The following is a 53,046-nucleotide window of genomic DNA, read 5'->3' as shown; positions in this document are numbered from 1 at the left end:
ACGTCGGCGAGATCGAACAGATCTTCAAGCAATTGTGCCTTCGAACGCTTCGCCCACAGATCATCAGCTTCGCGGAACGTCTTCAGCCCACTGGCGGGGCCGGTAAGATGGCCCTGCTGGGCATTATCGGCGAAACTGTTCAGGATATCGCGCATCCGCAGAAGCATCCGCTCATCTCCAGGCTCAGCGCCGCGGATTGCGAGGTCTATTTCCTGACGCAACTCGTGAAATGTCTGGAGATCCATAGGCTTGCCGCGAAGCGCCTGCACATCGGCAAGAATGCCGGCCGTCTTCGGGCGCAGCGTTTCATTGATACGGCCGGCGGCTACCGTCATATTGTTCACGATGTTATCGGCCGCTTGAGGAGCGATGGCAACGCCCGACTGATAGGCTTGATCGTAAAGCGACTTTGACGCCACTTTCAGTTCATCGGCCGTAGGCGCCGCAGCACCTGCCGCCTTGCGGGCGGCCCTGGAAGCCAGCACATCGCCGACCTTCGACAAGGTGGCGCCGAAGCCGGCCCCGAGCATGCCGCCGGTTGCCGCCCCCACCAATCGATCGCCAGGTTTTGCCTCGCCGGCCCCGGTGACAGCGCCGTATCCGCCAGCCTCGATAGCAGCGGCACCAGTGCGCCCGATGATCGGCAGGTTCCGGCCAGCGAGAACGTTCGGAAGACCACGCGCCATGACGAGACCGCCGCCGATATCACCAGCAACGGATGCGACGGGGTTTTGCTGCCGCATGGCGGTCTTTTTGGCGTCCTCCTGCGCCTGCGCCGTGGCATAGTCGGTATCTCCGATGAGAGAGCGCCAGCCGGCGGTTATTTCATCGTCCCACCCAAGCAACGGTGCGCGTTGCGCCGCGCTTGCGCCAGCGTCTATGACCTTGGCGATCGGCCCGAGCGGGTTGTACTTCCCGGCATAGATGCCGCGGCTATAAAAATCGTCCCGATTGGCCTTGGCGTCAGCGACACGCTGGTCATCGATTGCCTTGGAAGGGTTCTGGAGCGCCGCCGAAAACTCAGAGGCGAGCGCCTTGGTGTCGGCGCTGGCAGTGCTCAAATCATCCTGGCCGTATGTCGCCTGCATGGCCCTGACGATGACGTCATCAGCCGTGCCGTCCGGGAATTCGACGATTTCGCCGTTCGGCGCCTGGATCTGGACGGGCATTATTCAATTCTCCCCGTCTGCGGGTTATAACGACGGACGGTTCCGGGCGAACCTTGCGGCTGGGTTTGGCCGTGATTTGCCTGGGCGGCGAGCTTCGCAAGGCCCGATTGGACCGCATCGTTGAAATCGTCGAGAGCCGCTTTGAAATCTTCAGGGCCCTGCGCCTGATTGAGGCGGATGTAAGCCTGCTCGGCTTTCTTTCCTTCGAAGTCGGTGATCTGGCCGCCGCCCTTGAGAAGGGTGCGGGCCTGGAGAAACGCGCCGCCGCCGAGCTGGTTGATGTATCCCTGCACACGGTTAGAACCTTCACTGATGTTCGGCGTGATGGAGTCGAGCGGCCCGAGAACACTTGCAAGATCGGGGTCGTTCTTCAGGCGGTTGACTTGGTTGGCTACGTCTGTAGCGGCCTGTTGAGCGGCCGGCAGTGCTGTCCTTGCCGTTATCGTTGCCTCTCCCTGCCCCTTGCCGAGCGCCTTTTGCTCTTCGGCGCCAGCAAGGTCTTTCGGAATGTTGTTGGTTTGCACGCCACCGGGCCCAATGATCCCAACAGAGTTTCCGAGATCGACGGTCTTCGCTGGTGGGGCGAACGTGTTGCCGTTGCCGATGTCAATCGGCTTGAATGATCCCCTGCTGCCTATCTGGCCGTATTGGATGCCGTTCGGCGTCTGGATCGGGATCGGGTTGCCGTAAAAGGTCTCCTGATCAACATCGCCGGGAGCTTTTGGAGGCGTCATCCATTGGCCGGTTTCGGTGTTGTAGAGCGAGCCGCCGGCCGACATGTAATTGTTCTTCGGCTTCTGCGCCTCAAGCTTCTGCTGATAGAACAGCTTGTAGGCATCGCCACCGGACAGCGCGCCGCTTTCGACGGCCGCCGCGAGATCCGGGTTCTGCGTGCGGAGAAATTCGAGCGTCTTGTTGCGCTGGCGGACGCCGGCAACGCCTTGGGCGAGCCCTGCGACCTGCTCTTGAGGGTTCGAGCCGCCGAGGAGGCCAGCGCCTGCCTGAAGCAGCATATCGGAGTTGCCGCGGAGCCACGGCTGGAACCCATTGGCGAAGGGAGGAAGTGCCATTTAAGACCTCTTCTTGTTGCTATCTGAGGTATAGCAATGGTAAAATGCGAACGCGCCGGGGACGGCAATCCCACGACGCGCTCTAACCAAGCCAACCTTACAGGAGGTCGAAATGGCTGAACTGACGTTCGCAGAAATTTCCAAGCTTCTCAAGTATGAGCCGGAGACCGGAAAGCTGTTTTGGCTTCCGAGGCCGGTCGAGATGTTTTCTGATGCCTGCCTTGGAGGCTCGACCACCAACGCGAAGCGATGGAACAACCAATTCGCCAACAAGGAGGCTTTTCTTACAGTCGACGGCAAAGGTTACCTGTGCGGCAATATCTTCGACCGCCAATATGGCGCGGCCCGGGTTGCTTGGTTATTGCATTCCGGAGACTGGCCGAAAGACTGCATTGACCACATTAACGGCGATCCGAAAGACAACCGGATCACCAATTTACGCGATGTCAGCCGATTGGAAAACCAGCGGAACAGAAAGCGTTTCTCGTCCAATAAAAGCGGCGTTTGCGGCGTCATCAGAGACAAGAAGCGGTGGAAGGCCCACATCACTGTGGATGGGCGCCTTAGAAGTCTCGGTGTCTACGATGACATCAGTGATGCTATTGCCGCGCGCTTACGGGCCGAAAAGGAATTTGGTTATCACCCAAACCATGGCAGAGGCTAGAAAAGCGATCCGAGCAATCCAGCCCCGGATGCGCCGTACCCAAGAGCCGTGAGAAATGGATTTTGTCCAGGTTGCGATTGCGTCTGGCTTGAACCCAACTGCCCTGCTCCAGAGGCAATCGCGTTCAATCTTGACAAATTCTCCCAAGGTTTCGACTGCCGCTCGTTGAAGATCCGCAGTTTGTCGTTCATCTGCCGCGTTGCCAGATCCTCGTTCATGGCGCCAACCTGCATTAGGCTTTGCGCCGGAGCTTGGAGGCCGCTATAGGCCGTCGAAAGGTTGCCGATCCCTTGCTGCGACATATTGAAAAGATTGCTGTTGGCCGAGTCCTTGCGGGCCTGCCACGCCTGATACTGCCGCGCGCCGAGGTCGCCGATCGTGCTGCCGAGAAGCTGCTGGTTTGCGCCGGAACCATACCGGCCGGCCGCCGATGCGCTGCCATTGACCGAATTGGTTGCTTGGTCAACCACCTGCTGAAAGCCCGGATCTTCGTTGATGTTGAATGAGCCATTGGCGACAGCGCGCGTATTGTTCAGCGCGTCGAGCTGGCCGGCATTGTAGCCGCCGTTGTTGATGATGTCCTGATATTGCCCAGACGTGCCCTGGCCGCCGCTGTTGGCATTTGCGGCATTGCTGATGACGCCCATGCCCTGCGTGGTCTTGGCATCCCACGGCACGACGGTAGAGCCGGTGTAGACCTGCGCGCCGGTTCCGCTGTTGTAAAGGCTCTGCGCCGCACCAATTCCCTGCTTGAGCGCCGGTTGCGCGGCTGCCCACGGCGCGGAATTGCTGGTTGTTGTCTGCTTGCTTGAACCGGTCATAAAGGCACCTCGAAAGTGATGCGGAGTTTTTTCGCGTCAGGAAAGAGTGCCGCCCACCCTTCCCGGCCTTCGGCAACAAAGCTGGTAGCGCCGCCGTCCTTCGCCATCTGCGAAATGAAGTCTCGAGCCGCCGGGAGCCATTCATTGACGCCATCGCCAACAATCCCGAGGCAGCGCATGACGGTCTTTGCCGTCCATTTCTGGAATTGCATGATCAGGATCGCTTTTGGGCTGTCATCGAAGGCAACGACACAGAACGCTTGCCCCGATCGGCACATCTGCCAGAGTTCGCCCGATGAGATGTCACCGCCGGTCCGTTCACATGCCGCCTGGAGGCGTGCCGAAAACAGAGGCCAGATTTGATCAACCTCTTGAGCGTTGGCGATAGCAATCCTCATCGGCCGAGAGCAAAGTTCAACATGGTGATGACGGTAGCCTTGACGCTCGCGGCTCCGATGACTTTGATCTTGTCGCCGTCGCGAAGCCGGATGGGCAGGTCAGAGACAATCGTCGTGGTCTTCGTCGGGACAGAGCCCACCCAGATCACCCAATCGGTCGTCGTACTGGCCTGATACCAGTAGATGTAGCAGGTGACGGCGCCGGCTGAATCGTTGGCGAAGGCCACAGACGCGGCGGTCAGGCTGTCATCGGTCGCCGTCACCACGTCAGTCAGGCTCGTGCCGGCCAGCGCCACGGAAACCGGTTGATCGACATTGCCAACGAATGTGCCGAGAACGCTCATTGCTCACCACTCGCCGCGCCGTGGGCGTTGACTGCGCTGGCGATGGTCCAGACCGTTGCTTCGGCAATCACCAGTTGGAACTTATGCAGCCGCCCATCAGACCGGAACGGCACGAGGCCGGCACGGTTTGCCGCGTTGGCGGTTGACCATGTGACCGCGTCGCCGTGGTAGCTCATCGTGCCATCAGCCAGGGTAAAGCCGGATATCGGCGCGTCGGTAATGACGCGGGCGCTGTTGACGAATGTTCGGGTGTTCTGATCGATCTCAACCTGTGCCGTCTCGATCGTCGCCTGCAGATCAGGGCCGGAGAAATAGGCCAGCTTGTTGTCGGTGGTGAAGGTCGCGAAGGTCGGGCGGCCACCAGAGAACAACCGGCTGTCGAATGGCTCCGCAACGTCTGCAATCTTCGAATAAAGGGTATCGAGGCCATCCCAGGACAGCGAAGGGGTTGCCAGCGCCATCATCTCGCCAACTGCAATATCGGTGGTGCACCAGCGATCAAGCTGCCAGTCATAGCCGAGACGGTAGAAATTGCCGTTCAGAGCGCGGTATTTCCACCACACGATCTTGTTGAACGGATCGGCAGATCCTTGAACGTCGCCGAGATAGGTCTGGTCAACCTGCTCCAGAAACCACCGGTCCACCCGTTCCGCGCCGATCGGCTGACGATTGACGCCGCCGAAGAAACCATCTTCCGAGAGATAGAAGAACCGGCCAGGGCCAATCGAGACGATCGACCGCGGCGCAAGCGTTCCCTGCTTGGCGTTCAGCACCGTGCGCGTGAAGGTGAAGCCGGAGGCGGGTGCAAAGGTGAAGAACTGCATGGCAGAGCGTTGGATAACAGAGAAGCCGCCCGTATCGGCAAAGCCGCCCATGACCTCGTCGCCTTCCGGCAACTCCTGAACGTCGCAGCCCTTTTTCCCGACTGTCCAGTATTCGATATCGTTGATCCCCGACCACTGAACCGTCTTCTGGCCGTTGGTGCTGTCGAGATAGCCAAGGACGAGGAAATCGCCGGCCACCCACGAATATTTCGCTTTCGGCGGGCTGCCGGCGAGATTGGCAAAGTTCCCGGCCACCTCGATGTCATAGAGCTGGATTGGATCGGAGAGGTTGTGCGCAACCAGCTTGTCGCCGAAACGCGTGAACGTCCATGCGTCCTGCAGCGGCACGTTATACGGCGCGCTCGGGCCGCTGATATCCACCCACGAATAATCAGTGGTGTTGAGCCGGTAGAGGCGGGTCGCCGTGCCCGCAATAATGACATAGGTTCCGGCCGCCGTGCGCACGTAGACAGCGCCGCGGCATTCGGCCGCCAGAGCATCGGAGATCTCGGTCAGCCCCGGCATCGGCCCCCAGCCATTGGCGACAGGCAGAGCGTTGACGACGTTCGAACTGCTGGAGCCTTCAAACGGGCTCTTGTCGGGCTCGAACGGGGGGAATGGGATCATCATGGGGTGGAATCGGTCCTGACGTTCCAGCGAGCGCGGCCCATCAGCCCAAGCGCCGGGTCAACCGTGAGCTGAGAGCGCTTCTTGCGGGAATTCTCGTTCGCAACTTCCGCCGTGAACTCGTCGAGCATGCCTTTCCATGCCTGGATAGTGGCATCCTTGGTGTAGGCGCAGCCCCAGACAATGGCGGCGGCCAGATAGAGATCCGGGTTGTTGGTGAGGAATTCGTTGGTCGGCGCGGCATCCGAAAGGGCAAAGCGGCCGAGATAGACGAACCGGAATGAATAGGCTTCGATCATCGGCCGATCGAGCGAGATTGTGCTGCCCTCGATCGCCCACATGGAGGGTTGGCCTTGGATCGTCGTCGTCGAGAACGTGCCCAAGGCGCGAGGGACAAGAAACCATTCCGTTTCGCCCTGCGTGTAGTAGAGGTTTTGCGGTTCCTGAACGGACAGGGAGGCGATGCTGAGCGTCTGCGCGCCGATTGAGCCGGAAAGCGTGGCCGTGGTGGCGACTTGGCCAAGCAGGCGGTTGAGACGTGCCTCGCCAAGCGTGATGAAGTCAGCGGCGTTGCCTGATAGGTCGGAGCGAGCCATCCAGTCCGAAATAGCAGCCTTCAGCTCGGAATAATTCGAAATGCTCATGCTTTCGAGCCCCCAGGCTGACGCAGAAGGAATTCATGGAGATTGCCGGGAAACTCCCGATCACTGCTGTGATGCGAGATGTTGAGATCAGGGATCAGCCAGATATCGCCGCACTTTTCCGTCCAGCGCTTCGAAAAGGCGTAATCCTCGCCGTACCAGACGCCGTCGATAGCACCGTGGTTGAACAGATCGACAGCCGCCGCGTAGCGTGAGCCGTAAATCAGTTCTGGGTAGGCGCGCATGAATTTATCGACGGCTTCCTTGGTGATCTTCATGAAGCCGGCGGGGATTCGATGGGCATGTATACAGCCATCGTCGCGCAATACCGGTCGACCGGTCGCGTCCGTGAGCCATCCGCCCATGTATTCTTCCTCATCCTTCTTGAACCGGTAGGTTCCAGCCACGACTTCGCCGGGGGTGTTGATAAGGGTAACGAGGTCTTCAGGCGCCCAACTCAGGTCGTAGTCGATGAAGACCACGATGTCGGCCTGCCCATCCATCGCCTTGCGCAGCATGGTAGCGCGCGCAGCCGAGATGTATGGATTGCCGATTTCCTGAATGAAGTGGGCGTTTTCCAGCAAGGGTGCCGATCCGGCCAAAGCCCGTTTGTAGGGCTCGGTCGGACCGGCGAGGCTGGGGGTCGCGATGACGATTTTCGTCACGAGGTTTTGTAGGCCCCGAGCGCGATCAGCGCATTTGTCAGTTCCAGCATGATCGCCGCGGTATTGGAAGCCACCGAAACGTAGGAGGATGCCGACAGGAGAGACGTCGCCAGCACTGTGCTGGTGCGTTGCGCCACCGGAGTAACACCGTAGAGGCCCACCTTGTCGGTGGCGCTACGGCCGAGTTGGGTTCCGTCCGTGGAACCCGAGCCGAGGTATTCAACAGCCATTGGTCTGTCTCCTTAGTTGAAGTGCAGACGGGTCGCCCATTCGGGGCGAAGCGTCTTGTAGCCGTAGAGAACGTCAATGCGGCACGGCAGGTTGTCGTTGTTGATGTCGTACTGACGCACGATACGCAGCGAGATGCCGTCCTGAACTTCGCGACGAGCGAAATCCACGCCGCCAGGCATCACCAGATCGGCCGTTGCGAAGGTGAACGCGTCTTCCTGATAGAGCATGGACGTGGTGTCCTGGCCCGATGCAGTACCGGCGACAACGACGGCCTTGCCAGCGCCTGCCGAGTTGATGACGACGTTCTGCTTGGCGCCCGAGGTGATCGGGGTTGGGGAAACAGTGATGTTGCCCGCGCCGCCGGCATAGTCGGCCGTGATGACGAACTGCTGTAGAACGCCGTTATCGACCTTGGTTTCCGGATGAACGCTGTTGACGCCGACGATGGTGATGATGTCGCCCTTGAGCAGCGTTCCGGTGCCTGCCGTCACCGCGATCGTCGCAGAGGCCGACGTAATGCCGGTAGAGGTGTTCACGACGTAGTTGGCGTCAGCCGCACCGCGGGTATAGCCAGGCCACAGCGTGTTTTCCATGAAGTCGTAGCCGGCGGCCCGACCCATGTAGCCTTCCTTGTACTGCTTGGACACTTGAGCCTGGTCGTTGAACAAAGTCTTGGTGTCCTTGACCAGGGTGGACATGTCGAGGGAGTTCAGGTTGGCGCTGCGATCGTTCAGCGGGGCAAGACCGCGCTGCATCAGAACGCGGCCCGAGAGCACGTCGTTGTATGCAAGCGTGGAAGCCGGCGTCCAGATGGCGTTGTAGACGTCCTTGAACATCGACATGGCATCATATTCGACGTTCGCAGCCAGGACGGCCATTGCCGGCTCCAGGATGCGCTTGGAGAAGTCGTCGAGCGAAAGGGTGAGTTCCGCAGACGAGAAGTTAACGTCAACACCCTTCTGGGTGGCGACCTGCAGGTTCTGGCTGTCTTCTGCGGTATCCTGAGTGGCGATCGTCTTGCCGGTACGCACTGTGTAGCGGTTCGGCATGCGGATCTTCAGGGTGTCGCCGATCTTGGCGCCGGACTTGGCGAAGCTGTCATCGTACTGGCGGTTGATCGAGCCAATGAAATTCAGCTTCTGGTGCAGAATGCGGAGCGCTTCTCGCGTCACCGCAGTGGGGGTAAGGATTGTGTTGGACATTCAAGTCTCCTTGGCCGATATCGGCCGGTGTTGGGAAATCAGCCCTTTTTGGAGACCTGCGCGTTTCGGCGTTTCAGCCACTCGTCGGCGGTCAAGCGATCGTCGAGGCCCGCGAAAGGCGGGTTTGCTCGTGCTGTGACCTTGTTGAGGGGTTGCGTTGCCGTTTGCGCGGGCTTGGGGGCCGCTGTTTGCTTCTGGAGAGCGAGATGGCCGATGTGGGCAAGATAAAGGGTCTTGTAGACCTGCGGCGTGTAGGCGTCGCGGAGGCCATCGACGGTGAAGCCGAGATCCTTGGTCGCAAATTCCGTGATCTTGTTATCCAGATCGGGCGTCCAGCCCTTGAGTTCCTTTTCCGCAAACTCGCGTGTTTCCCGAAGGCGACCTGCAGTTGCCTGTTTCGCTTTCTCGGACAGTTCGTTTTGCGTCTTGTCGAGGTATTGAGCGACCTGACCGCGCTGCTGCTGGAGCTGCTGGTATTGACGCCAGTGCGACATGGCCGCCATGGGGTCTTCCTGCTCCAGCTGCTGCCAGTTGACGTCTTCGTACTGCTTCAACTGGTTGTCGATGTTGATGACGTGGGCTCGCGCCTCAATGACATCCTGAGAAGTCTGATACGCTGCCGCGGCTTCCGCCTGTTTGGCTTCGACCGCTTTGCGCTGTTCGGCCACTTCCTGCGTCTTGCGCGTGTAATCCGCCGTGCGAAGGAGAGCGTCCTTCAGTTCAGGCGGCAGCTTGTGGATCTTTCCTTCGTATTCGACATCGATCAGTTCCGGTTCAAGCGGTTCGCCATCGCCTTCCTGCTCGTCGCCTTCTACGACCTCGGTTTCATTCTCCAGTTCGGCCGGGGCTTCACTGGCATTTCCTGCTTCTTGCTGCTGCGCTCCGCCTGCAGGCATAGCCTGTGCATCGGCAATAGCCGTCAAAGCCTCTGTCATCGAGGTTCACTCCATCGCTGGTTTGGTGAGAGAAAAGAGCGCCGCTTACCCTTGGCGCGTGGGAGCTTGTGCGGCCTGATTGGCCTTTTGATCGACTGACATGGCGTGTGTTGCCATCTTCGTGCGCGCATCGACCGAAATCTTGGAACGATCGTTGGCTAGATCACCTTCAACCTTAATCCGCTCGGTTCGTGCGTTGAACTCGTCAACTGACTTGTCAGCTTCGAGCGCCTGAACTTTCTGCGTCAGCTCCTGAATGGCCTGCTGGCCCTGTTGGATCATCTGCTGCACTTCAGGCGGCAAGCCCTTGTTCTGGAGCGCCGGGTTGATCGACTTGAGGCGTTCGGCAATCTCGTCGGCGCCAGGCCAGTCCAGGTTCATCGCCAGGATATCGCCGATGACCGGAGCGGCGGCCGGGAAGGCGCGAACAAACTCCGTCATCTGCATCGCGGCTTCCTCGCGCCGTGTGGTGAAGCTCGGGCCGGTGGTGACGGTCAGATCGTACTTGCCGGCGGTTAGATCGTGGATCGCCAGGACCGGATTGCCTTCCTTGTCCATCTCGGGTTGACCATCCGATCCCATCGTCTGCGCGGGCTGCTGCCCGTTGATCTGGACAGACTTGGGAGAGCCGTCTTCGCCAAGCACGCGGATAATGCGCTCGTCGCTGTAGACCTTCGGGATGAGGTCAATCAGGACGCGTCCGGTGTGGCGGATGGCGCGCGACAGGTTGTCGATGAAGTGGAACGTTGCAACATCGCCTTCGCGCTGGCGGGCCATGATGGCCTTGCCGCTCGTCTCGTTCGACCTGGCGCCCAACGATGCGTCATAGATGCCGATGATGGCCTTCATGTCGTCGGAAGCGTTCAGCGCCTCCTGCAGAGCTCCTGCGGCCGGCCCGACATCGAGGGGCTGGCGCTGCGGGGGTTCTTGGTCGTATTCAAGATAGGCATGGCTCGTCGTGTTTGCCGTCGCCCAATTGGCGGAATCCGTGTTGAACGTGCCGACGCGGCCGATCCACGGCACACGAGGCGCGAGCGCAACAAGCTCGGTGCTCGTCGTGCGCCAATAGTTGAACATGCGCTGCGCATCTTTGGCATTGTGAATGAGGCTGCGGAGATACCGCTTGCCCTCGACGATGATCTCATCCCCATAGACTGGGATGATCGGGATATAGCGACCGGGCCAGGGGTTGACCTCCAGCACATCGGCGCCGCTCATGATGACTTGCGTGACCTTGTGCGATTTCGTGGCGCGAGAGCCGACGATCTGGAGAATGCCAGCCTGAACAGCAGCCTGCAGGTCAGGATCGTTCTCGAATTCCTCCTTGTCGTAGACGTAGCCATTCGAGCATTTGACGATTTCCCGCTCGACTTCCTCACGGCGCCACCATTCGGCAATCATCACCGTTTCGTCGTTGAGCCAGATGCCTGCTTCGCTCCAGGCATCGCTGGCGAAGTCCACATCAACCTTGCCGCCGTCAGAGTTCGTCTTGTCGCCGTACTTGGCTTCGAACTCAGCCTTGCGCATCGGCTCGACCACGAACGCCACATTCCAGTCGGAGGAATCCGCTGACATGCTGTCAGGGTCGCCGTAGACCGAAAACTGGTTGGCAACGCGCTCGATCGACAGATCCATGTCGAAGGTGTCGTCGTAAGCGTAATCCATGCCGACACGCCAGTAGCCGAAGCCGCCGGCAACGCTCGCCTCAATCGCCGTGTCATAGGCAACGTCAGCATTCGACGTGTATTCGATGTTGCGGATCAGCCCGTTGATGATCTCGGCCGTCTTCGGGTCGGCGCCGCTATCGACCGGATGGACCTTGATCGATGGCTTGTTCTGGCGAGCATCGTTGACGACCTGCCGGATGAACGCCGGCATCTTGTTGATGGTCAGGTGCGGACGCTGCTCGATGTCGCGCTGCTTGATGATGTTGTCGGGCCATTGGTCGTCAAGGCGCGAGAAACGGATATCGTCGAGGGCGCACAGACGGTTTTCCTGCTCCGCATCCTGGCAGCGCTCGAAAGCCGTTCTGCCCTTTGCAAGCAGGTCGCTGGTCTTCTCTTCAGCCATCAACAGCTATCCATTCGATTGACTTGAAGCGGCCGGCTTCGGAGATACGCTCACGGTAAGCGGCATTTCCCCACTTGGCGCGAAGAGCGGCCCTTGCTTCCTGCTCGGCCGCATCGTCACCAGCTTTGAAATCAACGCCTATGATCTTGGCCATCAGGACATCCATGCTCCTGCGCCTGAAGCGCGCGGGTCTCGTTTCTTCTTCGCCATGGGCTCTTCGTAGACGACGCAGCCGAGGCCGAAGCCATCGGCGCCGTGCGATGCCCAGTCATGCTCGGGACCGAGGCCGATGCCGCGGGCGTCGTCTTTCTTCTCGTGATACCAGCCAAGCGCCGCGCGACCTGCTTCCGTGGTTTCTTCGTTGAACCACATGCTGGGGAAAAGCCGCCTTGCAGCCTCGATGCGGGCGGATGCGGCGCCCTTGCCCTGGTTCGGAACGACCGTCACCTGATAGCCAGCGTCTCTCAGCGCGCTCTCGTAGGAGACGTCGTAAACCTTGTCGTTGGTCGAGCCGTCATGCGGCAACCAGAACTGCGCCTTGTCCGGCGTGTAGCCTTTCGAGCGGCACCAGTTGAGATGAGCGGCAAGAGGCTGGCCCACAGCCTCGTAATAGTTGAGCCAGCGGATTTCCTTGCCGATGAATTGGCAGGCCCAGATCGTGAAGGCGTCGGCCTTTGCACCAGTGCCGCCGATATCACAGATCAGGCGGATGGTCATGAGCGGGTCAGCAGCTACGCGACCAATGCGGCCCTCGTTCTTGGCGTCGGCGAGATGTCTGGCGAAATAGGCGCCGGAAGCAACGCTCAAATAGCCGCCCTCCCAGATGTGGTCGTATTGATCCGGCTGCATGCGAAGGCAGTCCAGACGCTCCTGCTCCAGTTCAGCAGTGAGCCAGGGATTATCTCTCCAGTTCGCCGTAACGAGAACCGACCCCGTAGGCCGCTCGTCGCCGCACATCATCAAATCAACAGGATCGACTTTCCGGCGCGGGTTCCAGCTAAACCAGATCTCCGAACCGGGAGCGCGGATCGTCGGGCGAAGCAGGTTGAGCGACCGCATCGAGGCCGTCTGCGCTTCTTCCCACCAAGCCCGCTTGAAACCTTCGAGTGACTTGATCGACTCCGCCGTGTGATCCTGCATGCCTTGGAAGATGATCGCGCCATCCCCTGGCGTTTCGATCGTGTCGCGAAAGACCTTGAAGCCGTCCGCCTCACCTAGGCCGAAATCTGCCAGCTTCCCTTCAAGCAATCGCTTCGATGAATCGGCCAGCGTCTTCTGCACTTCACGAATGCACACCGAGAGCATGCCGAGCTCTGCAAGGTGGTCCTCGATCATGAGGCCGCCGAAGAAATGAGACTTGCCCGAACCGCGCCCACCCTTTGCGCCCTTGTAGCGGGCCGGCGCGAGAAGAGGCTCGAAAGCCTCAGCCGTTGGGATCTGTAGAGTTCGCACGGACTATGTGGCGTTCGATGCGCTGAATGACGCTGATCGGATTGTCGTCGTCATCCCCGCCGATAATTGCCTGAGCAACCTTGCCGTCGGTTCGGTCGGCGATTTCCTTGACGGCGTCCATCTTGCCTTCTTCGGCCGCCTCGATAAGCTTCCTGGCAATTAGCCGAAGACCGCGCTCGTTCTTCTCCGCAGCGGCAAGCTCAAGGCGAAGAGCGTCACGGAAGGGCTTTTCCTGCTTGCGCCCGCTGTTTGCGTTGCCAGCCATTTTAAAATCCACAACTCGTTGGAATATTATTTCTATCTACCCCGCACACGCCCGGTAGAATTTTCTACGCGTCCACGCTTGCGCATGTGCCAGTGCAGGCCGTGACACGCCGAACCTGATACGGCGGAATGAAGCCAACCGGGCAGGCGGTGAATGTGATCGTGACCGAAGTGGCATTATCGGCCGGGACGATGGTAATATCGCCTGTAGTGGTCATGACAACGGCCTTCGCGATCGGGTCAAGGTCGGTTGCTCCTGGCGTGATAGCCGCGCCTTTGCGGCCGAAGCTTGTCGCGGTTCTCCCGCCACCATTCCATTCAGGAGAGGCCATAGCTTACCTGCCTTTGCATTGAGAATTGGAACAGACGCAGAGATTGGCACTCAAAGCACCCTCCAGCAATCCACACACCCTGGCTGATCCGTCGCGCAGCCCGTAAGCCACAGACCGAGGATGATTGCAGCGATAGTGACGGTGATGAAGATGAGAGTGGAGCGAAGTGCGTGTTTGGCTTGCGGGGTCCATGAGCGGCCGCATTCGGCACATAGATAATTAGTCTTGCCGCCGCCGTGGAATGCGAATGTTTTTCGGTGGAAGAGGCGGCAACAGATCGCTTTGATAAGCTGCATCTCGCTCTCCTGAAAGATCCCGGTTTCTAGGGAGGCAGAGCCGGTGTGCCACTCTCATTTATTTCTCGAGGCCGAGAGCTTAACCACCCGAAGGTCCCTCATTGATGGCGATGATCAGTCGCCCTATCGCCTACGCGATCTCCTGAAAGATCCCCGCCTACCGGATGGGTGGGGTGGTCGGGAAGAAACACCGGACTCTCTCCCGGCTGTCACAAGCTCCGCGTTTTGATCTGACCCGCTCGCCGGTAGCTATCCGGTAACGTGGCCTTCGGGAGCGTCGGACGCCGTAGCGCTGATGTCCTCAACCCGATCTGGACGCCGGGGAGGCCGAAGCCTCACGCGCAACGCGCTCCCGAACGATCTGCGTGCCTTGCGGCGAATGCTTTGGAAGGAAATTAGAGACGGCTCTCCAAACGCTGGTCGTGAGCACCAGCAGAGACGCGGCGAATCCGCTACAGAACCGTCTCGCAAATCACTCCATAACCATTAACCAATTAAAAGTTAATCGTCAACGGTTACAATCACCTATCAACACCTCTCGCCGCCCCAATCGACCACCCGATGGCCACGATCAAGATGAGAAGGCACGAAAACCTGTCGAAGTCGGCCGCGAACCAATTAAGCACGTCAACCATCATGCAACCCTTTCCACAAGCCCAATCGGGATTTCCGCATTCGCCATCCCGTTGAGGGTTTCGATAACGGCCTTGATCGTGTTGCGGCCGGTCGCGGCGATGATTGTTGCCCTCCTGCCGGCGAAGAGCCGATGCTGGCGGCCGATGGTCACGACGCTGCCGGCGGGGAACTGTTCGGAGGCCACACGGCGCGTCACCTTGCGAAGCCGCTGCTCTTCCTCGTAGGCTCTCAGCGCCTTGTGATACTCGTACAGCTCACGAAGGCTTGTCTCTGCCATCTGGATAAGATCGATCTGCGCCGTGGGTAGCGGGATGGGTGTGCCGCCGATGCCGATGATGGAGGCGACGAAATCGCAGTCCCGAACCTTCTTCCAGTTCTGCTCGTCGTGGACCGCCTGCATGAAGGCATAGCCGGGGATCAGCGGAAACCGCTTGTCGATCGCCTGCTTTGTGCGATGGTGGATCTTCAGCGCCAGTTCCGTTGGCATGTAGCATTCCATGCCTTCGCGCTTCATTGACCATTCGATATTGGTCAGGCGCTCGTCGTGCCGATAGGGCCTCGATGCGCCAGGCTTCAGTCTTAGTGCGTACCATGCCATGTTTGCCGCCTTCATGCCCGTTCCTCGCTATGCTAGTTTGATCCAGATGCTCTTGCCGTCTTGGGAAACCTTCACGTCCTCGATTTTCTCGTCGCCGGCGAGCGTCACCCCGTGCCGGTAATAGCCGGCGGCTTCCATGTCCCGCTTCTCTTTCTCACGCTCTATGTGAGCGAGGACCTGTGCGAGCGTTAGACTCATGTGATGACGCCCTGCCGCAGCGCCGCCGCTACGAGCGAGGTGACGTTTGCCGCGCCGAAGCGGTCCATCATCTCCCGCTTGTAGGTGTTGATGGTGTTCGCTCGAATGCCGAGGATCTCGCCGATGAGATCGGTCGTCTTGCCGTTGCTGAGGTGCACCAGCACTTCCTTTTCGCGCGGGGTGACGTGAATGCTCATGCGCGCTCGTCCCCCGTCTTGTGCTTCTTGACGCCGCTTAGAATTGATGTGTGGTCACGCTTGAAGTAGCGGCCGATCGCGGGGAATGAGAGATCCGGACGCTGGCGGTAGACCTCGTAATAGCAACGATGCCGAGGCGTGATCAGGTCGCGGGTGCGCCGAACGCTGACGATGTCGGCCATTGTGACGCCTGGATAGTCCTGCAGAACCTCGTCGACGATTTCCTTGACGCGGCGGACTTCGGTATATTCCTCCTCGTCCGATTCTACGTGCAGCAACTGGCAGAGCTTGTGCGCCTGGTCGATGACGCGGGCGTTGCGATCGGCCAAGTCTGCCTTTAGCTGCCGGATCTCGGCGTCTCGCTGCTCCAATTCGAAGCGGAGGCTGCGCGCCGTCATTTCGAGCATGCCGATGCGCTTCTGCTGCTTTGTCTCCAGATCAACGGCAGCCGGCGGCCGAAACAGGATCGCTCGCGTTGCCTTGTTGTGTTCATGCTGTTCCATCATGACTGGTACATGGATACTCATTCTGCGCCCTCTTGCTGCTGTGCAGGCGGTTCCCATGCCTGCTGTGTTGCCCATAGCCATATGGTTCCGGGTCTGAGTGTGTGACGCCTACCCTTGAGAACCGTGTCGTCGATGCCGATGTGATCTTCAGCGAGGCGATAGCCCTTGTTGAAGAGTTCTTCGGCTCGGCGTTCGTGGATCTGGCGCCAGTCTTTCATTGCCCGGTAACCCGCATGCTGCTGGCAACCTCACGGAGACGAGCTGCCATTTCGGCGCGTCTCTCTGGGCTTTCCTTTGGCTGCTGAATCGGCACGACGTTCGCCGCCTGGGCACGCTCGACGACGCGCTGCTGCAGGGCGCGCTCGGATTCGGCCATGTCTTCGTACGCCCGCTTGTTGATCCATGAGGCGGCGAGCGGGATATACTCCTTGTCGCGCTCCTTCATGGTGCGGATGAAATATTTGGCACCATCGGTGATATCGCGAGGGTCTGCGCCGGCATTGACGTGCTTGAAGAATGTATCGCGGGCGTCGCCGCGGCCATCGGTGTGGCGGGCGTAGGGCCGCCATGAGTTCCAGAACTCGACGAACTCGGGCGTTTCGTCTGCCTTGGTGGTGAAGTGCTTGATCATGCCTCTTTCCCCTCGTAGAAGATCCTCGGGCCTGTCGATCCGGAGCGTTCCGGCCCCCAGACGTACCAGGCATGGTCTTCGGTTCCCGTCTCGCCATTGCCGGCCCAACTGATGCGATCGACGAGGTTGATCTTCGCCATGAAGCGGTCATTGTCGCGGAAGAGGTGATGACGGGTCTTACCGAAATCGAACTTGGCAGTGAGCAGCATCGCGACATTGCCGGCGCAGCGCTCAAGAGCCAGTTCGCAGAACCGGACGGCCAGACGATTGCCCTTTCCGTATGGAGGATTTGTCACGATGGCATTTGGGCGTTCTGTCAGCATCGGAGACACATGGCCCGATAGGAAATCGAACATCTCGCAATGGCTGCGGCCGTAGTTCTCGATGTCGCTCGTCCAGACGGTAGCCCCGTCCTTGCGGAGAACGTCTGCCATCATGTGAGAGCCGGCGGCAGGCTCCCAGACGACATAGCCAGCCATTGGAAAGCGGCGCAGGAGCGCATGTGTTGCCCACGGCTCCGTGGCGTAGTAGTTGTTGGCGACGATCTCAAAATTTGAGGCGCGAACGGTCATGCCGCCAGATCCTCTTCCGCCTTCTGCAACAGCACCACGCACGGCGCCGGCAACCCCTCCCCCCACGTCATCAGCAAGCGCTGGCAAAAGCTGTCGTCCTTGACGATGCCGTGCATGACGAGGAAATCCGAAACGCACTTTTCGAGATTACCGATATCGCGGGCGCGCTTGTCGGGAGCCTGAAGGCAGATGGATATGCTGTACGGCCCGAGCCGTTGCCTCATGCTGTCCTTGACGACGATGGAGGCTTCAGCAATCCATGCCTCATAGCGTGGCGTCTTGTGCCGACCGCGCTTGTTGCCCCCGTTCGCATAGAGAGCGTTGACGGATATTGGGAAAGGAAGATGGAGTCTGATCATGCTGCCTCCCCGCCGCCGAGGTATTCGGCTATCTGGACGGTATCGAGACCGGATTTCAGGAGATCGATCAGTTTCATGCTGCTTCTCCTGCACAGTAAGACCCGCACTCGACGTCGGCATCCATATCGTCTGCTTCTTCGTCGAAGAAAGTCGGGTTGGCGCGCACTTGCTCTACCAGTTGGGCCACGCGATCACGGCTATCGAACCATCCGTCGTGATCCACCTCGCGCTGATGCCACCAGACTGGCGTCTGCGGGTTGTCTCGGATCAAGCGCTTGCGAATGCCCTTTCCCTTCTGGAAACAGAAGTCGCAATTTCCTTCCCATGAGGCCAACCCCAGATCGAACCCCTGCGGCAATGGATGTGTGAGGTTTTTCGGATCGGTATTTTCGCCAAGCCAGAAGCGCATTACGTCCGGCTTCTTAACCTTCGCATTGGCGAGCGGATACCTAACCTTCCTTTTGTCGGTTTCTGCCCGAGCAAACCCATTAAGAATGCGCAGCCCTTCGTCATCACGAAGCCCAATGACTTCTAGATATTGACCAGGCTCAAGACCAAGTTCCTGGCGCATCAGCGCATCCTTGGCGTAGATCTTCAAAAACGTCGTGCACCAGCGTTGGAACGTGTTGGGCATTCGTTTTTTGATATCTATCAGCGCCTTAAAGGGCTCACCTTTTCGGCTCGCACTATTGAAGCCAACTTCCTCAAAGGCCGCGTATTTGGATTCCTTGCGGTCAGGGCGCCATTCGACCCACCTGATACGGACACCCCACCGGCTACCGCACTCGTGAACGAAGCGAAGCGTCTCTTCCCTCTCCTTGCCAGTGTTGGCGAACGAAACAACCACGTCGTCGGGCAGCTTCCCGCCGTGGACCTGAAGGATCTGATAGAGCATGTATGCCGAGGTGCGGCCGCCGCTGAAGCTGATGAGCGCTGGGCCTTCGATCTTGTATGGGTTCGTCATCGCCGCCCTCTTGAGTTACCTGGGTGTGTATGGGGGTGGGTTAGGCATCCATGAATGCGCCGATCACTTCCGCCGCGACTTGCGGGACGATGGCATTGCCGTAGGCGCGCAGGCGTCCCATGCCTTCGGATAGCCCATCAGCCAGGAGCTTAATTCCGGGTGACAGTAGACGCCGGGTATTGTCGGCGCCTTCCATTGGGATCGCGGAAGCCCAAAAAGAACCGCGGCGTCCGTCAATGTCGTCCCGCCGTGAAAGATCGCTCCCGGCTGCCGACTGCTGGTCCGGTTTCTTGAGCCCATCGCGTCCTGCGCTGTTGGAGCTGGCCACCCAATAAAGCCGTTGCCTCTGCTGGGGCGAACCCGAGATGAAACCTGGAACGCTGGCAATCCCGCAGGCATATCGATCGCCTTCCAAGTCAGATCGAACGGCAGACATCCATTTGAGGCCAATCGGGCTTGCAACCTGCTCTCCAAAGACCACTGCAGGTCTGCACTCGGAGATGAGAGAGAAAAAAGCGGGCCAAAGGTGTCGTTCGTCGAGATGACCTTTTTGCTTGCCGGCGCTTGAAAGCGGCTGACATGGACATGAGCCGGTCCAGACTCGTCGATCGTCATCCCAGCCTGCAAGCTTAAGGCCATAGCTCCACCCGGCGATGCCGGCGAAGAAGTGGCATTGTGCATATCCCTTAAGGTCGTCTGGCTGGACATCTACGATGCTCCGTTCGTCTACATCGCCAGGCGCTATGTGACCGGCCGCAATGAGATTGCGTAGCCATTGGGCCGCGTATGGATCTATCTCGTTGTAATAAGCGGTCACTTGTCGTCTTCCTTACGCTCGTCCAACAACCATTCCGCCCACGCGATCCGCTTGCCGGCCACCTTCCGCCAGTGCTTAGCGAGCCATCCGCGCATCGAAGGCGGCAATCTTTTCGTCCAGCGTAGCCAGCCTGGCACGTAGTTCTTCGTGTTCACGTTTCGCCTCCATCACGATGGCTGCCCTTAGAGCATCCATCTCCTCGCTATCGATCCGGCGCGCCGTTCCCTCGTAGATCGAGCGAGCCCTTCGGATCGTGAATTCCTTTTGCACCCGCGGAGCAATGAACCGCACGGCCTGATAAAATACGTTGTCGAGCTTGCCATAGCGCCGCAAAGGCCAGGCATCCCTGAATGTGTCTCTTGCTTCGAAAACGGCACTCATGACCTTTTTCCTGTTTCTCGAATTGCCCTTGGGTTGAGATCCCACGTGGCTGTCGTGATGTTCGTGCACCTTGTCGCCCTTCTGGTTCATATTCGCTCTTGTTCACGGAGCTACTGAAGATGACCAAACAGGACATTCAGATCATTGGAGACGAAGGAGCCGCCCTTGCTGGGGCCTTGGCCCCTTCGTCTCGCTCAGGCACCCGCCGCCGGGAACCAGTTATTCAGATCAGAGCCGACCGCCGCCCGATGGGCTCTGAAGATGCCAGTGACCTCGATGAGGGTGTTTCGTCGTTGGGGTCACTGGCCCTTCGTCTCGTAGCGAACTGGTCGCTACCGTCATGCAAACTGTTGAGGCTGGATCAGAGGGGGAAGTGATCCAGCCTCTATCCCGCTACGCCCTGGGAGGGTTGCGCTGGGGATGGGGAATTTGTTCTTCGCGGCTGATCTGACCGGACCGAACGCAAGCCGCGACGGTGACAGCGGTCATGAGGAAGAAGCCGCCGGCTACCAGGGTGATGAAAAGGGGGCCGAGGAATGTCATGCTGCTTCTCCGGTGGTTAGCTTGTTGGGTCTTTCTGCCTGCACCCGTTCAACGGGCGCATAGCCTTCAACTGCATGATGTGCTGCGATGTCTTCCGGGAATTCAGGGGTGATGGAGTGAGCACGCCGCACAAGTTCGCAGATCTGATCGGGCCAAATCCACCAGACCGGGAAGGTTCCTTCGTCTTCGGCGCGGCGGAAATCTCCGCCGTTCGTGACGCGACGACCAAGGCTGTCGAAGCACATGGCCGTGAAGTGGTGGCCGCGCCAGCCTTTGACCTCACCGTGTTCGGTGTTGTTGTACTGAGGGTGGCAGGTGAGCCACGACGATGCCTTGTTCACCCACTGCTGATGGCTGGTGAACTGCTGGCCTTCGAAAGGTGGCTTGATACGGTCGTCGCTCATGCTGCCTCCGCTGCGGCTATCGCGCGATTCATTTTGGGGGTGGGGGTGGTCATTGGATCGACGCCGAGGTGCTCGAGAAAATGTCAGGACGCAGAACCTGCCGGTCATGGCCCGTAATGTTGGAGACGATGGCGCAATATTCAGCAGGCACCTTGAGCCACTGCGCGACCGCAGCTGGCGTAACGCCGCATTCCCGCGCGATTTTTATCTTCTCGCCGCGCTTCACGATCAGGCCGCACATTTCGTTGTGCGGCTTTCTTTCGTCGCCAGACTTGGGGAGCGTCTTTTCCTTGCGGATCAGGGCGTTGTCCGAGATCCACACCAGAAACTCTTTCGAAGCTGCAAACCATTCGCGGTGGCAATGAAGATGTTTCCACTGTTTCTGGACGTGCGTTTCAACGCTTCTGTCGCCGGACATCACGCCTATCAGCGTGCAGGGGAACGGGGAGTCCGCCGCTACCTTGCTTACCCGTCTCCAAGGGTCTTCGGAAAAGCCAACCTTCACGCGGCCGCTGCATTCGATGAAGTAGATCATGCCGCGCTCTCCGATGCTGCTTTGGAACTGGAGGCGTGTCGCTCGGCGAGCCACTCAAACGTGACGCCGTTGATCGCCCTCGCCTTTGCTGCGGAGACAACCTTGCCCCAATGGCCAGGAGCTATGCTTTCGCGAAGGCGCATCTGCCTTGCGGCCTCGTATCCGCACCCAACAGCGGATGCGAATTCGGCGATCGTGTCCCACTCATCGATGAGGGCGGAAATGGAGGAAGGTTTGTTGCTCATTTCCACAACGTACAAAACGTACGAAATAAAAGCAAGCAAAAAATCGTACACCTTGCACGATGTTTTTAAGCCATAAGGTACGAATGAAAAAACCGAAGGATCGCCTACAGGAAGCGCGAGCTGCGGCCGGGTTTGACAGCCCGACCGAGGCCGCCTCGGCGTTCCCGCGCGAGATCAATAAAAATACCCTCATAAGTCACGAAAATGGCAACCGTGACCTGTCTCGTAAGGCCGCTGAGAAATATGCCGCCCTCTTTAACGTGGATGCCGGGTGGCTGCTGTACGGAAGCGAACCATCCCTTAACGTTAACGAGACTTCCGAGGGTATATTACGAGATCTTGAACTACCCAACGCTGTTATTGGCGATAAAGTGGAGGGCTTGGGACGCAAAATACCCGTCTATGGACAGGCGGTCGGCGGCGTCGATGGGGAATTTCTCATGAACGGCTCGGTTCTTTACGAGACTATGGCTCCGCCATCGATTTCGAAGATTTCTGAGGCTTACGCCGTTCAGGTCGCCGGGGATTCGATGTATCCGCGCTATGAGGACGGTGAAATTTGCTATGTCGACCCCAAAAGGCGCGTGAAAAAGGGCGATTACGTGATTGTCCAGATTCGCCAGGAAGAGCACGGGCCGACGCTGGCCTACGTGAAAAAGTTCATCCGGCAAAACAGCATCGAGCTGGTGCTTGAGCAATTCAATCCCGCAAAAGAGTTGCGCTTCGCTGGCAACACCGTTGTGTCGGTTCATTACATCGTGCTGGCGGGCGCTCCGACATAATCCCACGTTCGGCTGGACCAGGCGCGGCTCCTAGAGGTGCCCTTTCTGGATGCTTATCCTGTTATATTTTCTCTCTTCGATCTGGTCTTGCTTGATTGAGAGATCGTTGTGATGCCCGCAACCAAGAACCCCGCCATCCCAAGATAGCAAGGCTCCCTGTTGCGAGAGGGGTATCTTGCTCGACCGAGCCGACCGCCGCTTATCCCGCACATGCCTGCTTTAAGCCGCAGCATGATTTGGTGTCTTCTTCAGGGGCTTCCCCGTCGATCTGGGCACACCACCAACTTTCGTTGCCAGAAACCCATTTGGCCTGATCGATCCCGTTCCTTGCCAATCACCAGCGCACGGCCGAACCGGTCCGCGTCATTCCGCACGCTCTGGTTCTGAACTGGTTGCAATCTGAGCACGATATGATATCAGTGATATCACTGGTTCGGTCCGCAAGCCAATTCTCACCAGTCACAGCCCCGGCGCTCACTAAAGCGTGCGGGGCTTTCCATTATCTACGCTCTGATTCCCGCCTCGTCAAACATTTTGTACGACGATTAATTCGTCCGTTTCCCGAAAATCGTACAAAACGTACTTGACCTTCGATCGTACAAAGCGTACGTTCTTCCTCAACGAACACCCGCACCCACCCCCTAGCCCACTGGCAGGGACCGGCTTTAACCGAGGACGAGACGATGACGATCAGCAAGCACACACCGGGACCGTGGACCATGCGGATAGCAGGCAATGGAGATTGCGGTATCAGCGCCGAAGGGACAAACCTATGCACTTCCCGCACATAACGGCGCAGTTCGTCGCGGTCCGTACGTACCTCCTCAGAGGAACGACCAAATACGGCTACGGCGACACTGTCGAAGCTGCGATCGCAGACTCTCGGCGGTCCGACGCATACCGTTCATCCATGGTCGAAGTATTCGCAAAGACTGACGAGACTGAGGTTATTCGTGGGCGGCTCAACCATCTCTACGCCCGTTACCCTCTGGAGACCGTTTCCACCGGCTCGTGGCCCGCATGACGGACATGTGGTTCGACGACATCAGCGATGACCGGATCGAAGAGTTGGAACGCCGAGTGGACGAGTGGCGCTGGATGAACGCCAGCGGCGAGAGGATTTAGTCATGCCTAGCACCGAGACAAAACAGAAGCATACGCCGGGGCCGTGGGAGGTCTTTACTACCAAGGACGAGCCGCAGATGGGGAACTTTCATTCTGCGATCTATGGGCCCGCTGGTGAGTATGACGGCCTGTTCGTCGCTCTCGCCAATCAAAACGGAAACTACGAGGCAGACGCGCACCTGATTGCTGCAGCTCCTGAGCTTCTTGATGTTCTCAAGGCGATGGTAGCCGAGACGGTCGAATATGCCACGATCAACAAACTTGGCGACCCTGAAAAACAGCACAACGTCAAGTGGGCTCGCTCTGTCATCGCCAAAGCAGAGGGCAAGTAGATGTCTCTTGAGACCGTTTATTTCTTCGAAGAGCTGCAGATCCCTTCCTTCGGCGACGGCGCGCTCTTCTACGGACAGGCTGTTCTCGCTGACAACAGCGGCGACACTGACGCCTTCGTCGTCACGGCAATCCGCCTCGACAGCAACTGGCTGGAGCGTCCGAACAGGGATGGTGCCGCCAACCTCTCGCAGCAGCTCTTCAAGGCCATTTCCGAAGTCCTCTACGACGAGAAGACGGCCAACGGCAGACACGCCCAGCTTGAGTGGAGCGACGCAGTTTCTGGCGAGATGCCTCCGATACCACTTTTCAAGCCTCGTGCCGGCCTTCTCGGGCTGATCGTCCGTGGGGCGGATATGGCGAGGGAACGGGCATGAGCGAATGGAAGAAAGTCCCAGCAGAAGCAACGCAAGAGCTTCTGGCCGACGCCTCCAAAGGCAAGCAAGTCCTCGCCTACGAGGGCGGCAGTTTCTACAACGCCTGGCTTGAATTCGACGAATACGATGGCGGCTGGCTGTGGATGGACGAACGCGACAGTGAACCTAATCCATCGCATTACATGCTGCTGCCAGATCCCCCAATCCGATTACCGCGGCGAGCCTCGCGCGCTCGATAGCGCAGCACGGTTCCGATAGGCGATCAACCAATCAATTCAAACGGAAGAGGAAACTGAAATGAAGATCGAAACTGCGAAGGCAATTCTTGAATGGGAAGACGACGATGACGCTGAAAACTTCGTCGCGGTCATCGAGGGCGAGCAGACCGGATCGACCCGGTGGGAAGGCCAGTACCGCTCTGTCTACCAAGATAAGCGCGATCTTTCGCACTGGGAAATCTCGTGGTCTCGCGGCCTTACCGAGATGCAGGACGACGGCCCGAAAGGCGTCAAAGTCAATCAGGTATGGCCGCATGACGTCACCGTCACCGTCTTCAAGCGAGAGCAGCCGGCAGACTGATCGATCGTCTTCGGCGTGTCCCGTTTTCTCGGGGCACATCCAAGGCGATATATAGAGGAAACGGAAATGGCAGAGAAGAAGCAAATTGACGACGGCGGCTTGGCTTTCCCCGGCATGAGCCTTCGGGATTATTTCGCTGGTCATGCGTTGGCGGGCATGTTCCGTCACACAGGCTGGATCAACACGATCGATGACGACCAAGTTGAGGTGGCTAAGCGCGCCTATCACATCGCAGACGCCATGATCCTCGCCCGCTCCTCCAATCTCCAATCAGGCGAATAGGGAGGGGGATATGAGCGAGAAGTGGAAGCTCAAGCGCCTTCGCCAGTGCGAAAAATGTCCGTGGAAGGTCAGCACTGACCCGAACGAAATCCCCGGCGGCTATAGCGAACAACTGCACCAAGCTCTCTCCTGCACGATTGCCGACCCGCATTCACTGCGCGGCACCGGCCATGTCTTCGCCTGCCATGAAAGCCGGGTTGGCGAAGAGGCGCATTGCGTCGGCTGGCTGATGAACCAGCTCGGCCCCGGCAACAACATCGGCCTGCGACTGAAGATGATGTCCTGCGAAAACATTGGACATGTGCAGTTGGACGGCCTGCAGCACGCTCGTTTCGAGGACACGTTGCCATGACCTGCCATCTCCGTGACCTTCGCGAATGCGCCTGCACCCCACAAGAATGCAAGGCAGCCCGCCCCGCATCTACGGCCCCTACTCACCGCGCCTCTGTCAAAGACATCCTCATGACTGCGGCATGGGTTGGATCGATCGCTTTCTTCATCGCGTTTGTGGTCGCCGCTCGGGCTGAGCCGTATCTGAAAACGCAGCAGCTTATCGCACAGGAGAATGTCAGCCATGTCGCCCGCTGAATTTCGCGCCTTGGCTTTGAAGGCCAAGAAGGATGCAGAAGAGTATCGGCTAACCGCTCTCACTGCTCCAGAGCCTAGAAAAACAGTCCTGCTGAAGTGGGCAAAAAACCGCGAAGAAGATAGCGCGTTCTACACATCGAGGATCTCGGTCTTGCATACCTGCAAGGTCGAAGACTGCAGCAAAGATGTCTTTAGAGCAGGTTATTGCTCTGCCCATTATAATCGGCTGAAAAAGCACGGCACCCCCCTAGGCGGCGGGTCATCACCTCGAGATGGGGAGCGGTTCATTCAGAACGTTATTGCCTCTGAAACAGAGGATTGCATCGACTGGCCATATGCGAAAGCAGGCGCGGGATACGGCGTTATTGAATTCGGAGAGGGAATTCGCTTTTACGTCCACAGGTTTGTTTGTGAGGTCGCCCATGGCGAGGCTCCATCTAAATCTCATCAAGCCGCTCATAGCTGCGGGAGAGGCGGGTGCATCAATCCCCGCCATCTTCGGTGGGCAACTCCGTCCGAAAACAACTTAGACAAAATTCAGCACGGCACGATCGGCCGCGGCGAAAAGGGCGCGATGGCTAAGCTTTCTGAAAAGCAGGTCGTCGAGATCCGCAAACTTAGATCTGACGGCCTCACTGAACAAGAAGTTAGCAGGCTCTTCAATGTCGATCGAGCGCAAATCGGAAGAATAACGCGGCGAGAGAATTGGAGCCACGTTTGATGAAGATGACGTTTAAGGAGAACCAAAATGCCGCTTGATCCGAGAATTGAAGCTATCCGCGTCAAGTACGGATTGCAAGAGTCCGATTTCTGGCAGATCCCGCAGAACAAGCAGTGGGTCGCCAAACATGCCGCGCTCGAAGTCGTCGCTACCAAGGCCGATGTCAAGTTCTCGATGCCGACGATCATCGAAGCCGACACCGAAAAGGGCATCGCCGTTCTCGCTGTGTCGGGTTCGCTTGGCGACCGGTCGGACTGGTCCACCGGTGAGGCCAGCTCGAAGAACTGCAAGAACGCCTATCCGTGGGCAATGGCTGAGAAGCGCGCCAAAGACCGCGTTGTCCTCAAGCTCGTCGGCATTCATGGCCTCGTCTACTCCGAAGAGGAGGCGGACGACTTCAAGGATTCGCGGGTAGAAACCAAATCATCCGCCAGCTTGAAGCGCGGCGGGGCGTGGGAAAAGATCATGGCCGATCTTGAAGCCGATATTGTCGATGTCAAATCGATGGCAGGCCTCGACAATCTTCGCAAGCAGTATCTCGACCAGGCAGAGAAAGACGGCTGGACGGCGGCGTGGCGCGCGGCACTCCTCGACCGCCTCGAAGGCTGCGAGGCTGATATCCGCCGCGAAAGCCTCTGGGAGGAGATGACCAGCATTCAAACGCTCGGCGGCCTCAAGAGCTTCTGGGACGAGAACGCCGTCATCATCAAGGCATTCGGCACCAAGGCCCTTTCCGACTTCACGACGAAGAAGGAGAAGATGAAGGCCGACTTCATCGCAATGCAATCAACGCCAGTTGCGGGGTGATGCCATGTCGAAGAAGAGCAGCGAAACCGCCCCGTTCTATGTCATCCGCGATGGCGACCGCCTTATTGGCGAAATGGAAATGGACCGCGAGATGATCCGCGAGTTTCCCGCCGGCCAGCGCATCAAGGTCGATCTTTATACCGGACGAATGCCTAGCCGTCTTCGCTTCTACCGAGCTTTCCTTCGCGAAGTTCGGAAGGCGACTCACTGCGCCGTTACCGATGACGCACTCCACGGCGCCGTGAAACTTGGGACAGGATTCACCGAAGACGTGAAGCTTGCAGGCTACATCGTCAAGATCCCGGCCAGCGTGGCTTTCAGGGCGATGGATGAGCAGACGTTCGGCGTCTTCCTCGTCGAGGCGCTGGCCTTTATCGCGGCGGAATTCGGCATCACTCCAGAGCAGGTGAAGGAGCAAGCTGCATGAGCGAACCCCTCAAGCCCTGCCCGTTCTGCGGAAAAGATGACGGTTTGTATCCGGCGCATAATTGGCCCGGTGGCGGCAAGCCATATGCAATCGACTGCATTCGATGCGGGTTTGATTTCACCCCGCGCGAAGGCATGGACGTTATCGAGATGTGGAACCGTCGCGCTGCCGACGAGAAAGGCGGTGCAGCATGACCAGTTTCGATCGCCTCGCCCGTCGCGTCATCCGCTCCTGGCTCTCGTATCAGGCCGCCCGCCGCCTTGCAAAATCCGACCAGCGCCTTGCAAGGGTTATCCCCGGATACAGCGCCAACCGCTCCCGACTGGAGAAGGCCAAGCGCTCTCATCGGAACCAGCAGGACGCTTTGCTTGATCTGCGATCGGCAATGACAGCCGCCCTCTCCAACAGGGGGGAGTCAGATGCGCAGCGTTGATGAGTGGATCGGCAAGACCGACGACAGCATGCCGCCCCCCCGCGTCCGCGACAGGATATTCCAGCGCCACGACAAGCGCTGCTACCTCTGTTCGAACCCGATCAAGGATATCGAGGGCTATGACCTTGACCACGTCCAGGCTCTCGTCAACGGCGGCGCGAACACGGAAAGCAACCTTCGCCCGGTTCATCGCTTCTGCCATGTCGGAAAGACAGCAATCGACCTGAAGGCCAAGGCCAAGGCCGCCAAGGTCCGCATGAAGCATAATGGCACCATCCGACCGACCGGCAAACTCCGCGGCGCACCTTTCCCGAAATCCGAGAAGGCGGAACGGCGCGTCTCTAAGCCGCCGCTTCCTGCCCGTCCCCTTTACGAAGAGAGGTCTTAACCATGGCTGCAAAACCCTGTTCAGTCACGGACTGTCCAAAGCCTCGGTACTGCAAGGGATGCTGTAAGCCACATTACGATCGCCTGTGTCGGTACGGAACTCCTCTAGGAGGCGGAACTGCGCATGGCGAGCCTCTACGCTTCATACGTGAAGTTGTCATGCAGTACAGCGGAGATGGCTGCTTAACATGGCCGTATGGCAGGGACGGCAACGGGTACGGCAGACTATATATCGGTGATAAGGGAGTGATCACCAGTCGCTACATATGCAAACTGGTGCATGGCGCTCCACCATCTCCAGAGCATCAAGCGGCGCACTCGTGCGGCAATGGACACGAAGGCTGCGTGACGCCTGGGCACCTTGAGTGGAAGACTCCCAAAGAGAACTCAGCAGATAGGAAAGTACACGGCACCCAAAGCTCGAAGCCGTTAAAAATAAGAAAGAAAACAGTAGCCGTGCCTGTGGATCCGCCGGAAGCGCTGCTCAGGTCCATGGCAATCCGGTACGATCACGGCCTCGCCATCCCGGGATACTACGATAAGCCGATCTTCGGAGCGGAGAATGTAGGGCACGGCCGCCGTATGGAAAGCACCATGGAGATAATGCGGCAGCTTTACGAAGAGGTCGTTGGAACAGGCTTCTATAGGCCGGCCAAGAGGTTAGCCGAAACCAGGAAGGAGAACGGCAATGGTTAGAGATCCAGCCCCAAGCGAAAAGCACTCTGCATTTGCGCGGGGTGTTGTCGCGCTCGCACGCAAACACGGAATGGACAGCCTCACCGTGTCGTTCCGGGCGAACTTCAGCACCATGTTCCCGACAGGAGCGCCGCCCAGTCCAATCTACAGCGGGTTGGTGACCATAAACTGGTCGGAAGGCCGGCACGGCTCTTATAACGACATTAAACTTAGGTTCGAGGGCGGCATGACCGTCAGCGAAGCAGGGGGAGACGGCAATGGGGATGGCGGCGAATGACCTATCCTAAGATGAAGCCGTGCCCGGAATGCAACGACGCAGACAACCTCAACATATTCAACTACGATGGGTGGCGCCATGTCGAATGTGTGAAGTGCAATTACCTCGGGCCGGGATGCGCCAGCTTCGCTTGGGCGATCCGCCACCATAACAACGATATGGACGCTCGCGCCGCCATCCGCTCCTCTCCCGATCATGGAAAGGTTGGTGAGACGTGAGCCGATACGTAAAAGTCAAAGACGAATGCGGATATTGCGGGGATCTAGCCCGCCGGCCTCGCCATGCCGAAGTGCCTGAAACGTGGCACGATGGATTGCCTATCAAGGCGAGATATCGACGCGGCGCGATCATTTGCGCCGACTGCCAATGGTTTGAGTTCGATGAATTCTGCCAGTCTCAGGGCTGCAGCGCTTCAAACCCGGTGAGGTATTATCCATGACCACGAATGAAGCCGATATTCGGAACGCTGCGCTGGAAGCGGCGGCGAAGGCGGATGAAGAAAAGCCGAAGCCGCCCTGTAACCACGTCCATGATCATGTGGTGTGCGCTGGTCGCGGTGCTGCCTTCAACGTTTACCGGTGCCGCTACTGCGGTGATGAGGAGTGGCTGTGATGGCGAGCGACGAACACCAACTAGAGCGTGCCCTTCACATTCTCCACAATATGGCGCTGGAACGCACGGGGCCTGTGTCCTTCTTCAATCGTTGGTACATCTCGGACGAGCCGTTGAGAAACGATGCGGCCAATCTGCTGCGGGAAATCGGATATCACGCGGCTAGACCGACAGGAACACGGCTCGTCGGCGACGATACCGCCATCCGTGCGCTGAAGTCGGACGCTGCCCCGGCCCCCGAGCCCAAACCCTTCACCTTTGCCGATCCGGCTGCCCAGCTACAGCATGAACGGCTGCGGGCGAGGAAGGCAGGCGATACGTGAGCGCACCATCTTTACCGGAATGGGCGCAAAAGATCGCCCCTGTTGATATGGACGGAGCGGCCATGCTCCTCGGCGTTTCTCGTCGATACCTCGTTGACGTTCTGAAGCTGCATAAGCACTATGAGCGCCGCGGCGTCCGGAAGGTCTTTTATCCGGAGCACATTGCTCTCCTGCGGGAATCTCTCTCATGTCCGACCTCGAACTCCAAGAGCGAAATGGTATCTGGTACGCCGTTGGCACTATCGGCGGAAAGCGCATTCGAAGAAGCCTTAAGACTCGCGACAAGAAAAAAGCCAGCGAACTCGCCGCCCATTTCGAGGCAACGGCGTGGAAACGTCATACCTATGGCGAAGAAGCCGTAAGGCTGTTCGAGGAAGCGGCCACGAGCTACATGAAGCAGGGCGGCGAAGCGCGATACCTGGCACCCGTCATCAAGTTCTTCAAAGGGCGCGCGATTGGAACGATAAAGCCTGCTGAGATCCGCTCTATGGCGCTCACGGTCTATCCGAAGCATTCGCCGGCCACGCGGAACAGGCAGGCCGTCATTCCTGCGAGAGCGGTGATCAACCACGCCCACGATCTGGGCTGGTGCGGCCCGCTAAAGGTGAAGATGTTCGATGTCCCGAAGTCGAATAAACATAAGCCAGTCGATCGGGCGTGGCTCGATGCGTTCCTCACCCAAGCTGACGCGGACGGCCTACCGCATCTGTCTGCTTGCGTTCTGTTTATGCACCAGACAGCCGCGCGCGTTTCTGAGGCTGTTAATCTTCTGGGCGAGCATGTCGATCTTGGCGAGCGCACTGCGGTGCTGGCGAAGACGAAAACCGAAGAATGGTCGGTTAGGCATCTGACGACAGAGCTTATTGTCCGGATCGCCGCGCTTGGCATTCACGAGGGGGAGAGGGTATTCAGCTATACCGACAGGGCGTCGGTCAATCGCCGCATGGCGAAGGTTTGCAAGAGAGCGGGGATTATCGCGCGCTCGACGCACTCTGCAGGCCGGCATTCGTTCGGAACAAATGCGATGACCGGCGAAGGCGCGGACATTAAGGCTGCGATGGATGCAGGTGGATGGAAGTCGGCCAAACTGTTCCTGGAAACATACGTTCACAGCAAGGATGCTGGCCGGAAGCTGGCGGAAAAGTTCGACCGTCAAAATGGGAAGATTGGCGCAATCCAGACACAGCCCGTAAAGCGCAAGGGCTATCGCTTTGGGAAGAAAGCATGATTTTCCACTCGTCACGCTACCTTGGTAAGGGTGAGGTCGGTGGTTCAATCCCACTCGGCAGCACCAGTTTTCTCTATCGAAATCAATTAACTTGCTCGCGTGGCGCCTCGGCATTGCGCCCGGATGAAGCAGGAGAACAGAGCGCAATTTGCATAGCCAAATGCGATCAGAGCTATTGATGTTCGGTCGAACTACTGGGGTTCAATGCCTTTTCATCCCCAGAAGCAAAAGAAATCACTCATAAATGTAGATCGAGCGTTCGAGAGCGGATAGGGCAAGCAGGGGTACTCGATTGATTGCATGCTCGACCAGCTCGTCGATCAAGGTGGCGCCAGAAGAACTGGCACGCTGCTCCTTGATCCAAATATTTGGATGATACCGAGTAATCATTCCGGCGATGTAGAGTGCAATATAATAATAGCCAAACTCATTGAGGTAGTCGCCGGCACCTACGAAAAACAACACATCGTCAGCGTCCGCAAAGGCTTCTGGCATAGTGAATGTGGATTTCGCGTATTTTTGGTCTAAGAGTGATGGCGTCCACTTTATGATCAGACCCGCGCCGACTTCTGAAATCTGGAACTCGTTAACGCAGTTCGGATGCATCGTGAATTTTGCTCCTACCGTATCAAGGACCGGAGGAGGCACGTGATGCATAAAAAATGTGCGGGTAAGCGAGACACGGTTCCAATCTTCGTCCACCTGAATCTCCTCAGCAATCTTTCCTCGGCATAGGGCCGTTTCTTGGTCATGGAGGTCCAAAACCGACCGTAGAGCCGGTAAGTGTTTCAGGCAGTCGCCGAGGGTTAAAGATGCGTTGGGAAGAACTACATTCGCTAACGGCGTGTGAGTAGAAGCGAGATGTACGTTACTTCTTGTTCCAGCCCAATGGTAAGTGGTCGAACGACTGTAAAGTGGAATATGGCAAGCAAACTGCCGCCAAAGACCAAAAAGCCCGTTGAATCCCGAGGCATCTTCAGTAGGACGTGCAGCGAAGTCCCATAGCGATTGACCTTGGACCAATTTAAAACCGTGCGAATTCGAGCGCTGCGCTCTAGCATCGAAGCTGTGATCTCCATTCCCGTGCCATAGAATCTCGGCGTTTGCCAACGCGGTTAGGCCGTAATATGCCATCAGAGCTCTAGTCGAGGGACCGCTGATTTCCGCCGACTTGAAAAATTCCCGCGCTTGCCCGATAGCGAATGAGAGCTGGTGCATCTGCTTGCGGACATTGTCGCGAAATCTAACAGGTATCGTGCGTTCAACGATTAATCTATTTGCGGATCGCTCCACGTCTTGAAATGCAGAGAGCCTTCTCCAAGCAACGTCGGCGCCTCTGCTTTCCTTGATTTTGCGTATTTCGAACTCGGTCAATTGTGAGATCTCAGTCTGACGTTGCTTTGTTGATATCGCTTCGATGCCGGAAACGCTAGTAAGATGAGGAGGTGGAGGGTCGTTGGGCAGCAAACTTTCAAAGGAAGACGTACCGAGATGATAGCTGCGACCAAAGAACGCGCCGCCGAAGCACGCGATGTCCCGTCGTACTTGCGCGAGCTAACGTCTGCGAACGAAGCGGATGGCGACGAGAAACGAAAATGAGCGTAATCTTCGTTAACCATCTGCCCATTGCTGCCGGCAAAAATCACGCTAGAATTAACTATCGCGGCGTCTTTACGGAGGAATAGGGAGGCGCTGCATCCTTTGTTCTGTCGACAATCATGGAGGAGCATCGATGGCAACTGAAAAATGGAACAGCCCGGTCAAGGTTGGTTTCGAGGGAGCCGATCTTAGAACGGTCAATGGTCCGTTCGATGCGTTGAAATGCCTGGCGGATTTCTGGCCGAACTCGCGCGGGCTGCGTTATATCAAGGCCCGCAGCACCTGCCGGGCAGCGCTCGATGGGCGCAAGAGCGTGGAAGAGGCGAGAGCCGAGTTTCTGGCGGCGGCCGAAGAGGCGAAGCTGAAACTGCACTAAAGTATGTCGCGCAAAAGTGTGCAGCGGTTTTGCGGCAACGACATGCGAGGAAATAAAGAGCTAAAGCGCAAGGAGCGAATCTGAAAGATCGCGACGCGTTTTAGAGCGCCCAAGCGTCCGACAGGACGCGAAAGCACGCTCCGCCCCGTTGAACGTACTCAGGCCGGCATTTCCGTAAACGGAATGTGCCGGAACGGTGCAACGCTTTAATTTACTTAACCCTGCATCGAACTTGTGGCGGGTTTTGGTGCAACGGGCATTGCGCCTGGGACAGGTGTATTCCTAGAAGACGCCCAGCCATCATGATGATGGTCAGAGGCTCGTCACCTCTGCGGCAACGCAGGCGAGCCTCGTTTGAGCAGGACTGTTTTCAACAGTCCGCGGCGCCCTCATTCTCCACCTCGATATAACCGACGCCGATGATCGTGCCATCGCCCGCGCGGATGAAGGAGGGGAGATAGTGCGGCTCGGCCGGCGTGCAGGCAACGGCGCCGGTATATTCGTTGAGAGCGATCTGGTCCTTCGGCAGCGCGGAATAATTCGTGCCGGTTTCGAGCGAGGCATAGGCGGAGCCGGCAAAGGCAGCGGCCGATATCACGGTGATTGCCGAGAGGCGAGGAAGCGACGGCATGAGGGTCTCCAGCGTTTCGATCCGGCATTTCAACCCGCGGGAGGGCACTTGGTTCCCTCAGCGCCGCAACAGGCGACTGTGCACATAACCTCGGCCGACGATACTCTCGGCGACCGCGACCGCCCGCTCGACATCGCCGCGCCGGCGCACGAAACCGTCGAGGATGACATAGGAACCGAGCACGCCGACGGTAATCTCCTCAGCGTCGAGATCTGCGGCGGCATGAAGGGCGCTCTCCACCGAAGCGCGTGTCGCCGCCTCGCCATGGCCCTGCCGGCCGGGTTCGTCATGGTCGGGGAATACAGGAAACCCGATCACTTAAGCCTCTCCTGAAGTTGGTATGTCAGGTTAACGCCGCAACAGCGCTTTCGTTGCGGTCCGCCGGTCTCGGCCGGATATTCGCGCGTATTTCTGCGGGACAGGCTTGGCCTACCCTTGGCGGAAGCTTTCGCGGTTTCCATATTTAGTCGCAGTCGGAAGGGGGATGACGACGATGAAAGTGCTGCTGCTCGCCTTGTTTGCCGGGGTCTTGCTCGCCGGCTGCTCGTCAGCCGATACGCCGGCGCTGGACCCCATTCCCGGCAGCATCACCTATGGCGGCCAGCCGCGGACGAAGCTCACCAAATCGCCGGTCGGCAGCGCCGTCCACCACCAGTTCTACGACGGGACCGGCCAGCGCGTTGAGGAAACTTATATTCTTCAGCCGGATCGCAGCCTGAAGCTGGTGCGGCGCGTGGTGGGCCCGGATTTCCCCGATTGAGACTTGCGCCGTTCCAGGCTTGACAGCAGCTGAAATCGCGAACATTCAAGGAACATCTAATCTTCCCCAGTGATTCTGCGGGAGCCCGACCGGACGGCTGGATGTATCTCGAAAAGCTCAATCCCCAGCAGCGCATGGCCGTCGAGCACGGCACGCTCACCGACGGCAGCCATATTGCCGGGCCGCTGCTGGTCATCGCCGGCGCCGGCTCGGGCAAGACGAATACGCTGGCGCATCGGGTTGCCCATCTGATCGTCAAGGGCGCCGATCCCCGCCGCATCCTGCTGATGACCTTCTCGCGGCGGGCCGCCGCCGAGATGGCGCGCCGCGTTGAGCGCATCTGTCGGGATGTGCTGGGTGCGAATGCCGGTGTGATGACGGATGCGCTTGCCTGGTCCGGCACCTTCCACGGCATCGGCGCGCGGCTGTTGCGCGATTATGCCCAGCAGATCGGCCTCGATGCCGATTTCACCATCCATGACCGCGAAGACAGCGCCGACCTGATGAACCTCATCCGGCACGATCTCGGCTTCTCCAAGACGGAAAGCCGGTTTCCGGCCAAAGGCACCTGCCTTGCCATCTATTCCAGGGCGGTGAATTCCGAGACGGCGCTCGACCAGGTGCTGCGCGACGCCTTTCCCTGGTGCGCGGCCTGGGAGAAACAGCTGCGCGAACTTTTCGCCTGTTACGTCGAGGCCAAGCAGAGCCAGAACGTGCTCGATTACGACGACCTCTTGCTCTACTGGGCGCAGATGGTCGGCGAGAGCGTGATTGCCGAGGATATCGGCAGCCGCTTCGACCATGTGCTGGTCGACGAATATCAGGACACCAACCGGCTGCAGGCCTCGATCCTGCTGGCGCTCAAGCCCCAAGGCCAGGGGCTGACGGTGGTCGGCGACGATGCGCAGTCGATCTATTCCTTCCGGGCCGCGACAGTGCGCAACATCCTCGATTTTCCCGCCGCCTTCAGCCCGGCCGCCAATATCGTCACGCTCGACCGCAACTATCGCTCGACGCAGCCGATTCTGGCCGCGGCCAACGCCGTCATCGACCTCGCCTCGGAGCGCTTCACCAAAAATCTCTGGACCGAGCGGCAATCCTCCGAGCGGCCGCGCCTGGTCACGGTGCGCGACGAGGCCGACCAGGCGCGGTATGTCGCCGACATGGTGCTCGACAATCGCGAGGAAGGCCTCAAGCTCAAGCAGCAGGCGGTGCTGTTCCGCGCCTCGCATCACAGCGGACCGCTGGAGGTCGAACTGACCCGGCGCAACATTCCCTTCGTCAAGTTCGGCGGGCTGAAATTCCTCGACAGCGCCCATGTCAAGGACATGCTGGCCGCCCTGCGCTTCGCCCAGAACCCGCGCGACCGGGTGGCGGGCTTCCGGCTGATGCAGATCCTGCCGGGTGTCGGGCCGTCGACGGCCCAAAAGGCGCTCGACCTGATGGCCGAGGATGCGAGCCCGCTCGCGGCGCTGGCCGCCATGCCGGCGCCGCCACGCTCCGGCGAGGACTGGACGGCATTCGTTTCCATGCTGCAGGAGATGAAGTCGGGCAAGGCCGGTTGGCCGGCGGAAATCGAGCTGGCGCGGCAATGGTATGCGCCGCATCTGGAACGGCTGCATGAGGATGCGGCGACGCGGCAGGCCGATCTCTTACAGCTCGAGCAGATTGCCGGCGGTTATGCCTCGCGCGAACGTTTCCTCACCGAACTCACCCTCGATCCGCCGGATGCGACCAGCGACCAGGCGGGCGTGCCGCTGCTCGATGAGGATTATCTCATCCTCTCGACTATCCACTCGGCCAAGGGCCAGGAATGGACGAGGGTCTTCATGCTGAATGTCGTCGACGGCTGCATTCCGAGCGATCTTGCCGTCGGCGCCAGCGCCGAAATCGAGGAGGAACGCCGGCTGCTCTATGTGGCGATGACCCGCGCCCGCGATAGCCTCGACCTCGTCGTGCCGCAACGCTTCTTCACCTATGGGCAGAATGCGCAGGGCGACCGGCACGTCTATGCCTCGCGCAGCCGCTTCATTCCGGCGACGCTGCTGCAATTCTTCGAGGCCTGCAGCTGGCCGCAGGTGAAATCGGAGACCGCCGCGCAAGCGCATGTGCGGCAGATGCGCATCGATGTCGGCGCCCGCATGCGCGGCATGTGGCGATAAATCGAGTATCGTCTCAGAGAGATAGCGGCGGTTCGGCCGGCTTCAGGAAATGCTCGATCCTTGCAGCTCCCACCGCCTCGACGGACGCCGGCGACCATTTCGGATTGCGGTCCTTGTCGATGACGGCGGCGCGGATGCCTTCGAAGAAATCCGGATTATCCAGCATCTGCAGGCAGGCGCCGAGTTCGCGGCCGAGGCATTCGGCAAGCGAGGCGCTGCGGCGGCCGGCTCTCAAGAGCGCCAAAGCGAGTTTCAGGCTGGTCGGCGAGCGTGTCAGCAGCACGCCGCGGGTCTCGGCGGCGAAGTCGCCCTCCTCCTCGGCAAGGGCTGCCAGGATCTGCTCGACGCTGTCGAAACGAAAGGCGCGATCGATCATCGCCGCGTTCCGCCGCAGCCGGCTGTCTTCGGCAGGTTCCGCAAGCCCCCGCAAGAGGGCATCGACATCGCTGGCCGCGCTGCCGCGCGGCAGGGCCGACAGCGCCTCGACCACCGCGCCGAGGCGCGACGAGGCGATCTGCAGATCGGCCAGCCCGGCATGGATCGCATCGGCGGCACCGATATCGAGCCCGGTCAGCCCCAGCCACGTTCCGGCCTCGCCCGGCGCCTTCGGCAACAGCCAAGTGGCGCCGACATCGGGGACATAGCCGATGCCGGTTTCGGGCATGGCCAGGCGGGTGCGCTCGGTGACGATGCGGTGGCGGCCGTGCGAGGAGAGGCCGACGCCGCCGCCCATCGTGATGCCGTCCATCAGCGCGACATAGGGTTTGGGGTAGACGGCGATCATATGGTTGAGGCGGAATTCCTCGCGCCAGAAGGCGCTCGCGAGGCCGTCGCCGGTGCGGGCGCTCTCATGCAGGGCGCGGATATCGCCGCCGGCGCAGAAGCCGCGCTCGCCCTCCCCCGTCGCCACGACACTCGCCACCTCGGCATCATCGGCAAACCTATCAAGCGCCTCGGTGATCATCCGGATCATCGGCAGCGTCAGGCTGTTCAACGCCCGCGGCCGGTTGAGCCGGATGATGCCGGCAGTACCCTGCCGCTCGATAATGACTTCGCCGTCCTGCATGGTTCACCTCATCCGTTACGACTAGGAATAGCCGACGATGCACCATCGCTCCAGTCGAATTAGGTCGGTTCAGGCAGACAGCGAATCCCGAGCGGAGGCGGCGGCCTCGCAGCGGGCGGCATAATCGATGGCCAGCTCCAGCGGCAGCGGCCGCGAGAAATGATAGCCCTGCGCCAGGCGAACGCCCATCGCCTTCAATCCTTCAGCGATCGCTTCGCTTTCGACGCCTTCGGCGACGGAGGCGATGCCGAGATTCTGGCAGAGACTGGCGACAGAACGGGTAATGTTCATACAACGGGCGTCGCGATCGAAATTCATCACGAAGGCCTTGTCGATCTTCAGCTTGTCGAAGCCGAGGCGATGGATATGGCTGAGGCTCGAATAGCCGGTGCCGAAATCGTCGAGCGCGATCGAGATGCCGGCAGCGCGCAGCATCGAGATAACCTGGTCGGCGGTGTCGAAATCGGAGAGCAGCGCCGTCTCGGTGATCTCGAATTCGATGCGCCGGGGATCGATGCCGGAGCGGGTGATCATGGCAAGCAGCGCCATCGAGGTCTCATGGTCGCAGATATCGCGCGCCGAAAGATTGAAGGAGAGCTTGAGATGGCGGGGAATGATCGCCAGCGCTTCGAGCGCCTTGGCAAAGAGGATGCGCGTCATCCGGCCGATGACGGCGGTGCGTTCGGCAGCAGGGATGAAGGCTGCCGGGCTGATGCGGCCGAAGCGGGCGCTGTCCCAGCGGGCGAGCGCCTCGTAACCGACGACGCGGCCGCTCTTCAATTCGACGATCGGCTGATAGTCGAGTTTCAATTCCCTGGCGAAATCGCCTGCCTGCAGCTCGAGTTCGATCAGGTGGCGCTGCGTCAGGATCTTCTCATGCTCGGCTGAAAAGAATTCGACGCCGCTGCTGCGCTTGCTCTTGACCTGGTAGAGGGCAAAATCGGCTTTCTCGTAGAGATCTTCGGCGGTGTATTCGCCAGCGTCGGGATAGACGATGCCGCAGGAACCGAAAACGCGAACCGAGCCGTCGGGGATTTCGAAAGGATCGCGGACGGCGGCGCAAAGCGCCTGGCCGAGATCGGCGATTGCCTGGCGTGTCATCGAACAGGGGAAGATGATGCCGAACTCATCGCCGCCGAGACGGGAGACGATGCCCTCTTCGCCGAGCAGCGCGCTGAAACGGCGGGCGGTCTCCTTGAGCACGAGATCGCCGGCGGCATGGCCGAAGACATCGTTGACGGGCTTGAAGCCATCGAGATCGAGAATGCCGATGACGGGCGGCCGAGACGGGTGCTTCTGCAGCCGCTGTTCCAGCGAGAGAAAGAAACTGCGGCGGTTGGCAAGGCCGGTCAGCTGGTCGTGCAGGGCGTTGCGGCTGTTGACGAGGTTCAGCTCTTCGGCTTCCGCCCGCTTCTGCTTCAACTCCTCGGTCATTCGCACGAGGCCGACGAAGTTCTGGAAATAGCTGTCGATCACCCGGAGAAAGGGCAGGATCAGGAAAAGGCCGCTGACGGCGGTCGCGACGAAAACCGGATTACCCGAGAACATGAAGGTCACGACCATGGCCGAGAAGGTGATGATCGTGGTGAGCACCGCCGCCAGCGGCAGATGCATCAGACAGAAGATGCAGGAAATCCCGGTCACGACCAGGAAATAGGCGATCTGGCCCTGCTGATACGCATCGCCATATCGGTAGAGCGCGATCGCCCAGCCGCCAAAGGCAACGCACAGGATGCAGGCGCCCGCTATGGTGACCTTCATCAGCCGGTAGGCCCGCTCGGCGGTGATGTCCTTGCCTCTGGTCTCCCACCAGCAGAGCCGGAAAATACAGACGATGCTCAAGCCGACCGGAATATAACAGGAGAGCCAGAGGGGCGCGGATTGGAGATGGGTGATCGCCACCGCAAGCGCATTGATGATCAAGAGAACATAGAGAATGGGGATCTGCGACGACAGGGCCTGGAACTGCGCCGTCAGAAAAGTCGGATTGTCTTTTTGCAGCCTCAACGAGGCTAGAAAGTTCCTCATCTTCTCTTGTTTCCGTTGGCCGGGGCCAGGAGATGCTCGATTTTTCCCTATTCACGTCATGTCATACAGGTCCCGCAGGCACGGGGATGATCAACGCGCTGATGCGCGCTCTCACCGGAAGCGCTTCAGAAAGATGCGGCTGCGAGTGCCCGGTGGATGCTGTGCAGATCGTCGACATTTCTGTTCGCCAGGAACAGTTCCCAGTCGAGCGAGCTTTGCACGATGGTTTCCAGCGAATCGTGCCTGGGCTTCCAGTCGAGCACCTGGCGGGCGAGCGAAGCGTCGGCGACGACGCTCGCCGAATCGCCGGCACGGCGCGGCGCCATGTGGATCTTGAAGGAATGGCCGTGCAGGCGGGTGACCATGTTCAAGACGTCGAGCACGGAATAGCCGCTACCATAACCGCAATTGGCAACGAGCGAGCCCTTGTCCCTGCGCAGATGCTGCAACGCTTTCAGATGGGCATCGACCAGATCGCTGACATGGATGTAGTCGCGCACGCCGGTGCCGTCGTGGGTCGGATAATCGATGCCATAGACACTGACGCTGTCGCGCCTGCCGAGCGCTGCCTCGCAGGCAACCTTGATCAGGTGGGTGGCGCCTGAGGTCGACTGGCCGGCGCGGTGATCGGGATCGGCGCCGGCGACGTTGAAGTAGCGAAGCGCGACATAGTTGAAGTCATAGGCGGCGGCGGCATCGCGCAGCATGAATTCGGTCATCAGCTTTGACTGACCGTAAGGATTTTCCGGATTGAGGACGGCCGTCTCCTTCACCGGCAGATCGGTCTTTTGCTGACCATAGACGGCTGCGGTCGAAGAGAAGACGAAGTTGCGGATGCCGGCTTGGACCGACGCGGAGAGCAGCGCGCGGGTCTTGCCCGAGTTGTTGTCGTAATAGGAGAGCGGATCGGCGACCGAGACCGGGACGACGGCGGAGCCGGCGAAATGGATGATCGCCTCGATGTCGTTTTCGATGAAGATCTTCTTCAAGATGGCGGGATCGGCGACGTCGCCGAGATAGAAACGCGCCGCCGGTGCCACAGCCCAGCGAAAACCCGTGGAGAGGCTGTCGAGCACGACCACATCCTCACCCGCATCGAGCAGCGCCCAAACCATGTGACTGCCGATATATCCGGCGCCGCCCGTCACCAAAACCGCCATGTCCCGCATCCCTGCTTTGTTTTATAGCAGGGGCATCAGGCCCGGTTTTTCTTTCCAATTTTCTTATCGAATGGCCGTTGGAGGCCCTTTGAACCGGTATGTTTGGACTTGTGGTTAGAGGCCGATTTCAGGCTTTGCTCAAGTTTTATCGATCGGCCGATTCCGGCACGAAATCGCTTGGGTCGACCCCTTCTCAGCGCTTGAGGATATAGTCGCAGAGACGCTCGGCGGCGATCGCCACCTGGGCGGGATCGCGCAAAAAACAGGCGCGCAGGAAGAGTTCGCCGCCGGCGCCGAACGCGGCTCCAGGAGCAAGGCCGACGCCTGTCTTGTCGACGATGTCGATCGCAGTACCGCGGCTGTCGGTGACGCCGTCGATCTTCAGGAAGGCGTAAAGCGCGCCGTCCGGCTTCAGCGTTTCGACGCGGTTGGTGGCGACGAGAGCATCGCAGAGAATATCACGGGAGCGGGCCGCCTTGGCGATATTGGCGGCAACGAAATCGTCGCCCTGATCAAGGGCTGCGACGGCGCCCTTCTGCATGAACTGGGCGACGCCCGATGTCGAATACTGGATGAGGTTCTCGAGTACCTGGCCCATCTCGGGCGGGGCGACGACCCAGCCGACGCGCCAGCCTGTCATCGACCAGTTCTTCGAGAAGGAATTGACGAAGATGATCTTGTCGTCGGGCTCCGTCACATCGAGGAAGGAGGGCGCCCGGCCGCCGGCGAAATAATAGAGGGCGTAGATTTCATCCGCCATGATCCAGAGGTCGTGCCGGCGGGCCAGCGCCAGAATATCGGCAAGATCCTTCTTCGTCGCCGTCCAGCCCGTCGGGTTCGACGGCGTGTTGACGAAGATGCCCCGGGTCTTCGGCGTGATGGCGGCTTCGATGCGGTCAAGATCGACCGCCCATTTGCCGCCTTCGAACTGCAGCTCGATGCCGACGGAGCGCGCACCGGCAATCTCCAGGGCGGCGGCGATATTCGGCCAGGCGGGGGTGAGATAGACGAACTCGTCACCCGGCGAGGTCAGCGCCTGCACGCAGAGCTGGATCGCCTGCATGCCGGAGCCGGTGACATAGAAATGCTCGACCGGAAGCCGGATTCCGAAATGCCTGTGGTAATAATCCGAAAGCGCCTGGCGAAGCTCGGGAATGCCCCGCTGCCAGGTGTAGAAGGTCTCGCCTGAAGCAAGCGCGTCCATCGCCGCCCTGCTGATGAAATCGGGCGTCGGCAGGTCGCCTTCCCCTACCCAGAGCGGCAGCAGGCCTTCGCGGCCACGGGCATAATTGACGACTTCGACGATCCCGCTTTCTGGCGCCGCCATGGCGCGCGGGCTGAGGCTCTTCACGATCGACATGCATATCTCCAGTTTCCGCCTTCATAGTGGATTTGCGCCGGCAAATCCCATGATAACAAGTGATGGCATATCGATTTTCGTGATGAATGGCAGGGGCGGAGTGAAGCACCCTTGGAGATCGACGCTTGCCCCTCATCCGCCTGCCGGCACCTCTGCCGGGGTCGAGCCACGGGTCTCGACCCGTCCTTCGGACCCCCGCTCGCGGGGCGAAGGGGTATGCGGCAACCTCTCCGTCCCTCGCAAGGCTCTCGCAGGGCACGTCCCCTCGCCCCGTTTACGGGGAGAGGGGGAGGGGAAAATCACGCGCACGGACGGCAATAGGCATGCGGGGGCGGGAGCGAAACATCCGGCGCAATGTGCCTCAGTCCGCCGCTTGAAGCCGCAGCCTCCAGCCTCGATCAGGCCGTCGGGCGGCTGGCCAGCAGATCGCGGATCTCCGTCAGCAGCTGAACATCAGCCGGCGGCGGGGGCAGCTCTTCCGGTGCTGCCTTTTCCTGGCGCTCGACCTGCAGGCGCAGATAGTTCACACCCTTGACCATCAGGAAGATGATCCAGGCAAGGATCAGGAAATTGATGAGAACGGTGAGGAAGCTGCCATAGGCAAAGACCGCCCCTTGGGCGCGGGCGGCGGCAAGGGTCGGGGCGTTGACGGCCGAGGAAAGCGGCAGGAAGTAATTCGAAAAATCGAAACCGCCGAAAATGGCGCCGACGATCGGCATGATCAGGTCGTCGACCAGAGATTTGACGATGCCGCCGAAGGCGCCGCCGATGATGACGCCGACCGCCAAATCCATGACATTGCCGCGGGCGATAAAGGCCTTGAATTCGTTGAGCATCGGATCCGTCTCCCTTCGATCCATTTCAGAGAGTATGCGATGGATTTCATTAGCTACATCTTCATTGCAATTAATCAATCGGCAATCGCAATTATTCGGCAGTACGCCCGGCAGCCTTTGACTTAAGGCCTAGACGGGCGGGAATTTTCAACGCGCCTGAAATGACCTAAGCTGATCTACGTTGCGGGAGGTCCCGGCGGCTTTCCGCCGGCGGAGGGTCAATGCTTCCAGGCTGGGTCATATTCGCGTCTGCCTTCGGCTATCTGCTGCTGCTTTTCGCCGTGGCAAGCTATGGCGACCGCAAGAAGCGCGGTCCGGATGCGCTGGAGGGCGGATGGCCGGTGGTCTATGCGCTGAGCCTGGCGATCTACTGCACCTCCTGGACCTATTTCGGCAGTGTCGGGCTTGCGGCGCAGCGCGGCCTGGAATTTGCCGGCATCTATATCGGACCCATCCTGGTCTTCACCCTCGGCATGCCGCTGCTTCGCCGCATTATCGAACTCGCCAAGGCGGAGAAACTGACCTCGGTCGCCGATTTCGTCGCCGCGCGCTACGGCAAGAACCCGACGGTCGCCACCATCGTGGCGCTGATCTCGCTGATCGGCACCATTCCCTATATCGCGCTGCAGCTGAAGGCGATTTCCAGCACCGTCAGCGCCATGGTCAATCCGTCCGATTACGGCATTGGCAGCGGCAATCTCTATTTCCTCGACCTGCCGCTCTTGGCAACGCTGGTGCTGGCCTGCTTCGCCATCATGTTCGGCACCCGGCATACGGATGCGACGGAGCATCAGGACGGGCTGATCCTGGCCGTCTCGATGGAATCCGTGGTCAAGCTCGTCGCCTTCCTGACGGCCGGCATCTGCGTCATCTGGTTTCTCTTCGACGGCCCGGCCGATCTCTGGCAGAAGACGGTCGACAACGGCCTTGTCATGTCGGCGCTCAGCTACCACACGCCGATCAGCCGCTGGATCACCCTGATCGCCCTGTCGGCCTTCGCGATCATCCTGCTGCCGCGGCAATTCCACGTGACGGTCGTCGAAAACCGGACGCCGAAACAGCTGAAACTCGCGGGCTTCCTGTTTCCGAGCTACCTGATCGCGATCAATCTCTTCGTGCTGCCGGTGGCGATCGGCGGCCTGCTGACCTTCGGCGGTGCCGGTAACGCCGATTTCTACATGCTGTCGCTGCCGCTGGCCGGCGAAATGCCGGTGGTGTCGCTGATCACCTTCATCGGCGGCTTCTCGGCCGCGACGGCGATGGTCATCGTCGATTCCGTGGCGCTGTCGATCATGGTGTCGAACGACATCATCATGCCGATCTTCCTGAGGCGCAAACTCGCCGGCCGCGCCAGCCAGCGCGACAATTTCGCCAAGACGCTGCTCAACATCCGCCGCAGCGCCATTTTCGCCGTGTTGTTGTTCGGCTACGCCTATTACCGCTCGACCGACAGCACCGCCGGTCTTGCCTCGATCGGCTTGCTTTCCTTTGCAGCGATCGCGCAGATCGCCCCTGCCCTCGTCGGCGGGCTGATCTGGCGGCGGGCCAATGCACGCGGCGCGATCCTCGGGCTGACCTCGGGCTTCGTCATCTGGGTCTACCTCTTGTTCCTGCCCTCGCTCGGCGGGCCCGATTATTCCTATGTGGCAAGCGCCGTGCTCGGCTTCATCTTTCCCGGCACCACGCTGTTTGCCGCGCCCGACGCCGATCCGCTGGTCAATGCGACCGTCATGAGCCTGCTCGTCAATACCGCCTTCTTCATCGTCGGCTCGCTCACACGCAATGCCAGGCCGCTGGAACGGATCCAGGCCGGCATCTTCGTCAAACGGCATTCGCGCTCGCAATTTGCCACGCGCGGCTGGAAGACGCGCATCAGCGTCGGCGATCTCAAGGCGGCGATCTCGCGCTATCTCGGCGAAGAGCGCATGCAGCGCTCATTCACCACTTACGAACAAAGCTCCGGCCGCAAGCTGGAGGACGAACAGCCGGCCGATATGGCGCTCATCCATTTCAGCGAGCAGCTGCTCGGCAGCGCCATCGGCTCGTCCTCGGCCCGGCTGGTGCTGTCCTTGATCCTGCAGAAGACCGAGGACGCCTCTTCCGACACCGCCTGGCTGCTCGACCAGGCGAGCGAGGCGCTGCAATATAACCAGGATATGCTGCAGACCGCCCTTTCGCAGATGGACCAGGGCATCGCCGTCTTCGACAGCTCCAACCGGCTGACGATCTGGAACCGGCGCTTCCGGCAATTGCTGGACCTGCCGGAAAGTGCCGGTCAGGTCGGCTTCCCCTTGGCCGATATTGTCAAAACACTCAGCGAGCGCGGCGACATCGCGCCTGGCGATCTCAGCCAGACGGTTCGGCATTTCCTGACGCTCGACAAGCCCTTCGCACTGGTGCTTGGTGGCGGTGAGCGGATCATCGAGGTGCGCTCCAACGCGATGCCTGATAAGGGCATTGTCGCCACCTTCACCGATATCACCCAGCGCGTCAGTGCCGACCAGGCGCTGAAACAGGCGAACGAGACGCTGGAGCAGCGCGTCGCTGAACGCACGGCCGAGCTGACCCGCGTCAACCACGAACTCGGCGAGGCGCGGGCCGCCGCCGACGAGGCGAATATCGGCAAGACCCGTTTCTTCGCCGCCGCCGGCCACGACATCCTGCAGCCGCTGAACGCCGCCAGGCTCTATTCCTCGGCGCTGGTCGAACGCATGGCGCAATCCGATAACGGCCCGATCGTGCGCAACATCGATTCGGCGCTGGAATCGGTCGAAACCATTCTCGGCGCCGTGCTCGATATCTCGAGGCTCGATACCGGCGCCATGCGGCCGCGGCTGGCTGCAGTCGCGCTTTCCGATCTGTTGAAGCGGATCGAGACCGATTTCGCGCCGATCGCCCGCGAAAAACAGCTGAAGCTGGTGGTCATGCCGACATCGCTCAGGGTGCGCTCCGACCCCAATTTGCTGCGCCGGCTGGTGCAGAATCTCGTTTCCAACGCCATCAAATATACGATCACCGGCAAGGTGCTGGTCGGGGCGCGGCGGCGCGGCAACCAGGTGATCATCCAGGTGATCGATTCCGGCATCGGCATTCCGCCGTCGAAATTCCGCACCGTGTTCAAGGAATTCGCCCGGCTGGACGAAGGCGCGAAAACCGCCTCCGGCCTCGGGCTCGGCCTGTCGATCGTCGACCGCATTGCCCGCGTGCTCAACCATCCGGTCGAACTGCAATCGACGCATGGCAAGGGCACGGAGTTCCGCATCGCCATGCCGCTCGACGTCTCGCGCCCGGCCGAGGCGGCAGCGGCTATCGCTCCCACTGAGCGGCCCGGGCAGCCGCTCAAGGGGCTGAAGATCCTCTGCGTCGACAACGAGCCGAAGATTCTCGAAGGCATGCGGCTGCTGCTCAGCGGCTGGGGCTGCGAGGTCGCGGCGCTCGATTGCCTCGCCGACGTGATCGCAAGCGACGGCCGTGACGGGCCGCCGGATCTTATCATCGCCGACTATCATCTCGACGACGGCACCGGCATTGCCGCGATCCTGCATCTGCGCCGGCAGTTCGGCGCCGACATCCCCGCTTTGCTGGTTACCGCCGATCGCACGCCTGAAGTGCGCAGCGAGGCCGAGCGGCAAGACATCGCCGTTCAGCACAAACCGGTGCGGCCGGCGGCGCTGCGGGCCTATATCACCCAGATTTCCGGTCTCAAGCGCGCGGCTGCGGAGTAGGAGCCAGGCTCAATCCGTCGTGGTCATGACGCGCGCGACCAGATCGAGCACCCGCGCGGCATCCGGCACGTCGCCGAACAGGATGCGATACATGATCGGGGCCACCACCTCGTCCATGACGCGGTCGACATCCGGGAAGCTTTCACCTCGGGCCTCTGCCCTCTCGGCGATGACGACGATCTGCTGGCGGGTATATTCCGAGCATTTGCAGGCATTGGCGCCGGCCTGCGCCGCCAGCACGTCGCGGATCATCTCGCGGCCCGGCCCGGAGGACATTTCCTCGGCATATTGCTCGGCCCAGGCTTGAAGATCGGCCTTGCCGCTGCCGGCGTCGACCGGCTGCATATCCGGGCGCAGCCGTTCGACGGCGACATCGGCGAGAAGCTGCTGCAGGTCGCCCCAGCGGCGGTAGATGGTCGACGGGGTCACACCGGCGCTGGCGGCGATCAGCGGGATCGTCACCTCGGCGCGGTTCATCTCGTCCAGCAGCTCGCGGACCGCCTTGTGCACCGATGCCTGAACCCGGGCGCTTCTGCCGCCCGGACGGAGATTCTCTTTTACTGCCATGCCTGCACCCGTTCCCGATCTCCATGGTTCAAAATCTTTGACAGAACCATAAACGCAAAGAATTTGCCTTTACCATGCATTCGCCTTACATGGAGCTAACGCAACGGCTTAGCTTTAAGAGGGCTTATATATGGTCGCCGCAGCCAAATCCACCGGGAATGCGCAGAGCCCCTCGATCGGTTTTCATGCGCTGACGCTCGCCGCCTTTTTCGGGGCCTCCGCGGCGCCGACGCCGCTCTACCGAATCTATCAGGAAAACTTTTCGCTCTCGCCGGTGCTGATCACCGTGGTCTTCGCCGTCTACGCCTTCGCGCTGCTGGCAGCGCTGCTGACCGCCGGTTCGATCTCCGACCATCTCGGCCGCAAGCCGGTGATCTTTTTCGCGCTGGTGCTCGAGATCGGCGCCATGGCGCTCTTCGTCGTCGCCGGCGGCCCGGGCTGGCTGATCGCGGCGCGGATCGTCCAGGGTGTTGCAACCGGGATCGCCGGCGCCTCGCTCGGCGCCGCTCTGGTCGATGTCGACCGGGCAAAGGGGCAGATCGTCAATTCGATCGCGCCGCTTTGCGGCATGGCGGTGGGCGCGATCGGCACCAGCGCCCTGATCCAATACGGCCCCTTCCCGATGCATCTCATTTATGCGCTGCTGCTCGCCACCTTCACCCTGCTGGCGGCCGGCATCTGGCTGACGCACGAGACCGGCGGCACACGGCCGGGCGCGCTCGATTCGCTGATCCCCAGGGTCACCGTTCCCCAGCAGGTGAAGCGGCCGCTGTCGCTGGTGACGCCGATCAACATCGCCAACTGGACGCTTGCCGGCTTCTACCTCTCGCTGGTTCCGTCGCTGGTCGCCAGCACGACCGCCAGTAAGGCGCCGCTAACCGGCGGAGCGGTGGTGACTGCACTGATGGTGAGCGGCGCGACCGCCGTTTATCTCAGGCGCAGCAAGTCGGCCTCGGCCAATCTCGGCTTCGGCGTGTCGGCCAAGACGCTCGGCATTCTGACGGTCGTTGCCGGCGTGCATCTTGCCAATGTGCCGCTGCTGCTGATCGGCACGGTCTTCACCGGCGCCGGTTTCGGCACCAATTTCCTCGGTTCGATCGGCACCATCATGCCGCTCGCCAAGGCAGATGAACGGGCCGGACTGCTATCGGCCTTTTACGTGCAGAGCTATCTCGCCTTCAGCCTGCCGGCGATCCTTGCCGGCTTCCTGGCGAAATCGGCCGGTTATGCGCTGACGACAGACATTTATGCGACTGTAATTCTGCTGCTGATGGGCGCCGGACTGCTGGGGCTTCGCGCCGGACGGCGGAAGGCGGCGGCCTGAGGACGGCCGCCGCGAACACCTCCATCCCGTTGAACGGATCGGATCAGAAATCCTCCCAGCCATGGTCGGCCGGAGCTGTCGCCTTCGAACCGCCGCCGAACGCCGTCGCCAGCGTCTTCTTCAACGCACGGGCCGGCCGCCGCAAAACCGCTGCAGGGTCTGCCCGAGATGCTTGATCGGCGGCAGAATTATTCGACAGGGCCTGCAGTTTGCGGCTTCAGATCAAGCAGCGCGCGGCCGCTGCCGTCCATGGCGAAGGGCACGGATGCATGCTGATGGGCGACCAGCCAGCGGCCATCCCGCTTGACGAGGCCGAGGGTCTGGCGGAACCAGAGGTCGACCTCGGCGCCATCGGTCTTGGTCCCGGTCATGCGCAGGAGACCACTCCAGAAGGCGACATCGCCGCCGAGCGTCAATCTGGCATCGCGCACTTCGCCGCCGATCGGGCCTTCCCAGCTATCGAACCAGGTCTGCAGGCCGGCTGCGTCCTTGCCATTGCTGACGAGCGGCGGCGCCAGCGAAAACTCGACGGAATCCTCCGCCTCATAGGAAAGCGCCTCCTCGGCGTTCTTTTCGCCGATCGCCTTGGCCCGCATCATCAGCATGGCGATAACCGCCTCTTCTTCATGCCTGGCGTTGGTTTCGTCTTTCACAACCGGTCTCCTTTTCCACTCTAGACAGAGGACGAACGGCGGGAGCACGATCCGACAAGATGCATTTCTCTTTGCGTCATTCCGAACGCAAAACCGCCATGCAGTTTTGCCGGAATTGCTTCAGAGATAACTCGTCACTTTAGGCTCGTTCCACCAGGCATCGTGCCTGCCGTCGTAATAACGGACTGGAAAGGCTGCCAGTTCCTCAGGGGTGAGATCGTCGAGGCAGGCGATGTTGATCGAGACATAGGCGCCGCCGATCGCTTCGACATAACCGTCGCCGAAGGCAGGCACGCCGCAGGTGCGGCAGAAGCGGTGGTGACCGCTCATCGTGTTGAACTGGTAATCCGATGTCTCGGCCTCGTCGCACATCAGCCGGAAATCCTCCGGCTTGACGTTGGCGCCCCAGTAGCGCCGCTTCGTGCAGATCGAGCAATTGCAGCGGCCGGTTCCCTCTTCGAGGTCCATATCCACCTCGTAGTGCACTTTGCCGCAATGGCAGCTTCCCTTGTAGGTCTTCTTCACGATGCGCTCCTCCTTGCCGTTGCATCCGTCGTCTGCATATGACAATATGTTGTCATTATGGATGAGATACAAAATAGACAACATGTTGTCAAACAAAATCGACCGGAGCGGACGATGGAGGGGAATGCCTTTTCCGCTTTCGCAATCACCGCCCTTCGCCTCGCCGGCCATCTGACGGCGGCGGGCGACCAGCTGGCAAAGCCGGCGGGACAGACAAGCGCGCGCTGGCAGGTACTGGCCGCGGCAAGGCGCGGCGACATGTCGGTGGCACAGATCGCCCGCGCGCTCGGCCTCGCCCGCCAGGGCGTGCAGCGGCTTGCCGATGTGCTGGAGGGAGAAGGGCTGATCGCCTATGCCGACAACCCGCAGCATCAGCGCGCCAAGCTGGTGCAGTTGACCGCGGAAGGTGCCGCCCGGCTCGGCGTCATCGAGGTGGCGCAGGCCGGATGGGCGGATGGGCTGGGTGCTGCGTTTACGTCAGCCGAGCTCGATGCGGCGCGGGCGGTGATGGCGCGGGTGATGGAGATGCTGGAGGGTGGTGAGGCGGCTGGCGGCTGAGCCGGCGGCGAAACAAAAAAAGGCCGGGCTAACCCGACCTTCCCTGCCATCTCGACGAACCGTGCCAGTACATCCGTGGTCACGATCCGGAGATGATATTCAAAGCCCCGCGCGTCCAAGAGGACGCGCTGCTTTTGTCTTTAACGCAATTCCGGACGGAAAACCGCTTCGCACTTTTCCTGGAATTGCTAGGCCTTAGGCCGCCTGGAGGCGGTCTGCCGACATCTTGCCGGACTTGTTGTCGCGGACGAGCTCGTAAGACAGCTTCTGGCCATCCTTGAGATCGCGCATGCCGGCGCGTTCAACGGCCGAGATGTGGACGAAAACGTCGGCAGCGCCGTCATCCGGCTGAATGAAGCCGAAGCCCTTGGTTGCGTTGAACCACTTTACGGTACCAGTGCTCATGACGATATCCTTTTCGAATCGCTCATAGAAGATTGCCGCGCGAACCGAAGCACGAGCGACGATGAAAACCGATTTTGGAGGAAGTTCGCCAGGAACGACGCGAGCGCCGTTTCAAAGTTCATCTAGCAAGATCGATGCGAAAACGTTTAATCGGGAATTGTGTCCGTGACAAGGCCGCAACACGGAAAAGTCGAGTTCGTCCGTTGGCATTTTTTAAATGCCGTGCCTCTCGGACACGTCGTCACCCACATGTCCGCTACTATCCCTAAGTCCTGCTAAAATAATGGCGCGACAGCCATTTGCTTAAACCGTCGAGCCCAGGATAAATAACTCTTTCATTAACGTTTGCCTGATCAAGCCTGTCTCTTACTTCCCACTTCAGATGAGCAGGGATAATGACCTTTTTGTACATTTCCGGCCGACTCTGAAGCCACTCATCCATGGTCATTTTCGCGTCGGATATAGCCGAAAACAGAGCAAATTGGTTTACGATGCGGTCGTCAATTGAAGGCGGCTCAATGAAAAGTGCGAATGGGTCCGTTGAAAGTTTATCAAAGTCGCCCAGATCGCGTAACAGCTGATAACCCTTGTCATCAGCTTCCGCGACCAGAGATGGAAACTCGTCTCGTTTCCTTTCCAGTGCGGCGAGCATGTCAATTGTAAATACGTAAGATCCTTCCTGAGCGATGGAGTTCGTCAAGATGGCCGGCAGAGATTGATGAGCGAGTCTCAAGTCAACGCACCAAATAACACCATTCTCATTCATACTCGCCAGCCCATCCGTGGCAAAATGCATTGCAACGAACGGCGAATAGGTCCAGTCGAGTAGCCGCGTCGGCAAGCCATGATGTTGGGCCACGGCAAGCCAATGCCAAAATGAATCCCGTTCAACAACATCGCGATGGGCGTACTTTCGAAAATTTCTTAACAGGTGCTTCTCCAGCACGCTGTAATTTCCACCCAATCTCATCAGAGAGGTCTTCATCGTCCAGGATGAATTGGTCATCCCCCGAAACACCAGCGAAGAGCGATGTCGGCCTATCGCTCCATCCCAGTCGCCCTGATAAAGCAACGAGATGAGATTCTCCCAGCTTGTCGCGACAATTGCGCCCTTCCCCATATGTTCCACCCAAAATATACTGAACCGAATATTGAATTTATGGTCACCGTACGGCGAAACAAAAATAGGCGCCGCAGCTTCCGCACCACAGCGAAACAAACTTTGTTTATAGGTTGCCGATCGGAGACGCTATGCCGCATCCAAACCGTCCACAAAACATCTTATCCGGCACGGCGACCTCCTTCAGCAGGTGGTTCCGTTCACGGTCGTCCTCGAGTGAGTCGGGTAGCTTAAGCGTTGACTGCAGGTGACGTCGGCCGAGGTTAGAACTGATGGGTTTCAACGCCGAAATGTGCAAGTGATAGCTAGAGGCACGCGCATTGCCTATCGTTTCAATCCTTGATAGAAGACCCGCAATGGGGATCAATATGCAATCAATCGCTTTCTTTAACAACAAAGGTGGAGTGGGCAAAACAACACTCCTGTGCAACTTAGCAGCGTACCTAGCCTTGATAAAGAAAAAGAAGGTTTTGGTGGTCGACGCCGACCCACAATGCAATGCAACCCAGCTAATGCTAGATGAAACTGAAGTACTTAAAATATACGATACTGCAAATTCGTTTACTATATATAGAGCAGATCCTGTTCAATCCGGGTCATATCCGGCAGCCCTGAAGTAGTTGGCG

71 protein-coding genes (1 of these 71 only partly in view) are annotated in these 53,046 nt (G+C 59.6%); 27 read left to right on the top strand and 44 right to left on the bottom strand.

The window, feature by feature from the left end:
- Both AF337_RS16410 and AF337_RS16405 read right to left on the bottom strand, forming a co-directional pair.
- Nucleotides 1–1,169 carry the 5' portion of a hypothetical protein gene (locus tag AF337_RS16410; protein WP_049732866.1) on the bottom strand. It extends 466 nt beyond the left edge of the window, so only the first 1,169 of its 1,635 coding nucleotides appear in the window; the start codon lies at nt 1,167–1,169; its stop codon lies off the left edge, out of view.
- The gene (locus AF337_RS16405) at nt 1,169–2,182 is read right to left on the bottom strand and encodes a hypothetical protein (RefSeq protein WP_152971108.1); all 1,014 of its coding nucleotides are present in this window, start codon (nt 2,180–2,182) and stop codon (nt 1,169–1,171) included. Before AF337_RS16405 ends, AF337_RS16410 begins: the two co-directional genes overlap by 1 nt.
- Nucleotides 2,183–2,351: 169 nt before the next feature.
- Between AF337_RS16405 and AF337_RS16400 the strand changes: the two genes are divergently transcribed.
- Complete coding sequence (locus tag AF337_RS16400; RefSeq protein ID WP_049732864.1) at nt 2,352–2,903, top strand: HNH endonuclease signature motif containing protein; 552 nt, start codon at nt 2,352–2,354, stop codon at nt 2,901–2,903.
- Here AF337_RS16400 and AF337_RS16395 read toward each other — a convergent pair.
- The 29 genes from AF337_RS16395 to AF337_RS16265 all read right to left on the bottom strand — a co-directional run bounded on the left by AF337_RS16395 (nt 2,900) and on the right by AF337_RS16265 (nt 21,642).
- Nucleotides 2,900–3,724, bottom strand: a complete 825-nt coding sequence (locus tag AF337_RS16395) for a hypothetical protein (RefSeq protein ID WP_049732863.1) — start codon at nt 3,722–3,724, stop codon at nt 2,900–2,902. The genes AF337_RS16400 and AF337_RS16395 overlap by 4 nt on opposite strands.
- Entirely contained in the window at nt 3,721–4,122 is a 402-nt protein-coding gene (locus tag AF337_RS16390; RefSeq protein WP_049732862.1) for a hypothetical protein, read from the bottom strand. Before AF337_RS16390 ends, AF337_RS16395 begins: the two co-directional genes overlap by 4 nt.
- Nucleotides 4,119–4,466 (bottom strand): hypothetical protein, encoded by a 348-nt coding sequence (locus AF337_RS16385; RefSeq protein WP_049732861.1) that lies wholly within the window; start codon nt 4,464–4,466, stop codon nt 4,119–4,121. The genes AF337_RS16390 and AF337_RS16385 overlap by 4 nt, the downstream gene beginning before the upstream one ends.
- Nucleotides 4,463–5,920 (bottom strand): hypothetical protein, encoded by a 1,458-nt coding sequence (locus AF337_RS16380; protein WP_049732860.1) that lies wholly within the window; start codon nt 5,918–5,920, stop codon nt 4,463–4,465. The genes AF337_RS16385 and AF337_RS16380 overlap by 4 nt, the downstream gene beginning before the upstream one ends.
- Nucleotides 5,917–6,561, bottom strand: coding sequence for a phage adaptor protein (locus tag AF337_RS16375; RefSeq protein ID WP_049732859.1), 645 nt, complete (start codon nt 6,559–6,561; stop codon nt 5,917–5,919). The genes AF337_RS16380 and AF337_RS16375 overlap by 4 nt, the downstream gene beginning before the upstream one ends.
- Nucleotides 6,558–7,223, bottom strand: coding sequence for a hypothetical protein (locus AF337_RS16370; RefSeq protein ID WP_049732858.1), 666 nt, complete (start codon nt 7,221–7,223; stop codon nt 6,558–6,560). Before AF337_RS16370 ends, AF337_RS16375 begins: the two co-directional genes overlap by 4 nt.
- A complete protein-coding gene (locus tag AF337_RS16365) occupies nt 7,220–7,453 on the bottom strand; it encodes a hypothetical protein (protein ID WP_049732857.1) in 234 nt (77 codons plus the stop codon). The genes AF337_RS16370 and AF337_RS16365 overlap by 4 nt, the downstream gene beginning before the upstream one ends.
- A 12-nt stretch (nt 7,454–7,465) precedes the next feature.
- Nucleotides 7,466–8,656 (bottom strand): P22 phage major capsid protein family protein, encoded by a 1,191-nt coding sequence (locus AF337_RS16360; protein WP_049732856.1) that lies wholly within the window; start codon nt 8,654–8,656, stop codon nt 7,466–7,468.
- A gap of 38 nt (nt 8,657–8,694) precedes the next feature.
- On the bottom strand, nt 8,695–9,591 hold the full coding sequence (locus tag AF337_RS16355) for a hypothetical protein (protein ID WP_049732855.1): 897 nt from the start codon (nt 9,589–9,591) through the stop codon (nt 8,695–8,697).
- A 45-nt stretch (nt 9,592–9,636) separates the two neighbouring features.
- Complete coding sequence (locus AF337_RS16350; protein ID WP_049732854.1) at nt 9,637–11,661, bottom strand: portal protein; 2,025 nt, start codon at nt 11,659–11,661, stop codon at nt 9,637–9,639.
- The gene (locus AF337_RS43285; RefSeq protein WP_160320321.1) at nt 11,654–11,815 is read right to left on the bottom strand and encodes a hypothetical protein; all 162 of its coding nucleotides are present in this window, start codon (nt 11,813–11,815) and stop codon (nt 11,654–11,656) included. The genes AF337_RS16350 and AF337_RS43285 overlap by 8 nt, the downstream gene beginning before the upstream one ends.
- On the bottom strand, nt 11,815–13,113 hold the full coding sequence (locus AF337_RS16345; protein WP_049732853.1) for a PBSX family phage terminase large subunit: 1,299 nt from the start codon (nt 13,111–13,113) through the stop codon (nt 11,815–11,817). Before AF337_RS16345 ends, AF337_RS43285 begins: the two co-directional genes overlap by 1 nt.
- Complete coding sequence (locus tag AF337_RS16340) at nt 13,085–13,378, bottom strand: hypothetical protein (RefSeq protein ID WP_049732852.1); 294 nt, start codon at nt 13,376–13,378, stop codon at nt 13,085–13,087. The genes AF337_RS16345 and AF337_RS16340 overlap by 29 nt, the downstream gene beginning before the upstream one ends.
- Nucleotides 13,379–13,442: 64 nt before the next feature.
- Nucleotides 13,443–13,709: a spike base protein, RCAP_Rcc01079 family gene (locus tag AF337_RS46515; protein WP_425287893.1), complete on the bottom strand. Its 267-nt coding sequence runs from the start codon at nt 13,707–13,709 to the stop codon at nt 13,443–13,445.
- Nucleotides 13,710–13,759: 50 nt separating this feature from the next.
- Nucleotides 13,760–14,005: a hypothetical protein gene (locus tag AF337_RS16335; RefSeq protein ID WP_049732851.1), complete on the bottom strand. Its 246-nt coding sequence runs from the start codon at nt 14,003–14,005 to the stop codon at nt 13,760–13,762.
- Nucleotides 14,006–14,639: 634 nt separating this feature from the next.
- Complete coding sequence (gene nusG / locus AF337_RS16330; RefSeq protein ID WP_049732850.1) at nt 14,640–15,254, bottom strand: transcription termination/antitermination protein NusG; 615 nt, start codon at nt 15,252–15,254, stop codon at nt 14,640–14,642.
- Between the two features lie 179 nt (nt 15,255–15,433).
- Nucleotides 15,434–15,634 (bottom strand): response regulator transcription factor, encoded by a 201-nt coding sequence (locus AF337_RS16325; protein ID WP_049732849.1) that lies wholly within the window; start codon nt 15,632–15,634, stop codon nt 15,434–15,436.
- Nucleotides 15,631–16,161 carry a helix-turn-helix domain-containing protein gene (locus AF337_RS16320; RefSeq protein ID WP_160320320.1) on the bottom strand — a complete coding sequence of 177 codons (531 nt, stop codon included), beginning with the start codon at nt 16,159–16,161 and terminating at the stop codon, nt 15,631–15,633. The genes AF337_RS16325 and AF337_RS16320 overlap by 4 nt, the downstream gene beginning before the upstream one ends.
- A complete protein-coding gene (locus AF337_RS43280) occupies nt 16,158–16,358 on the bottom strand; it encodes a hypothetical protein (protein WP_049732847.1) in 201 nt (66 codons plus the stop codon). Before AF337_RS43280 ends, AF337_RS16320 begins: the two co-directional genes overlap by 4 nt.
- Nucleotides 16,355–16,771, bottom strand: coding sequence for a hypothetical protein (locus AF337_RS16310; protein WP_049732846.1), 417 nt, complete (start codon nt 16,769–16,771; stop codon nt 16,355–16,357). Before AF337_RS16310 ends, AF337_RS43280 begins: the two co-directional genes overlap by 4 nt.
- Nucleotides 16,768–17,343, bottom strand: a complete 576-nt coding sequence (locus AF337_RS16305; RefSeq protein ID WP_049732845.1) for a hypothetical protein — start codon at nt 17,341–17,343, stop codon at nt 16,768–16,770. Before AF337_RS16305 ends, AF337_RS16310 begins: the two co-directional genes overlap by 4 nt.
- Nucleotides 17,340–17,702: a RusA family crossover junction endodeoxyribonuclease gene (locus tag AF337_RS16300; protein ID WP_049732844.1), complete on the bottom strand. Its 363-nt coding sequence runs from the start codon at nt 17,700–17,702 to the stop codon at nt 17,340–17,342. Before AF337_RS16300 ends, AF337_RS16305 begins: the two co-directional genes overlap by 4 nt.
- 73 nt (nt 17,703–17,775) lie before the next feature.
- Nucleotides 17,776–18,666 (bottom strand): adenine nucleotide alpha hydrolase family protein, encoded by an 891-nt coding sequence (locus AF337_RS16295; RefSeq protein ID WP_049732843.1) that lies wholly within the window; start codon nt 18,664–18,666, stop codon nt 17,776–17,778.
- A 40-nt stretch (nt 18,667–18,706) separates the two neighbouring features.
- Nucleotides 18,707–19,483, bottom strand: coding sequence for a DNA cytosine methyltransferase (locus AF337_RS16290; RefSeq protein ID WP_049732842.1), 777 nt, complete (start codon nt 19,481–19,483; stop codon nt 18,707–18,709).
- Nucleotides 19,484–19,558: 75 nt separating this feature from the next.
- Nucleotides 19,559–19,954, bottom strand: coding sequence for a hypothetical protein (locus AF337_RS16285; RefSeq protein ID WP_342028438.1), 396 nt, complete (start codon nt 19,952–19,954; stop codon nt 19,559–19,561).
- Nucleotides 19,955–20,257: 303 nt separating this feature from the next.
- Entirely contained in the window at nt 20,258–20,407 is a 150-nt protein-coding gene (locus AF337_RS43275) for a hypothetical protein (RefSeq protein WP_160320319.1), read from the bottom strand.
- Nucleotides 20,404–20,811: a hypothetical protein gene (locus AF337_RS16275; RefSeq protein ID WP_244471272.1), complete on the bottom strand. Its 408-nt coding sequence runs from the start codon at nt 20,809–20,811 to the stop codon at nt 20,404–20,406. Before AF337_RS16275 ends, AF337_RS43275 begins: the two co-directional genes overlap by 4 nt.
- A 49-nt stretch (nt 20,812–20,860) precedes the next feature.
- Nucleotides 20,861–21,346: a YdaS family helix-turn-helix protein gene (locus AF337_RS16270; protein WP_049732839.1), complete on the bottom strand. Its 486-nt coding sequence runs from the start codon at nt 21,344–21,346 to the stop codon at nt 20,861–20,863.
- Complete coding sequence (locus AF337_RS16265) at nt 21,343–21,642, bottom strand: hypothetical protein (RefSeq protein ID WP_244471271.1); 300 nt, start codon at nt 21,640–21,642, stop codon at nt 21,343–21,345. Before AF337_RS16265 ends, AF337_RS16270 begins: the two co-directional genes overlap by 4 nt.
- Nucleotides 21,643–21,674: 32 nt before the next feature.
- Between AF337_RS16265 and AF337_RS16260 the strand changes: the two genes are divergently transcribed.
- From AF337_RS16260 to AF337_RS16165, 19 genes are all read left to right on the top strand, one after another.
- Nucleotides 21,675–22,373 (top strand): LexA family transcriptional regulator, encoded by a 699-nt coding sequence (locus AF337_RS16260; RefSeq protein WP_049732905.1) that lies wholly within the window; start codon nt 21,675–21,677, stop codon nt 22,371–22,373.
- Nucleotides 22,374–23,500: 1,127 nt separating this feature from the next.
- Nucleotides 23,501–23,830, top strand: a complete 330-nt coding sequence (locus AF337_RS16250; RefSeq protein WP_049732837.1) for a hypothetical protein — start codon at nt 23,501–23,503, stop codon at nt 23,828–23,830.
- The gene (locus AF337_RS16245) at nt 23,831–24,205 is read left to right on the top strand and encodes a hypothetical protein (RefSeq protein WP_049732836.1); all 375 of its coding nucleotides are present in this window, start codon (nt 23,831–23,833) and stop codon (nt 24,203–24,205) included.
- Complete coding sequence (locus AF337_RS16240) at nt 24,202–24,444, top strand: hypothetical protein (RefSeq protein ID WP_049732835.1); 243 nt, start codon at nt 24,202–24,204, stop codon at nt 24,442–24,444. Before AF337_RS16245 ends, AF337_RS16240 begins: the two co-directional genes overlap by 4 nt.
- A gap of 58 nt (nt 24,445–24,502) precedes the next feature.
- A complete protein-coding gene (locus AF337_RS16235; protein WP_049732834.1) occupies nt 24,503–24,784 on the top strand; it encodes a hypothetical protein in 282 nt (93 codons plus the stop codon).
- Between the two features lie 66 nt (nt 24,785–24,850).
- On the top strand, nt 24,851–25,066 hold the full coding sequence (locus AF337_RS16230) for a hypothetical protein (RefSeq protein ID WP_049732833.1): 216 nt from the start codon (nt 24,851–24,853) through the stop codon (nt 25,064–25,066).
- A gap of 10 nt (nt 25,067–25,076) precedes the next feature.
- Nucleotides 25,077–25,418 (top strand): DUF6283 family protein, encoded by a 342-nt coding sequence (locus AF337_RS16225; protein ID WP_049732832.1) that lies wholly within the window; start codon nt 25,077–25,079, stop codon nt 25,416–25,418.
- A 222-nt stretch (nt 25,419–25,640) separates the two neighbouring features.
- Nucleotides 25,641–26,375 (top strand): HNH endonuclease, encoded by a 735-nt coding sequence (locus AF337_RS16215; protein ID WP_049732830.1) that lies wholly within the window; start codon nt 25,641–25,643, stop codon nt 26,373–26,375.
- A gap of 27 nt (nt 26,376–26,402) precedes the next feature.
- The gene (locus AF337_RS16210) at nt 26,403–27,182 is read left to right on the top strand and encodes a hypothetical protein (protein ID WP_049732829.1); all 780 of its coding nucleotides are present in this window, start codon (nt 26,403–26,405) and stop codon (nt 27,180–27,182) included.
- Between the two features lie 4 nt (nt 27,183–27,186).
- Nucleotides 27,187–27,609 (top strand): hypothetical protein, encoded by a 423-nt coding sequence (locus AF337_RS16205; protein WP_244471270.1) that lies wholly within the window; start codon nt 27,187–27,189, stop codon nt 27,607–27,609.
- On the top strand, nt 27,606–27,803 hold the full coding sequence (locus AF337_RS16200) for a Lar family restriction alleviation protein (protein ID WP_049732827.1): 198 nt from the start codon (nt 27,606–27,608) through the stop codon (nt 27,801–27,803). The genes AF337_RS16205 and AF337_RS16200 overlap by 4 nt, the downstream gene beginning before the upstream one ends.
- Entirely contained in the window at nt 27,800–28,042 is a 243-nt protein-coding gene (locus AF337_RS16195) for a hypothetical protein (protein ID WP_049732826.1), read from the top strand. The genes AF337_RS16200 and AF337_RS16195 overlap by 4 nt, the downstream gene beginning before the upstream one ends.
- Entirely contained in the window at nt 28,029–28,430 is a 402-nt protein-coding gene (locus tag AF337_RS16190) for an HNH endonuclease (protein ID WP_049732825.1), read from the top strand. The genes AF337_RS16195 and AF337_RS16190 overlap by 14 nt, the downstream gene beginning before the upstream one ends.
- A 344-nt stretch (nt 28,431–28,774) precedes the next feature.
- On the top strand, nt 28,775–29,125 hold the full coding sequence (locus AF337_RS42295) for a hypothetical protein (RefSeq protein ID WP_152971107.1): 351 nt from the start codon (nt 28,775–28,777) through the stop codon (nt 29,123–29,125).
- Nucleotides 29,126–29,195: 70 nt separating this feature from the next.
- On the top strand, nt 29,196–29,402 hold the full coding sequence (locus AF337_RS16180; protein ID WP_152971106.1) for a hypothetical protein: 207 nt from the start codon (nt 29,196–29,198) through the stop codon (nt 29,400–29,402).
- Complete coding sequence (locus AF337_RS16175) at nt 29,399–29,620, top strand: YheV family putative metal-binding protein (protein WP_049732822.1); 222 nt, start codon at nt 29,399–29,401, stop codon at nt 29,618–29,620. Before AF337_RS16180 ends, AF337_RS16175 begins: the two co-directional genes overlap by 4 nt.
- Nucleotides 29,621–29,837: 217 nt before the next feature.
- A complete protein-coding gene (locus AF337_RS43270) occupies nt 29,838–30,014 on the top strand; it encodes a hypothetical protein (protein ID WP_160320318.1) in 177 nt (58 codons plus the stop codon).
- On the top strand, nt 30,014–30,337 hold the full coding sequence (locus AF337_RS16170) for a hypothetical protein (protein ID WP_049732821.1): 324 nt from the start codon (nt 30,014–30,016) through the stop codon (nt 30,335–30,337). The genes AF337_RS43270 and AF337_RS16170 overlap by 1 nt, the downstream gene beginning before the upstream one ends.
- A 187-nt stretch (nt 30,338–30,524) precedes the next feature.
- Nucleotides 30,525–31,565 carry a tyrosine-type recombinase/integrase gene (locus AF337_RS16165; RefSeq protein ID WP_049732820.1) on the top strand — a complete coding sequence of 347 codons (1,041 nt, stop codon included), beginning with the start codon at nt 30,525–30,527 and terminating at the stop codon, nt 31,563–31,565.
- Nucleotides 31,566–31,799: 234 nt separating this feature from the next.
- Here AF337_RS16165 and AF337_RS42290 read toward each other — a convergent pair whose 3' ends face one another.
- Nucleotides 31,800–32,939 (bottom strand): YaaC family protein, encoded by a 1,140-nt coding sequence (locus AF337_RS42290; RefSeq protein ID WP_152971105.1) that lies wholly within the window; start codon nt 32,937–32,939, stop codon nt 31,800–31,802.
- 358 nt (nt 32,940–33,297) lie between these two features.
- On the opposite strand from AF337_RS42290, the gene AF337_RS16155 reads away from it, so the two are divergent.
- The gene (locus tag AF337_RS16155) at nt 33,298–33,540 is read left to right on the top strand and encodes a DUF982 domain-containing protein (RefSeq protein ID WP_049732818.1); all 243 of its coding nucleotides are present in this window, start codon (nt 33,298–33,300) and stop codon (nt 33,538–33,540) included.
- Nucleotides 33,541–33,910: 370 nt separating this feature from the next.
- On the opposite strand, the gene AF337_RS16150 is transcribed toward AF337_RS16155, so the two are convergent.
- Together AF337_RS16150 and AF337_RS16145 are read right to left on the bottom strand one after the other, a co-directional pair.
- The gene (locus AF337_RS16150; protein ID WP_049732817.1) at nt 33,911–34,171 is read right to left on the bottom strand and encodes a hypothetical protein; all 261 of its coding nucleotides are present in this window, start codon (nt 34,169–34,171) and stop codon (nt 33,911–33,913) included.
- A gap of 57 nt (nt 34,172–34,228) precedes the next feature.
- Nucleotides 34,229–34,489 carry a BON domain-containing protein gene (locus tag AF337_RS16145; RefSeq protein WP_049732816.1) on the bottom strand — a complete coding sequence of 87 codons (261 nt, stop codon included), beginning with the start codon at nt 34,487–34,489 and terminating at the stop codon, nt 34,229–34,231.
- Between the two features lie 175 nt (nt 34,490–34,664).
- Between AF337_RS16145 and AF337_RS16140 the strand changes: the two genes are divergently transcribed.
- Nucleotides 34,665–34,931 (top strand): putative periplasmic lipoprotein, encoded by a 267-nt coding sequence (locus tag AF337_RS16140; protein WP_049732904.1) that lies wholly within the window; start codon nt 34,665–34,667, stop codon nt 34,929–34,931.
- Between the two features lie 101 nt (nt 34,932–35,032).
- Nucleotides 35,033–37,093 (top strand): ATP-dependent helicase, encoded by a 2,061-nt coding sequence (locus tag AF337_RS16135; protein ID WP_049732815.1) that lies wholly within the window; start codon nt 35,033–35,035, stop codon nt 37,091–37,093.
- A 13-nt stretch (nt 37,094–37,106) separates the two neighbouring features.
- Here the strand turns inward: AF337_RS16135 and AF337_RS16130 are convergent, their stop codons facing one another.
- From AF337_RS16130 to mscL, 5 genes are all read right to left on the bottom strand, one after another.
- The gene (locus AF337_RS16130; protein WP_049732814.1) at nt 37,107–38,159 is read right to left on the bottom strand and encodes an enoyl-CoA hydratase/isomerase family protein; all 1,053 of its coding nucleotides are present in this window, start codon (nt 38,157–38,159) and stop codon (nt 37,107–37,109) included.
- A gap of 69 nt (nt 38,160–38,228) precedes the next feature.
- On the bottom strand, nt 38,229–40,187 hold the full coding sequence (locus AF337_RS16125; protein WP_049732813.1) for a putative bifunctional diguanylate cyclase/phosphodiesterase: 1,959 nt from the start codon (nt 40,185–40,187) through the stop codon (nt 38,229–38,231).
- 125 nt (nt 40,188–40,312) lie between these two features.
- On the bottom strand, nt 40,313–41,347 hold the full coding sequence (gene galE, locus AF337_RS16120; RefSeq protein ID WP_049732812.1) for a UDP-glucose 4-epimerase GalE: 1,035 nt from the start codon (nt 41,345–41,347) through the stop codon (nt 40,313–40,315).
- A 193-nt stretch (nt 41,348–41,540) separates the two neighbouring features.
- The gene (locus AF337_RS16115) at nt 41,541–42,707 is read right to left on the bottom strand and encodes a pyridoxal phosphate-dependent aminotransferase (protein ID WP_049732811.1); all 1,167 of its coding nucleotides are present in this window, start codon (nt 42,705–42,707) and stop codon (nt 41,541–41,543) included.
- Nucleotides 42,708–43,105: 398 nt separating this feature from the next.
- Nucleotides 43,106–43,543, bottom strand: coding sequence for a large conductance mechanosensitive channel protein MscL (gene mscL, locus AF337_RS16110; RefSeq protein WP_049732903.1), 438 nt, complete (start codon nt 43,541–43,543; stop codon nt 43,106–43,108).
- Nucleotides 43,544–43,764: 221 nt separating this feature from the next.
- On the opposite strand from mscL, the gene AF337_RS16105 reads away from it, so the two are divergent.
- On the top strand, nt 43,765–47,268 hold the full coding sequence (locus AF337_RS16105; RefSeq protein WP_049732810.1) for a PAS domain-containing hybrid sensor histidine kinase/response regulator: 3,504 nt from the start codon (nt 43,765–43,767) through the stop codon (nt 47,266–47,268).
- Between the two features lie 9 nt (nt 47,269–47,277).
- On the opposite strand, the gene AF337_RS16100 is transcribed toward AF337_RS16105, so the two are convergent.
- Nucleotides 47,278–47,835: a TetR/AcrR family transcriptional regulator gene (locus AF337_RS16100; protein WP_049732809.1), complete on the bottom strand. Its 558-nt coding sequence runs from the start codon at nt 47,833–47,835 to the stop codon at nt 47,278–47,280.
- A gap of 130 nt (nt 47,836–47,965) precedes the next feature.
- Here AF337_RS16100 and AF337_RS16095 point away from each other — a divergent pair, with 130 nt between their 5' ends.
- Nucleotides 47,966–49,159 (top strand): MFS transporter, encoded by a 1,194-nt coding sequence (locus AF337_RS16095; RefSeq protein WP_049732808.1) that lies wholly within the window; start codon nt 47,966–47,968, stop codon nt 49,157–49,159.
- A gap of 188 nt (nt 49,160–49,347) precedes the next feature.
- Here the strand turns inward: AF337_RS16095 and AF337_RS16090 are convergent, their stop codons facing one another.
- Together AF337_RS16090 and AF337_RS16085 are read right to left on the bottom strand one after the other, a co-directional pair.
- Complete coding sequence (locus tag AF337_RS16090; protein ID WP_049732807.1) at nt 49,348–49,812, bottom strand: YybH family protein; 465 nt, start codon at nt 49,810–49,812, stop codon at nt 49,348–49,350.
- 120 nt (nt 49,813–49,932) lie between these two features.
- Nucleotides 49,933–50,337 (bottom strand): GFA family protein, encoded by a 405-nt coding sequence (locus tag AF337_RS16085; protein WP_049732902.1) that lies wholly within the window; start codon nt 50,335–50,337, stop codon nt 49,933–49,935.
- Nucleotides 50,338–50,394: 57 nt separating this feature from the next.
- On the opposite strand from AF337_RS16085, the gene AF337_RS16080 reads away from it, so the two are divergent.
- On the top strand, nt 50,395–50,895 hold the full coding sequence (locus AF337_RS16080; RefSeq protein ID WP_082336818.1) for a MarR family winged helix-turn-helix transcriptional regulator: 501 nt from the start codon (nt 50,395–50,397) through the stop codon (nt 50,893–50,895).
- Nucleotides 50,896–51,090: 195 nt separating this feature from the next.
- Here the strand turns inward: AF337_RS16080 and AF337_RS16075 are convergent, their stop codons facing one another.
- Both AF337_RS16075 and AF337_RS16070 read right to left on the bottom strand, forming a co-directional pair.
- Entirely contained in the window at nt 51,091–51,300 is a 210-nt protein-coding gene (locus AF337_RS16075) for a cold-shock protein (RefSeq protein ID WP_003545273.1), read from the bottom strand.
- 265 nt (nt 51,301–51,565) lie between these two features.
- Nucleotides 51,566–52,420, bottom strand: coding sequence for an FRG domain-containing protein (locus AF337_RS16070; RefSeq protein ID WP_049732805.1), 855 nt, complete (start codon nt 52,418–52,420; stop codon nt 51,566–51,568).
- Nucleotides 52,421–52,776: 356 nt separating this feature from the next.
- Between AF337_RS16070 and AF337_RS46070 the strand changes: the two genes are divergently transcribed.
- Nucleotides 52,777–53,040 carry an AAA family ATPase gene (locus AF337_RS46070; protein WP_202813702.1) on the top strand — a complete coding sequence of 88 codons (264 nt, stop codon included), beginning with the start codon at nt 52,777–52,779 and terminating at the stop codon, nt 53,038–53,040.
- The last annotated feature ends 6 nt before the right edge of the window (nt 53,041–53,046 follow it).

Origin of the sequence: Rhizobium ecuadorense (assembly GCF_001187535.1) — a bacterium.
Lineage (GTDB): Bacteria > Pseudomonadota > Alphaproteobacteria > Rhizobiales > Rhizobiaceae > Rhizobium > Rhizobium ecuadorense.
The sequence above is the reverse complement of the archived record's forward strand: the minus strand, read 5'-3'. Positions and strand labels throughout refer to the sequence as shown.

Coding starts and splice junctions, on each gene's coding strand:
- AF337_RS16360 (WP_049732856.1), bottom strand. CDS start 8,656: ATGTCCAACACAATCCTTACCCCCACTGCGGTGACGCGAGAAGCGCTC.
- AF337_RS16385 (WP_049732861.1), bottom strand. CDS start 4,466: ATGAGCGTTCTCGGCACATTCGTTGGCAATGTCGATCAACCGGTTTCC.
- AF337_RS16375 (WP_049732859.1), bottom strand. CDS start 6,561: ATGAGCATTTCGAATTATTCCGAGCTGAAGGCTGCTATTTCGGACTGG.
- AF337_RS43275 (WP_160320319.1), bottom strand. CDS start 20,407: ATGACATTCCTCGGCCCCCTTTTCATCACCCTGGTAGCCGGCGGCTTC.
- AF337_RS16245 (WP_049732836.1), top strand. CDS start 23,831: ATGTCTCTTGAGACCGTTTATTTCTTCGAAGAGCTGCAGATCCCTTCC.
- AF337_RS16125 (WP_049732813.1), bottom strand. CDS start 40,187: ATGAGGAACTTTCTAGCCTCGTTGAGGCTGCAAAAAGACAATCCGACT.
- AF337_RS16165 (WP_049732820.1), top strand. CDS start 30,525: ATGTCCGACCTCGAACTCCAAGAGCGAAATGGTATCTGGTACGCCGTT.
- AF337_RS46070 (WP_202813702.1), top strand. CDS start 52,777: ATGGGGATCAATATGCAATCAATCGCTTTCTTTAACAACAAAGGTGGA.
- AF337_RS16365 (WP_049732857.1), bottom strand. CDS start 7,453: ATGGCTGTTGAATACCTCGGCTCGGGTTCCACGGACGGAACCCAACTC.
- AF337_RS16305 (WP_049732845.1), bottom strand. CDS start 17,343: ATGACCGTTCGCGCCTCAAATTTTGAGATCGTCGCCAACAACTACTAC.
- AF337_RS16250 (WP_049732837.1), top strand. CDS start 23,501: ATGCCTAGCACCGAGACAAAACAGAAGCATACGCCGGGGCCGTGGGAG.
- AF337_RS16395 (WP_049732863.1), bottom strand. CDS start 3,724: ATGACCGGTTCAAGCAAGCAGACAACAACCAGCAATTCCGCGCCGTGG.
- AF337_RS16380 (WP_049732860.1), bottom strand. CDS start 5,920: ATGATGATCCCATTCCCCCCGTTCGAGCCCGACAAGAGCCCGTTTGAA.
- galE (WP_049732812.1), bottom strand. CDS start 41,347: ATGGCGGTTTTGGTGACGGGCGGCGCCGGATATATCGGCAGTCACATG.
- AF337_RS16235 (WP_049732834.1), top strand. CDS start 24,503: ATGAAGATCGAAACTGCGAAGGCAATTCTTGAATGGGAAGACGACGAT.
- AF337_RS16115 (WP_049732811.1), bottom strand. CDS start 42,707: ATGTCGATCGTGAAGAGCCTCAGCCCGCGCGCCATGGCGGCGCCAGAA.
- AF337_RS16175 (WP_049732822.1), top strand. CDS start 29,399: ATGACCTATCCTAAGATGAAGCCGTGCCCGGAATGCAACGACGCAGAC.
- nusG (WP_049732850.1), bottom strand. CDS start 15,254: ATGAAGGCGGCAAACATGGCATGGTACGCACTAAGACTGAAGCCTGGC.
- AF337_RS16340 (WP_049732852.1), bottom strand. CDS start 13,378: ATGGCTGGCAACGCAAACAGCGGGCGCAAGCAGGAAAAGCCCTTCCGT.
- AF337_RS16135 (WP_049732815.1), top strand. CDS start 35,033: ATGTATCTCGAAAAGCTCAATCCCCAGCAGCGCATGGCCGTCGAGCAC.
- AF337_RS16155 (WP_049732818.1), top strand. CDS start 33,298: ATGGCAACTGAAAAATGGAACAGCCCGGTCAAGGTTGGTTTCGAGGGA.
- mscL (WP_049732903.1), bottom strand. CDS start 43,543: ATGCTCAACGAATTCAAGGCCTTTATCGCCCGCGGCAATGTCATGGAT.
- AF337_RS16295 (WP_049732843.1), bottom strand. CDS start 18,666: ATGACGAACCCATACAAGATCGAAGGCCCAGCGCTCATCAGCTTCAGC.
- AF337_RS16180 (WP_152971106.1), top strand. CDS start 29,196: ATGGACAGCCTCACCGTGTCGTTCCGGGCGAACTTCAGCACCATGTTC.
- AF337_RS16210 (WP_049732829.1), top strand. CDS start 26,403: ATGCCGCTTGATCCGAGAATTGAAGCTATCCGCGTCAAGTACGGATTG.
- AF337_RS46515 (WP_425287893.1), bottom strand. CDS start 13,709: ATGGCCTCTCCTGAATGGAATGGTGGCGGGAGAACCGCGACAAGCTTC.
- AF337_RS16170 (WP_049732821.1), top strand. CDS start 30,014: ATGGCGAGCGACGAACACCAACTAGAGCGTGCCCTTCACATTCTCCAC.
- AF337_RS16405 (WP_152971108.1), bottom strand. CDS start 2,182: ATGCTGCTTCAGGCAGGCGCTGGCCTCCTCGGCGGCTCGAACCCTCAA.
- AF337_RS16130 (WP_049732814.1), bottom strand. CDS start 38,159: ATGCAGGACGGCGAAGTCATTATCGAGCGGCAGGGTACTGCCGGCATC.
- AF337_RS16355 (WP_049732855.1), bottom strand. CDS start 9,591: ATGACAGAGGCTTTGACGGCTATTGCCGATGCACAGGCTATGCCTGCA.
- AF337_RS16075 (WP_003545273.1), bottom strand. CDS start 51,300: ATGAGCACTGGTACCGTAAAGTGGTTCAACGCAACCAAGGGCTTCGGC.
- AF337_RS16200 (WP_049732827.1), top strand. CDS start 27,606: ATGAGCGAACCCCTCAAGCCCTGCCCGTTCTGCGGAAAAGATGACGGT.
- AF337_RS16140 (WP_049732904.1), top strand. CDS start 34,665: ATGAAAGTGCTGCTGCTCGCCTTGTTTGCCGGGGTCTTGCTCGCCGGC.
- AF337_RS16310 (WP_049732846.1), bottom strand. CDS start 16,771: ATGATCAAGCACTTCACCACCAAGGCAGACGAAACGCCCGAGTTCGTC.
- AF337_RS16100 (WP_049732809.1), bottom strand. CDS start 47,835: ATGGCAGTAAAAGAGAATCTCCGTCCGGGCGGCAGAAGCGCCCGGGTT.
- AF337_RS16080 (WP_082336818.1), top strand. CDS start 50,395: ATGGATGAGATACAAAATAGACAACATGTTGTCAAACAAAATCGACCG.
- AF337_RS16150 (WP_049732817.1), bottom strand. CDS start 34,171: ATGCCGTCGCTTCCTCGCCTCTCGGCAATCACCGTGATATCGGCCGCT.
- AF337_RS16275 (WP_244471272.1), bottom strand. CDS start 20,811: ATGAGCGACGACCGTATCAAGCCACCTTTCGAAGGCCAGCAGTTCACC.
- AF337_RS16400 (WP_049732864.1), top strand. CDS start 2,352: ATGGCTGAACTGACGTTCGCAGAAATTTCCAAGCTTCTCAAGTATGAG.
- AF337_RS16335 (WP_049732851.1), bottom strand. CDS start 14,005: ATGCAGCTTATCAAAGCGATCTGTTGCCGCCTCTTCCACCGAAAAACA.
- AF337_RS16270 (WP_049732839.1), bottom strand. CDS start 21,346: ATGATCTACTTCATCGAATGCAGCGGCCGCGTGAAGGTTGGCTTTTCC.
- AF337_RS16240 (WP_049732835.1), top strand. CDS start 24,202: ATGAGCGAATGGAAGAAAGTCCCAGCAGAAGCAACGCAAGAGCTTCTG.
- AF337_RS16350 (WP_049732854.1), bottom strand. CDS start 11,661: ATGGCTGAAGAGAAGACCAGCGACCTGCTTGCAAAGGGCAGAACGGCT.
- AF337_RS16190 (WP_049732825.1), top strand. CDS start 28,029: ATGCGCAGCGTTGATGAGTGGATCGGCAAGACCGACGACAGCATGCCG.
- AF337_RS43280 (WP_049732847.1), bottom strand. CDS start 16,358: ATGAAAGACTGGCGCCAGATCCACGAACGCCGAGCCGAAGAACTCTTC.
- AF337_RS16215 (WP_049732830.1), top strand. CDS start 25,641: ATGTCGCCCGCTGAATTTCGCGCCTTGGCTTTGAAGGCCAAGAAGGAT.
- AF337_RS16205 (WP_244471270.1), top strand. CDS start 27,187: ATGTCGAAGAAGAGCAGCGAAACCGCCCCGTTCTATGTCATCCGCGAT.
- AF337_RS16285 (WP_342028438.1), bottom strand. CDS start 19,954: ATGAACCAGAAGGGCGACAAGGTGCACGAACATCACGACAGCCACGTG.
- AF337_RS16230 (WP_049732833.1), top strand. CDS start 24,851: ATGGCAGAGAAGAAGCAAATTGACGACGGCGGCTTGGCTTTCCCCGGC.
- AF337_RS16325 (WP_049732849.1), bottom strand. CDS start 15,634: ATGAGCATTCACGTCACCCCGCGCGAAAAGGAAGTGCTGGTGCACCTC.
- AF337_RS16195 (WP_049732826.1), top strand. CDS start 27,800: ATGACCAGTTTCGATCGCCTCGCCCGTCGCGTCATCCGCTCCTGGCTC.
- AF337_RS16390 (WP_049732862.1), bottom strand. CDS start 4,122: ATGAGGATTGCTATCGCCAACGCTCAAGAGGTTGATCAAATCTGGCCT.
- AF337_RS16105 (WP_049732810.1), top strand. CDS start 43,765: ATGCTTCCAGGCTGGGTCATATTCGCGTCTGCCTTCGGCTATCTGCTG.
- AF337_RS16225 (WP_049732832.1), top strand. CDS start 25,077: ATGAGCGAGAAGTGGAAGCTCAAGCGCCTTCGCCAGTGCGAAAAATGT.
- AF337_RS16260 (WP_049732905.1), top strand. CDS start 21,675: ATGAAAAAACCGAAGGATCGCCTACAGGAAGCGCGAGCTGCGGCCGGG.
- AF337_RS16300 (WP_049732844.1), bottom strand. CDS start 17,702: ATGATCAGACTCCATCTTCCTTTCCCAATATCCGTCAACGCTCTCTAT.
- AF337_RS16070 (WP_049732805.1), bottom strand. CDS start 52,420: ATGGGGAAGGGCGCAATTGTCGCGACAAGCTGGGAGAATCTCATCTCG.
- AF337_RS43285 (WP_160320321.1), bottom strand. CDS start 11,815: ATGGCCAAGATCATAGGCGTTGATTTCAAAGCTGGTGACGATGCGGCC.
- AF337_RS43270 (WP_160320318.1), top strand. CDS start 29,838: ATGACCACGAATGAAGCCGATATTCGGAACGCTGCGCTGGAAGCGGCG.
- AF337_RS16095 (WP_049732808.1), top strand. CDS start 47,966: ATGGTCGCCGCAGCCAAATCCACCGGGAATGCGCAGAGCCCCTCGATC.
- AF337_RS16320 (WP_160320320.1), bottom strand. CDS start 16,161: ATGAGTATCCATGTACCAGTCATGATGGAACAGCATGAACACAACAAG.